General features: G+C 35.1%; 44 protein-coding genes (2 of these 44 cut by a window edge). 13 read left to right on the plus strand and 31 right to left on the minus strand.

Annotated features, from left to right (window positions below; genetic code table 11):
- A protein-coding gene (rho, locus tag J0383_RS18010; protein WP_207295357.1) for a transcription termination factor Rho crosses the window boundary here: on the plus strand, window positions 1–1,581 show its 3' portion. The gene continues 249 nt to the left of window position 1, outside the view; the window shows 1,581 of its 1,830 coding nt (coding positions 250–1,830); the start codon falls outside the window, past its left edge; it ends in the stop codon at window positions 1,579–1,581.
- A gap of 139 nt (window positions 1,582–1,720) precedes the next feature.
- On the opposite strand, the gene J0383_RS18015 is transcribed toward rho, so the two are convergent.
- From J0383_RS18015 to J0383_RS18045, 7 genes are all read right to left on the minus strand, one after another.
- Window positions 1,721–2,740, minus strand: a complete 1,020-nt coding sequence (locus J0383_RS18015) for a M28 family peptidase (RefSeq protein WP_207295358.1) — start codon at window positions 2,738–2,740, stop codon at window positions 1,721–1,723.
- Window positions 2,741–2,748: 8 nt separating this feature from the next.
- Window positions 2,749–3,720 (minus strand): DUF3667 domain-containing protein, encoded by a 972-nt coding sequence (locus tag J0383_RS18020; RefSeq protein WP_207295359.1) that lies wholly within the window; start codon window positions 3,718–3,720, stop codon window positions 2,749–2,751.
- 39 nt (window positions 3,721–3,759) lie between these two features.
- Window positions 3,760–4,533 carry a dienelactone hydrolase family protein gene (locus J0383_RS18025; RefSeq protein WP_207295360.1) on the minus strand — a complete coding sequence of 258 codons (774 nt, stop codon included), beginning with the start codon at window positions 4,531–4,533 and terminating at the stop codon, window positions 3,760–3,762.
- A 98-nt stretch (window positions 4,534–4,631) separates the two neighbouring features.
- Window positions 4,632–6,827 carry a penicillin acylase family protein gene (locus J0383_RS18030; protein WP_207295361.1) on the minus strand — a complete coding sequence of 732 codons (2,196 nt, stop codon included), beginning with the start codon at window positions 6,825–6,827 and terminating at the stop codon, window positions 4,632–4,634.
- 2 nt (window positions 6,828–6,829) lie between these two features.
- Window positions 6,830–7,693 (minus strand): cyanophycinase, encoded by an 864-nt coding sequence (locus tag J0383_RS18035; RefSeq protein ID WP_207295362.1) that lies wholly within the window; start codon window positions 7,691–7,693, stop codon window positions 6,830–6,832.
- A gap of 12 nt (window positions 7,694–7,705) precedes the next feature.
- Window positions 7,706–9,196 (minus strand): M20/M25/M40 family metallo-hydrolase, encoded by a 1,491-nt coding sequence (locus J0383_RS18040; RefSeq protein WP_207295363.1) that lies wholly within the window; start codon window positions 9,194–9,196, stop codon window positions 7,706–7,708.
- A gap of 20 nt (window positions 9,197–9,216) precedes the next feature.
- On the minus strand, window positions 9,217–9,669 hold the full coding sequence (locus J0383_RS18045; protein ID WP_207295364.1) for an Lrp/AsnC family transcriptional regulator: 453 nt from the start codon (window positions 9,667–9,669) through the stop codon (window positions 9,217–9,219).
- Window positions 9,670–9,887: 218 nt separating this feature from the next.
- Between J0383_RS18045 and rocD the strand changes: the two genes are divergently transcribed.
- Together rocD and J0383_RS18055 are read left to right on the plus strand one after the other, a co-directional pair.
- Complete coding sequence (gene rocD, locus J0383_RS18050) at window positions 9,888–11,138, plus strand: ornithine--oxo-acid transaminase (protein WP_207295365.1); 1,251 nt, start codon at window positions 9,888–9,890, stop codon at window positions 11,136–11,138.
- Window positions 11,139–11,396: 258 nt separating this feature from the next.
- On the plus strand, window positions 11,397–11,846 hold the full coding sequence (locus J0383_RS18055; protein WP_207295366.1) for a DUF1810 domain-containing protein: 450 nt from the start codon (window positions 11,397–11,399) through the stop codon (window positions 11,844–11,846).
- Between the two features lie 118 nt (window positions 11,847–11,964).
- Here J0383_RS18055 and J0383_RS18060 read toward each other — a convergent pair whose 3' ends face one another.
- From J0383_RS18060 to J0383_RS18130, 15 genes are all read right to left on the minus strand, one after another.
- Window positions 11,965–13,365 (minus strand): RagB/SusD family nutrient uptake outer membrane protein, encoded by a 1,401-nt coding sequence (locus J0383_RS18060; protein ID WP_207295367.1) that lies wholly within the window; start codon window positions 13,363–13,365, stop codon window positions 11,965–11,967.
- Between the two features lie 10 nt (window positions 13,366–13,375).
- Window positions 13,376–16,360 (minus strand): SusC/RagA family TonB-linked outer membrane protein, encoded by a 2,985-nt coding sequence (locus J0383_RS18065; protein ID WP_207295368.1) that lies wholly within the window; start codon window positions 16,358–16,360, stop codon window positions 13,376–13,378.
- Between the two features lie 361 nt (window positions 16,361–16,721).
- Window positions 16,722–18,653 (minus strand): family 2A encapsulin nanocompartment cargo protein cysteine desulfurase, encoded by a 1,932-nt coding sequence (locus J0383_RS18070; protein WP_207295369.1) that lies wholly within the window; start codon window positions 18,651–18,653, stop codon window positions 16,722–16,724.
- The gene (locus J0383_RS18075; RefSeq protein WP_207295370.1) at window positions 18,637–19,557 is read right to left on the minus strand and encodes a family 2A encapsulin nanocompartment shell protein; all 921 of its coding nucleotides are present in this window, start codon (window positions 19,555–19,557) and stop codon (window positions 18,637–18,639) included. The genes J0383_RS18070 and J0383_RS18075 overlap by 17 nt, the downstream gene beginning before the upstream one ends.
- A gap of 105 nt (window positions 19,558–19,662) precedes the next feature.
- The gene (gene cysK, locus J0383_RS18080) at window positions 19,663–20,583 is read right to left on the minus strand and encodes a cysteine synthase A (RefSeq protein ID WP_207295371.1); all 921 of its coding nucleotides are present in this window, start codon (window positions 20,581–20,583) and stop codon (window positions 19,663–19,665) included.
- A gap of 38 nt (window positions 20,584–20,621) precedes the next feature.
- Entirely contained in the window at window positions 20,622–22,280 is a 1,659-nt protein-coding gene (locus J0383_RS18085) for an arylsulfatase (RefSeq protein ID WP_207295372.1), read from the minus strand.
- Window positions 22,281–22,868: 588 nt separating this feature from the next.
- Entirely contained in the window at window positions 22,869–24,128 is a 1,260-nt protein-coding gene (locus J0383_RS18090; RefSeq protein ID WP_207295373.1) for a YeiH family protein, read from the minus strand.
- A 104-nt stretch (window positions 24,129–24,232) separates the two neighbouring features.
- The gene (locus J0383_RS18095; RefSeq protein WP_207295374.1) at window positions 24,233–25,849 is read right to left on the minus strand and encodes a sulfatase-like hydrolase/transferase; all 1,617 of its coding nucleotides are present in this window, start codon (window positions 25,847–25,849) and stop codon (window positions 24,233–24,235) included.
- A gap of 210 nt (window positions 25,850–26,059) precedes the next feature.
- Window positions 26,060–26,773, minus strand: coding sequence for a thioredoxin domain-containing protein (locus J0383_RS18100; RefSeq protein ID WP_207295375.1), 714 nt, complete (start codon window positions 26,771–26,773; stop codon window positions 26,060–26,062).
- Window positions 26,774–26,777: 4 nt separating this feature from the next.
- Complete coding sequence (locus J0383_RS18105; RefSeq protein WP_207295376.1) at window positions 26,778–27,839, minus strand: sterol desaturase family protein; 1,062 nt, start codon at window positions 27,837–27,839, stop codon at window positions 26,778–26,780.
- A 239-nt stretch (window positions 27,840–28,078) separates the two neighbouring features.
- Window positions 28,079–28,672, minus strand: a complete 594-nt coding sequence (locus J0383_RS18110; protein ID WP_207295377.1) for a DUF1214 domain-containing protein — start codon at window positions 28,670–28,672, stop codon at window positions 28,079–28,081.
- 25 nt (window positions 28,673–28,697) lie between these two features.
- Complete coding sequence (locus J0383_RS18115) at window positions 28,698–29,249, minus strand: DUF1254 domain-containing protein (RefSeq protein WP_207295378.1); 552 nt, start codon at window positions 29,247–29,249, stop codon at window positions 28,698–28,700.
- Between the two features lie 59 nt (window positions 29,250–29,308).
- Complete coding sequence (locus tag J0383_RS18120) at window positions 29,309–31,225, minus strand: arylsulfatase (RefSeq protein WP_207295379.1); 1,917 nt, start codon at window positions 31,223–31,225, stop codon at window positions 29,309–29,311.
- 125 nt (window positions 31,226–31,350) lie between these two features.
- Window positions 31,351–32,823, minus strand: a complete 1,473-nt coding sequence (locus tag J0383_RS18125; protein WP_207295380.1) for a RagB/SusD family nutrient uptake outer membrane protein — start codon at window positions 32,821–32,823, stop codon at window positions 31,351–31,353.
- A 15-nt stretch (window positions 32,824–32,838) separates the two neighbouring features.
- Entirely contained in the window at window positions 32,839–35,964 is a 3,126-nt protein-coding gene (locus J0383_RS18130; protein WP_207295381.1) for a SusC/RagA family TonB-linked outer membrane protein, read from the minus strand.
- Window positions 35,965–36,878: 914 nt separating this feature from the next.
- Between J0383_RS18130 and J0383_RS18135 the strand changes: the two genes are divergently transcribed.
- From J0383_RS18135 to moaA, 9 genes are all read left to right on the plus strand, one after another.
- Entirely contained in the window at window positions 36,879–38,051 is a 1,173-nt protein-coding gene (locus tag J0383_RS18135; RefSeq protein WP_207295382.1) for a molybdopterin molybdotransferase MoeA, read from the plus strand.
- A 222-nt stretch (window positions 38,052–38,273) separates the two neighbouring features.
- On the plus strand, window positions 38,274–39,020 hold the full coding sequence (locus tag J0383_RS18140) for a sulfite exporter TauE/SafE family protein (protein ID WP_207295383.1): 747 nt from the start codon (window positions 38,274–38,276) through the stop codon (window positions 39,018–39,020).
- 224 nt (window positions 39,021–39,244) lie between these two features.
- Complete coding sequence (locus J0383_RS18145) at window positions 39,245–39,811, plus strand: molybdenum cofactor guanylyltransferase (protein ID WP_207295384.1); 567 nt, start codon at window positions 39,245–39,247, stop codon at window positions 39,809–39,811.
- 10 nt (window positions 39,812–39,821) lie between these two features.
- Window positions 39,822–40,616, plus strand: coding sequence for a uroporphyrinogen-III C-methyltransferase (cobA, locus tag J0383_RS18150; RefSeq protein ID WP_207295385.1), 795 nt, complete (start codon window positions 39,822–39,824; stop codon window positions 40,614–40,616).
- The gene (locus tag J0383_RS18155) at window positions 40,613–40,852 is read left to right on the plus strand and encodes a MoaD/ThiS family protein (protein WP_207295386.1); all 240 of its coding nucleotides are present in this window, start codon (window positions 40,613–40,615) and stop codon (window positions 40,850–40,852) included. The genes cobA and J0383_RS18155 overlap by 4 nt, the downstream gene beginning before the upstream one ends.
- 192 nt (window positions 40,853–41,044) lie before the next feature.
- Window positions 41,045–42,145: a HesA/MoeB/ThiF family protein gene (gene moeB / locus J0383_RS18160; protein WP_207295387.1), complete on the plus strand. Its 1,101-nt coding sequence runs from the start codon at window positions 41,045–41,047 to the stop codon at window positions 42,143–42,145.
- Between the two features lie 97 nt (window positions 42,146–42,242).
- Window positions 42,243–42,674: a molybdenum cofactor biosynthesis protein MoaE gene (locus tag J0383_RS18165; RefSeq protein ID WP_073416564.1), complete on the plus strand. Its 432-nt coding sequence runs from the start codon at window positions 42,243–42,245 to the stop codon at window positions 42,672–42,674.
- A 9-nt stretch (window positions 42,675–42,683) separates the two neighbouring features.
- On the plus strand, window positions 42,684–43,598 hold the full coding sequence (gene moaCB, locus J0383_RS18170; protein WP_207295388.1) for a bifunctional molybdenum cofactor biosynthesis protein MoaC/MoaB: 915 nt from the start codon (window positions 42,684–42,686) through the stop codon (window positions 43,596–43,598).
- Window positions 43,585–44,592: a GTP 3',8-cyclase MoaA gene (moaA, locus tag J0383_RS18175; RefSeq protein ID WP_207295389.1), complete on the plus strand. Its 1,008-nt coding sequence runs from the start codon at window positions 43,585–43,587 to the stop codon at window positions 44,590–44,592. The genes moaCB and moaA overlap by 14 nt, the downstream gene beginning before the upstream one ends.
- Before the next feature lie 118 nt (window positions 44,593–44,710).
- Here moaA and J0383_RS18180 read toward each other — a convergent pair whose 3' ends face one another.
- The 3 genes from J0383_RS18180 to J0383_RS18190 form a co-directional block, all read right to left on the minus strand.
- Window positions 44,711–45,271 (minus strand): hypothetical protein, encoded by a 561-nt coding sequence (locus J0383_RS18180; protein ID WP_207295390.1) that lies wholly within the window; start codon window positions 45,269–45,271, stop codon window positions 44,711–44,713.
- A gap of 363 nt (window positions 45,272–45,634) precedes the next feature.
- Entirely contained in the window at window positions 45,635–47,065 is a 1,431-nt protein-coding gene (locus J0383_RS18185) for a rubredoxin (RefSeq protein WP_207295391.1), read from the minus strand.
- Window positions 47,066–47,164: 99 nt separating this feature from the next.
- Entirely contained in the window at window positions 47,165–50,680 is a 3,516-nt protein-coding gene (locus J0383_RS18190) for a nitrate reductase (protein WP_207295392.1), read from the minus strand.
- Window positions 50,681–50,828: 148 nt separating this feature from the next.
- On the opposite strand from J0383_RS18190, the gene J0383_RS18195 reads away from it, so the two are divergent.
- Window positions 50,829–51,530, plus strand: coding sequence for a Crp/Fnr family transcriptional regulator (locus J0383_RS18195; RefSeq protein ID WP_207295393.1), 702 nt, complete (start codon window positions 50,829–50,831; stop codon window positions 51,528–51,530).
- A gap of 77 nt (window positions 51,531–51,607) precedes the next feature.
- Here the strand turns inward: J0383_RS18195 and J0383_RS18200 are convergent, their stop codons facing one another.
- The 6 genes from J0383_RS18200 to J0383_RS18225 all read right to left on the minus strand — a co-directional run.
- Window positions 51,608–52,228 (minus strand): class I SAM-dependent methyltransferase, encoded by a 621-nt coding sequence (locus J0383_RS18200; protein WP_207295394.1) that lies wholly within the window; start codon window positions 52,226–52,228, stop codon window positions 51,608–51,610.
- A gap of 214 nt (window positions 52,229–52,442) precedes the next feature.
- Window positions 52,443–52,808: a hypothetical protein gene (locus J0383_RS18205; protein ID WP_207295395.1), complete on the minus strand. Its 366-nt coding sequence runs from the start codon at window positions 52,806–52,808 to the stop codon at window positions 52,443–52,445.
- Between the two features lie 137 nt (window positions 52,809–52,945).
- Window positions 52,946–54,214, minus strand: a complete 1,269-nt coding sequence (locus tag J0383_RS18210; RefSeq protein ID WP_207295396.1) for an alginate export family protein — start codon at window positions 54,212–54,214, stop codon at window positions 52,946–52,948.
- Window positions 54,215–54,308: 94 nt separating this feature from the next.
- Complete coding sequence (locus J0383_RS18215; RefSeq protein WP_207295397.1) at window positions 54,309–55,796, minus strand: MFS transporter; 1,488 nt, start codon at window positions 55,794–55,796, stop codon at window positions 54,309–54,311.
- A 100-nt stretch (window positions 55,797–55,896) separates the two neighbouring features.
- Window positions 55,897–56,556, minus strand: a complete 660-nt coding sequence (locus J0383_RS18220) for a response regulator transcription factor (protein WP_207295398.1) — start codon at window positions 56,554–56,556, stop codon at window positions 55,897–55,899.
- Between the two features lie 550 nt (window positions 56,557–57,106).
- A protein-coding gene (locus tag J0383_RS18225) for a PAS domain-containing sensor histidine kinase (RefSeq protein WP_207295399.1) crosses the window boundary here: on the minus strand, window positions 57,107–57,671 show its end. 1,247 nt of this gene lie beyond the right edge of the window; only the last 565 of its 1,812 coding nucleotides appear in the window; its start codon lies off the right edge, out of view; the stop codon is at window positions 57,107–57,109.

A 57,671-nucleotide genomic window follows, 5' to 3' on the forward strand; every position in this document is an offset into this window, starting at 1 on the left:
CCTGTTTTGGAATTCGACAAAGTAGAGGAACCAATAAAAGAAACTGTAACTCCTGTCGTTGCTGCAGAACCAGCAAAAGAAGAGGAAGCAGTAGAAAAAACTACAGATAAAAAAGCACCGAAAGGTAAATTTAATAAACAGGCCTACGAGAAAAAGGTTGCACAGCAAAAAGAGAAAACAGCTGTTAAGGACTTGACTCCAAAAGAAGTAGAGCCAAAATTGGAAACTGAAGAAACCGTTTCAACAGTTACAGAAGCTGAAAAAACTGAAACTCCTGCACAACCGGTTAAAAAGGTTAATCCTAACCAGAATAAAAACCAAAATCCAAACCAGAATCAAAATCCGAATCAGAACCAAAATCAAAATGGCAACGGAAATGGTAATGGGAACAACGGAAATCAAAATCCTAACCAAAATCACAAGAATAAAAAGAACAACAATAATTTCAGAGATTCAGACTTTGAATTTGATGGAATTATTGAAAGTGAAGGAGTTCTCGAAATGATGCCTGACGGTTACGGATTTTTACGTTCTTCGGATTATAACTATTTAGCATCTCCAGATGATATTTATTTATCAACTTCACAAATCCGATTATTTGGTTTAAAAACCGGAGATACTGTAAAAGGAGTGGTTCGTCCGCCGAAAGAAGGCGAGAAGTTTTTCCCTCTTGTTCGTGTATTAAAAATTAACGGACATGATCCGCAGGTAGTTCGTGACAGAGTTTCTTTTGAACATTTGACACCTGTTTTTCCTTCTGAAAAATTCAAATTAGCCGAAAAAGGCAGTTCTATATCAACCCGTATTATCGATTTATTTTCTCCTATCGGAAAAGGACAGAGAGGTATGATCGTGGCACAGCCAAAAACGGGTAAAACCATGCTTTTAAAAGACATTGCAAATGCAATTGCGGCTAACCACCCTGAAGTGTATTTAATTGTTCTGCTAATTGACGAACGTCCTGAAGAGGTTACCGATATGCAGCGTAGTGTGCGTGGTGAAGTTATCGCATCAACTTTTGACAGAGAACCGCAGGAACACGTTAAAATTGCTAATATCGTTCTTGAAAAATCAAAACGTTTGGTAGAATGCGGACATGATGTTGTAATTCTTTTAGATTCAATTACACGTCTTGCTAGAGCTTACAACACGGTTCAGCCAGCATCTGGAAAAGTATTAAGCGGGGGTGTGGATGCCAATGCATTGCAAAAACCAAAACGTTTCTTTGGAGCTGCTAGAAATGTAGAAAACGGTGGTTCGTTAAGTATTATCGCAACAGCATTAACTGAAACTGGTTCTAAAATGGACGAGGTTATCTTTGAAGAGTTCAAAGGAACTGGAAACATGGAACTTCAGTTAGATCGTAAAATTGCTAACAAACGTATTTTCCCAGCTATCGATCTTACTTCTTCAAGTACACGTCGTGATGACTTATTACTTGACGAGAAAACATTACAAAGAATGTGGATCATGCGTAAATACCTTTCAGACATGAATCCAGTTGAATCAATGGATTTCGTAAATGACCGTTTCAAGAAAACCAAAAACAACGAGGAGTTTTTGATTTCGATGAATGACTAAAAGGGAGGTTCTGAGGGACTAAGGTTCAAAGGTTCTTCTTTACAGATATAAAATAAAAAAGGATGAGTAAAACTCATCCTTTTTTATTTTGAGAAACCTCAGAACCTTAGTCCCTCAGAACCTCTGTGCCTAAAAAAAACTATTTCTTATCCACTACCGGTCTATTTTCTCTATTGGCTAAATCCCAAGCCAGTACAAACGCTAGTTTTGTTCTTTTGGTTAAAGCGTCGTATTCGATTTTTTGAGGTTCGTCGCCTTTTCCGTGGTAGTCTTCGTGAACTCCGTTGAAGAAGAAAATAGAAGGAATGCCATTTTTAGCGAAGTTGTAGTGGTCAGAACGCTCATAAAAATGATTTGGATCTTTTGGATCATTAAATTTGAAATCTAAGTCCATTTTGATGTATTTGTCATTTTGTGCCACAACGGCATTATGAAGATCAGATGATAAACGGTCGGCACCAATAACATAAACGTAATTATTAGTATTCGCATGTTCTACATCACGACGTCCGATCATGTCGATATTGATATCCGTAATGGTGTTTGCGATTGGAAATAATGGATTTTCTGAGTAAAAACGAGATCCGTGTAAACCATGTTCTTCACCTGTAACATGCAGGAATAAAATAGAACGTTTTGGTCCGTGGCCTTGTTTTTTAGCCTTAGCAAAAGCTTTTGCCATTTCAATAACGGCTACAGTTCCAGAACCATCATCATCAGCTCCGTTGTAAACATCACCATTTTTAATACCTACGTGATCGTAGTGCGCTGAAATCACCAAGACTTCATCTGGTTTTTCAGAACCTTCGATATACGCCCAGATGTTTTCAGAATCTGGTAAATTTTGGTTGCGTTTTGCATTTAAATAAGATGCTGGGATATGCTGGTAAAAATCTGAAGCACCTTTTGGAAATGAAATACCGCTTTTTTTGTATTGCTCGATCATATAAAGACCTGCTTTTTTCTGTCCAGCCGATCCGGTTTCACGACCTTCCATTTCATCAGAAGCAATAACATAAAGCATTTCTTTTAAATCTTTTTCAGAAATATATTTTACATATTTGGTTGGATCTGAATTGTCTTTTGAAGCTGCCGATTGTGAGTTTTTGCAGGAAAACGTTGTTGAGGCAATTAAAAATAAAATGAGTAATTTTTTCATTCTTTATTTTAGTGTAAATTAATAAATGTATATAAAACGTAAAAGATCAGTAAAAATAGGATAAAAAGTGAGTTTATGATGAATAATGTTACACTTTTAACAAACGATACCAATCTAGATTCGCCATAAAAGCGGTGATGAGCGGGATAGAAATAATAACACATCCAGATGGTTCCCGCAAAAGTGGTAATTCCAGAAATAAATTTCAACGGATTCTCGGAACCAAATATGCCACATATTCGGTCTACTATAAACATAATCAGGAAGATGAGCAGCAGGAACGAAAAATAATGCAGTGTGAAAATACCATGGTCAAAATAATACCATTTCTTTTTGTTGTGGAAAATCCATAGGGTAAATGCAAAAAACGGCATAATGATAAACAGGATTTTCGGGATATTGTGGAAAAAAGACTCTACAAATTTTTCAATAATCTGTTTTTTGGTATTATGTTCCGTAACATGAGATGCTTTTTCGTAAACCCAATATTCGAAATCAGAAAATTTTTCATTTTCTTTTCCGTATTTCTGGATCGAATCAATTTCTTTCATCGGCCTTAATTTGAAATACTTTTTATCGTCTTCTTTTTCAGCGTTTTCTTTAACCGGATTTACAATGTTTTCATTTAGTTTGTCTTCGTTGTCATCAATTTGTTTGTTTACTTTACTGGGGAAAAAAGAAATAAGCAAGAAGGTCACAAAACTGATAAAAATATACAAACGAACGGGTGCCAGATACGATAATCTCTTTCCTGAAAGATATTCCTTAGTAAGCGTTGAGGGTTTAAAAAGAAGATTTCTGATTGTTTTCCAAAACGCATTTTCGTAATGGGTTAAATCTTCAAAAAAATGAATAAATAAGTGGTGAAAGGTCTTTCGTGTATCACTATTTTCCTGTCCGCAGTTTGGGCAAAACTTTTGTTCGACAACATGTCTGCAGTTCAAACAAGTTTTGTCTTCTCTAATTTTGTTATGTGACATTGGTTTATTTGGGTTGTTTTGGTTTTGGTAGTTTTGATTTTACTTTTTAAGAACCTCGTTCAGAAAAAGCTTTAAATGTTCAAAAGATCTTTTGGCGGCAACTGGGTTGTAAGCAGCACCTTTTGAATTGTCATTTCCTGCCTCAGGGTTGGTAAAAGAGTGAACAGAATCTGCATAATAAATCATTTGCCAATCTGCTTTTGCATCACGCATTTCCTGCTGGAAAGAAGCGATTTCTTCTTTAGAAACAAAAGGATCATCTGCTCCGTGGCAAATTAAAACTTTAGTAGTAATGGGTTCTGTTGGTCTAGAAGCATCTTTGCCTAAACCTCCATGAAATGACGCAACGCCTTTTACATTCAAATGTCCTCTGGCAGCTTCAAGAACTCCCGTTCCGCCGAAACAATATCCAGTAATGACAATATTGTCTGCGTTTGCTCCTGATTTGATCAGTTCTTTTAAAGCGGCATCAATTCGTTTTTGATAGGCTTCATAATTGGTTTTGTAAAATCCGGCTTGTTTTCCTGCTTCACCTGTATTTTTAGGATAGTTGCCTTCTCCATAAATATCAGCGATAAAAACATGATAGCCTAATTTTGATAATTCTTCTGCAATTCCTTTCGAAGCGTTGTCGATTCCAAGCCATGCCGGAAGCATTAAAATTCCCGGATTGTTAGGGCTCTTTTTAGCCGATTTTATAAACAAACCATTAAGAGTTTGGTTTCCTTCAGAATATTTTACGGGTTTTAATTGTGCCATAATTGTAGTAGAAAACAATAAGGTTGCAAAAATAAGTGTAGCTGTATTTTTCATTTTTTACAATTTTTAACAAATATCAGAAATATTATGTTACAAAAAAACCTCAAAAGCTATTTCTTGTGAGGTTATTTAACAAATTTATTTGGGCGGAATTATTCGCCTGGATGGTATGTTTTTTCAGCGTTTTTTTCTACATCTTCTTTGTAAAATAAAACCTCTTTAAATTGTCCTTTCTGGTACATTTCGGCTTGATCGGTAAAATGTTTAGAATGAATATCACCGCTGTTTCCACCTGCTAGTAATGATTTTGCTTTTATTTTAGGGCCAAATTCTACCGCACATACAAAACTATTTCCGTTGTAACCGTAACGTTTTTTAGAACTGTTTTGATAACTGCTTTTAAAAGAAGGAAGGCTTCCCCAAGATCCCGGACCAAAACCAATTGGCAAGCTTGGAAGATTGTCGTCGTATTTTAAATCAATGTCACCGCTGGAACGCTGAAAACGATTTACTTCGCCCCAACTGACTTTCCAAGTTCCCCATTTCGACTGGAGTTCCTTTAAAACGGTCTGTAATTGCGGAATCATTTGCGAAGCCGTTGCGTTTTTAGCAAAATTAGTTGTGTTTTCGACCTGATCTAGTTCTCCTTCGTCAATATAGGCTTTTTGGATAATTGGGTCTAATTTATATGCCCATTCTACTGCCAGAGTTGTAGCAACAGAGTTTTCTTTGGCATAATAATCCCAGTTTTTCAAAATAGAAATAGGTTCTTTTAAAGTTTCATATTCTGGAGATTCGGGTTTAATATTCTGTTCAAAGACTTTTACCAAACTCGGAATCAGAAGTTCGAAAATAGATAATTTAGTATCATAACCATCGGCTATGACTTTATCTAAAGTGTAATGATCGCCTTTGCTGAAAATTCGAACGGCATTTACGCCTCTAAAGTTTTCGCCATCAGGCGCCATGTACGGAATATAATCTGCTTTTTTTGGGCTGTTTGAACCCGCCACAGAAAAAGGAGTAGAGTTGCAATTTTGTAACCAGCCGTTTGAAGGATTGTACACATGAACCGTTTCATCGACTTCATGTAAACCTTTCCATTGTGTGGTAGAAACCGTTCCGTCAATTACTTTTGACCAGTTTAGGCTTTTCTCGCGGATAGGAATAAAATTGCCATGCCAGTAAGCAATATTTCCTTTGTTATCAGCATACACCGTATTATTGGAAGTATTGGCTTTTAAATCCATTGCTTTTTTGTAATCATCAAAACTTTTTGATTTGGTTCGAACCCAGCTTTGAATTAAACTTGTCATCGAGCGGTTCATCGATTTTAAACTAATCCATTTTCCATCTCTTTTGGCCATAATCGGACCATTATTTGTAAAATAGGTTTTGAATTTCTTCGGAATCAGTTTTCCGTTTTCGGTATACTGTATTGTGATTTCTTTTGTAATTACTGGGAAAAGTTTTTGATCGAATTCGTAAAATAATTTTCCTTTTTTCTCCACAATTTTTTCAGCATACATATCGGCAACATCAACATTTGAGGAAGTATGCATCCAGCCGCAATTTTCATTAAAACCTTGATAAATAAAAAACTGTCCCCAAGTTACTGCTCCGTAAGCATTTAATCCTTCTTCACTTGTTACCTGAACTTCAGGTCTGAAATAAAAAGTTGTATGCGGATTGATGTATAAAATCGCATTTCCATCGGCTGTTTTTGATGGCGCAAAAGCAAATCCGTTAGAACCTGTCTGAACATATTTTTCTCTTTCTACATACGCCACTTTATCATTATTTCCAGAATAAAAAGCTTTTAATTCTGCTGTAGAAAGATCGGCGGTGCTTATAGCGCCAATACTTCCGTCTGTCCAAAGCAACGGAAACCACGGCTCAAAATGCGTTAAAAGAGTTGGTTTAACTTCTGGATGTTTGTACAAATAAAAGTTAATGGCATCTGCATAACTGTTTAATAGTTTTTTTAACCAAGCTGGAGCTTTCTTATAATCAGCTTTTGCTTCGTCGGTATCAATTAAAAGCTTAATTTCTAAATCATTATACAAAACGGACTGCCCTTTGATTTCTGCTAGACGACCCAGTTTTTCGATATAATTCATTTCGATTCTTTTGAAATCATCCTCACACTGTGCATATAAAAGCCCGAAAACAGCATCAGCATCAGTTTTTCCGTAAATATGTGGGATTCCCCAACTGTCTCGGATTATAGTTACTTGTTTGGAAAGCTTTTCCAGTCGGTCAATCTCTTTTGTATTGAGGGTTTGTGCCGAAATCTGAAAACTCAGAAAAACAAAAGCCAGCGGTAGTATTTTGGAGTAAAAATGCATAATTACTTGATGTTAAATTTTTGTCCGGGAGTATAAATGCTCATTTGCAGGTTTTCAATTGAAATCAAATTATTCTTTTTTGATTTTTGAATGCCTTTCGGATTTCGAACGACAATAACTTCGCTTTCTCCCGCAACTTCTACCTGATTATTTCTCACGATAATTGCCGTAGCTTCATCAATACCAATTCCAGTTAAAGAAGGAAATTCAACCAAAGCAGAAAGTAACCTGTTGTAACGGTTCCTTTTTAAAAAATGCTGATCGATAACTGCAGTCTTCAACAATCCCAAACCTTCTGAAGTTTCAAGATTGTCATATCGGATATTGTCAAAAGTTCCAGAATATTCTTTTTGTAGCTTCTGATTTCCAGTAATCATTTTTTCAGACATTACGGCTGCACCAGCGCTGGTTCCAGAAATGGTGCTTCCGTTTTCGTACGCTTTTACAATTGCTGTTTTGACAGGTGTATTGTGTACCACCGACATGAATCGTGTTTGATCGCCGCCGCTTATAAAAATCAATTTTGCTTTTTGAACAGAATCGGTTAGTTTTTTATTTTGAGCAGTTTCTTTATTGAAATTCAGCATTACAATTGGATTTTGCGTCAATTTTACCATTTGGGTTTTAAAGAAGATAAACGAACTGTCTGGTTCTTCGCTAGACATTGGCAAAATGACGATATAATCTTTTTTTCCTAATTCGGCTACAGCCAAAACCTGTTTCATTAATTCATCAGAACGATCGCCGCCGCCAATAATAAATAGTTTTCCTTTGGGATTTTGCGCCTGCAGTATTCCGCTTGAAACGAACAATAAAATCAATATGATTTTTTCAAACGAAAACGTAAAATGAAACTGGTTTTTCATGGTATTTTGGATTTAGTTAAGCGGTTTTTCTAAAAACTTTAAAAGAGAATTATTGACAATAAAAAGCACATCGTGAATTTTGTCGAGATCTACTTTTGAAGCTTTATCGTTTGGGGTGTGATAATCGTCGTGAAAACCACTGAAGAAAGTCATAATAGGAATTCCTTTTGCGGTAAAAGAAGCGTAATCACTCCCAGAATGACCGTTGGTTTCCCATAAATCCAACGAAAATGGATTTTTAAGTTGGGCGTTGCATTCAGTGGCTATTTTTCTCAAATTGTCATTTTCTTTCTCGGTGCCGATGCTTAAAATTCGATGTGTTTTATCTTCTGGTGCACTTCTCGAAATCATGTCCATGTTGATTGCCAAAAGTATTTTTTGACGACTGAAATCAAAATTTCGAACAAAATATTCGCTTCCTAAAAGTCCCATTTCTTCAGCGGTCCAAGAAGCGAAAAGAATATTACAAGGCGGTTTGGTTTTAGATTCCGACCATTTTTTTGCTAAAGCCAGCATTCCAGAAGTTCCAGAAGCATTATCATCGGCACCATTATAAATCGAATCTTTAATAATGCCCAAATGATCGTAATGCGCGCCCACAATTATAGTTTTAGTGGTGTCTTTTCCGGTAATCATTCCTAAAACATTTCGAACCGGAAACGTTTCCGTTTGTAATTCGATAGAAAAATTGATTGTACTATTTTTAAGCAGGGCAGAAGAAGTCTGTAATTTTTGGGCTTTCTTTTCAAACGTTGTTATATAGGTTTGAGGAAAAAGCTTCTCGGCAGCCGATTTGCTAATTTTAAAAACCGGAATTGTTGCTGTTTCTGAATTTTCTAAGGAATGAAAAACAGCATCTTCTGAATGTTTACTTGGTTTGAATGTTTCTTTAGAATCGATAATCATCAAAGCTGCTGCGCCATTTTTGATGGCAGTCTGCAATTTTATTTCTTCTAAATTATTTTCTTCTGGAAATAGTTTTTTAAATTTTTGAAAGGTTGTCGTCGTAGTATCTCTGTGACTTGGAAAACCTTTTAAAACAATTACAATTTTATTTTTAACATTCTGATTTTTATAATCGTCGTAACCTTCATTTGGGATGCTTAAACCATATCCTGCAAAGAGTATGGAAGTTTCGTTTTGTATTGATTTTGTAATTGGCGTAACGCGAAAATCAGTTTCAGAAAGTGAAATAGTTTCTTTTCCTTTTTTGATTTTAAAACTTGATTTTTGAACAGTATGTTCTTGTATTTTAAAATCTTGGTAATAATCGGTTTGGGAATTATACGGTTTCAGTTGATATAAACTCATCAAGGAAGCAATGTATTCTGATGCCATAAAACCGCCTTTTTGTGTAGAACCGCGTCCTTCCATCCAATCGGAAGCTAAAAAGGAAAGTGTTCCCGAAAAATCACTTTTGGATGGATTATGAATTACAGTCTGCGAAAACAGTACTGAACTACAGCAAAAAAAAGCCGATAAAAACAGTATTCGCAAACGCATATTTTTTTATTTATAAAGTTTTACAAAGTGATATTTCTTTTGAAAGCACAGCCTAATTCAATAATCGAATCGGTTTTGGCAATTCCGGGAATGCTGTCGATTTTTTCGTAAAGAATTTTACGCATATGTTCGTGGTTTTTGGCAATAATTTTAATGTAAAGTGTGAAAGAACCCGTTACATAATAACATTCCGTAATTTCAGGAATTTTTTTCATTTCTTCTATAATACGATCAGAATCAGAATCTTTATTCAGTGTGATTCCCGTGAAGGAAGCCCAGTCGTAACCAATGTTTTTTTCTTGTATAATAGGTTTTATACCGCCAATAACACCTTGCTCAATCATTCGATTAATACGCTGATGCACCATTGTGTTTGATATTTTTAAATTGGCTGCAATTGCAGAAAAAGCCATTCTTCCGTCTTTTTCTAATTCCTTCAATATATTAATATCGAATTCGTCTAATATATCCATTCTTTACAAGTGATTTAAATCTTTTTTGATTCATAAAAGTAACCATTTTTTTCAATAATGGACAATAAAATTGCATTTGGTGTTTGAAGTAATTTGATTTTAAAAACGTGCATAAAAATTAATTTTGACTCATTTTGTGTATTTTTTCGGTTAAATTTAATTTTTAAAGTTTGTATTTGATATTTTTTGATACTTTTGTATTTGAAAAATACCAAATTATGATACATACAGAAAATACACTTTCATCAAAATCTGAAGTTTTGATAGAAAAAGAGAATAAATACGGAGCTCATAATTATCATCCGCTTCCTGTGGTTTTAGAAAAAGGGGAAGGTGTGTATGTATGGGATGTCGACGGGAAAAAGTATTTTGATTTTCTTTCGGCTTATTCTGCTGTAAACCAAGGACACTGTCATCCTAAAATTGTTCAGGCAATGGTAGATCAAGCACAAAAACTAACACTTACTTCGCGTGCTTTTTACAATGATAAATTAGGAAATTACGAAGAATACATCACGAAATATTTTGGTTTCGATAAAGTGCTTCCTATGAATACTGGTGCAGAAGCCGTTGAAACTGCGCTTAAAGTTTGTAGAAAATGGGCATATGAAGTAAAAGGAATTCCAGAAAATCAAGCGCAGGTAATTGTGTGTGAGAATAATTTTCATGGAAGAACGACTACAATCATTTCGTTTTCTAATGACGAAACGGCACGTAAAAACTTCGGACCTTTTACAGATGGTTTTATAAAAATTGAATATGATAATCTGGCTGCGCTTGAAAACGCACTTGAATCATCAAAAAATATTGCTGGGTTTTTAGTAGAACCAATTCAGGGTGAAGCTGGAGTATATGTTCCATCTGAAGGATATTTGGCAAAAGCGAAAGCACTGTGTGAAAAACATAATGTTTTATTTATTGCTGATGAGGTTCAAACAGGAATTGCCCGCACCGGAAAATTATTAGCGGTTCATCACGAAAATGTACAGCCAGATATTTTGATTTTAGGGAAAGCTATTTCTGGAGGTGTTTATCCAGTTTCTGCAGTTTTGGCAAACGATGAAATTATGAATGTAATTAAGCCGGGACAACATGGTTCTACTTTTGGAGGAAATCCAGTTGCTGCTGCGGTTGCGATTGCCGCACTTGAAGTAATTAAAGATGAAAAACTAGCTGAAAATGCAGAACGTCTTGGTGTTATTTTAAGAAATGGGCTTAATGAAATTGCGGAGAGAAATCATTTAATTACACTGGTTCGTGGAAAAGGTTTACTGAATGCGATTGTAATTAACAGTACTGAGGATTCTGATCTTGCTTGGGAAATATGTTTAAAATTCAGAGATAACGGATTATTGGCAAAACCAACGCACGGAAATAAAATCAGATTGGCTCCGCCATTGGTAATGACCGAAGAACAAATCAAAGAATGTCTTGAAATCATTGAGAAATCGTTGAACGAGTTTAGATAATATTTCATTACAAGATCAAAAAATAGAAAGCTGTGGAAATTCATTCACAGCTTTTTTTATAAATACCATTTTGCAGAAGTCTAAATTATATAACAAAGGAATTTAATTATATAAATTTTAAAATGGGTCTCTAGATTAGATTTGAATCTGATTAAAAGATAAAACCAAAAATAATTTTCAATACCAGTTTATTGATTTTAAGCTGAATTGATACGCAAGCACCCAAACTGAATTGTAAACTTTATACCTTGTAAAAAGATGGCTTATGCAAATAGTATTACTCGTTTTTTAGATGCGCAGAATAAACTTTATCTTACTGCTTATTCAGAGATTAAGAAAGGAAAGAAACAAACGCCTTGGATGTGGTGTATTTTTCCTCAGATTAAAGGGTTGGGAAAAAGCGATCTTGCCAAATATTATGCAATTGAAGATTTGAAAGAGGCAGAAGCATTTTTAAATCATCCGATTTTGTCAAAACATTTAATTGAAATTTCACAGCTTTTGCTGAATTTCAGAAATAAATCAATTGAAACCATTCTAGGAGAACTTGATGCTCGTAAACTGCGTTCGTCTATGACGATTTTTTCTCAGGTTGAAAATGCGAATCCTATTTTTCAGGAAGTACTAGATGCGTTCTTTTCAGGATATTCAGATCCAATTACTTTGTCGATTGCCCATGCTTCTATAGAAACTTTAGCAGAAGCGTAAATTTTTAAAACATTAAAGAGACCTAATTTTTTCAATTTTACTTATCTATATATTCAATTCAAATAAAAAACCATTCGCTGCCAACGAATGGTTTTTTTTATTTAAGTTTTTGAAATTATTAATTAGCTCCTGTGTAACCCGGATTTTGAGTAATCAGTTTATTAGCATCTTTTTCTTTTAACGGAATTGGGAATACCAAGATATCGTCATCAAAAGGAATTAAATCAGAACCATCTCCATTTGTACTAACATCTATAGAGCGTTGTGTTCTTCTGATGTCATGAATAAGAAATCCTTCCATACCTAATTCTAATTCTCTTTCTAACCAGATATCATTTATAGTAACAGCAGTTAGATTATCAGCATGTGCTCTTGATCTGATGATGTTTATATCGTCAAGTGGAGTGTTTCCAACAGCTGTACCTTCTTTAAGGTTCCCTTCAGCTCTAATTAAATACATTTCGGCCAAACGAATGATTCCAACATTAGCAAACTGATCGGTAAACTTAGAAGTTAAAATTCTTCCGTTTGCGTCATTCTCATAGTTAAATACTGCTCTATCATCAGGATCGCTAAATTTAGCTAAATAAGCATCTCTAATAGAGAAATCTCCGCCACGGCCTCCATTGTTTTCAGAAGCATAGAAAGTTACAGCATCATTAACACCTGTTTGTTTGGTAATTTGGATTGCAAATACGTCTTCTGTCTGATCCGTGTCATGATTAAATGCAGCGCCATAAGTCTGAGATAATCCATGACCGCTGTTTTCAATTACATCATCTGCGGCGTCTCTGGCTAAATCGTATTTTCCTTGTTGTAAATAAACTCTTGCCAGTAATGCCTGAGCTGCATATTTATCAGCGTAAAAACTATTATCAGCAGGCAGATTGGCATACGCTAGTTTTAAACCGTCTATGATTACTTTGTATGTTTCTTCAACGCTGCTTCTTTCTTTAGATAAATCGACACTGAAATCATAAATGGCATTTGGTCGTATTACAACTCCTAATTGATTATTGGTCTGGCCACTTACGTATGGTTTTGCAAAGAAACGCACTAAATCAAAGTAAGCTAATGATCTAAGGAAATTAGCTTCACCAATCATTACCGCGCGTCTGTCTGGATCTTTTACTTTGTCGATGTTTTCAATTACAGTATTTGACGCATTTATAATTTGATACAACCTCGCATACGTTCCTTCGATGATAACATTATCTGCTAACATATTCTTGATGTACATCTGTCTTAATTCACCAAAGGTACCTCGCCATCTTAAATCCGTTGTATTTAATGCGCCGCTTACACCAAGTAAGTCTGCATATAATAAAATTCTTCCTCCGTAAGCATTTCCATTTGCGGCAAGTGCATAAGTACCAGTAAGCACATTGGTTACACCAGTTTCTGTGCTTAAAGTTTTGTCTGCATCCTCTCGTTGTTTAGGTTCTATATCTAGTTCGTTTTCACAGCTTGTAAAAAATACTGCAAAAAGTATCAATAGGATTAATTTATTTGCTTTCATCTTGTTCTTTTTAAAAATTAAAGTTTACACCAATTGCTGTTGTTCTTGCCGGTGGTGCAGAGTAAAAATCTTCCCCAATTCCCGTATCATCTCTTCTTGCTTCTGGGTCGTTACCTTTGTAGTTGGTAAAAGTTAAAAGGTTTACAGCAGTGAAATAAACTCTTAAGCTGCTCATACCTAAATCTTTCAATACATCTTTAGGAAGTGTATATCCTAAAGTAAGGTTTCTTAAACGAACAAAATCGGCTTTGTCAAGATAGCGGGAAGAATCCTGTGTCCCGTTCGAACCTCCAAAACGTGCTTGAGGTACATCGGTAATATCACCAGGTTTCTGCCATCTGTTTAACTGATCTGCTGTTTGGTTATCAAAATAATCAGCAGCAGTTGATTGGTAAATTCCTGCCGAGTTGTAAATGCTAGCTCCCCATTCTCCTTGGAAAGTAAATGAAAAATCAAATCCTTTGTAAATAATCGTGTTTGTTAAACCCGACATTAAAGTTGGGAATGGATTCCCCATAATAACACGTTGTGCTTCACTATAATCGTTTGTTTTGGTGCGGTCAAGTGTACCATCAGCCTTTTTAGTGTTTTTATAAAATAAAGCATCTCCGTTTTCTGGATCAACACCTGCGTATTCTACTAAATAAAAAGATGAAATGTTTTCGCCAACTCTATTGATGTTGTACGAAACAATAATATCTCTGTTGTCATTCGGAAGTGATTTTACTTTCGATTGGTTTGTAGTAAGGTTAAAGCTTGTGTTCCATTTGAAGTTTTCTTTGTCAATGTTTTTAGTATTTAAAGTGACTTCAAAACCATTGCTTCTAATTTTTCCAATGTTTTTATTAATAGATGCAGCTCCAGAGCTTATTGGAAGCGGTACTTCGAAAAGTAATCCGTCAGTATCTTTTTGGTAATAATCTGCTTCAAGCGAGAATCGGTTAATAAATCCAACTTCAATACCAAAATCGGTTTGAGCTGATTTTTCCCAAGTTAAATCATTATTACCCGGCTGATCGAATGTTAGTCCAGATTTCAAGTTATACGGATTAGGTCTGTAAAGCTGGCGTGATGCAAAATTTCCAATTTCGGCATTTCCTAATTTTCCCCAGCTTCCTTTAACTTTTAAATTCGTTAGGACAGTATTGTCTTTTAAGAATTCTTCCTGAGAAATAACCCATCCGGCAGAAAAGGCTGGAAAAACTCCAAAACGTTCGTTTTTACCAAAACGAGAAGATCCGTCGCGACGAATACTAGCTTTTAAAAGGTATTTACCCATGTACGAATAATTTAATCTCCCAAACTGAGAAACAAATGCATAATCTGTTTCGTTTCCGTGTCCTTCGTTTACCTCGGCACCACCATCAACAGTTTGAAAATCATCGCTTGAGAAATAAATACTGTTTACATCTTGATATCTTCTGTGGTATTTGTTGAATTCCATACCTGCAACCACATTTAAATTGTGCTTTTCAGCAAATGTTTTATCAAATGTAAAGTAGTTACTCGAAACATAGTTTTCTGTGTTTACAGAAGTTGCAAATACCGCTCCATCTGTTGCCATAAAAGGAGCGTTTTTACCCTGCCAGTAATCTTCTGTTTGAGATAAAAGGTCATATGAGAAGTCAGAATTAAATTTTAGAGAAGATAAGATCCTAAATTCTCCAAAAACTTTTCCGGTTAATCTTCGCATTATGGTTTTCCAGAAAGTGTTGTCTTTTGCTAAAAGATAATTTGAATATTCTGTATTTGGGTTAGCACTTCCATCTTCTAATCTTGCAGGCGAAATTGGTGCTTGCGCAACTGACTGCAACGGTGAAGAAAACGAGTTGTCATCTTGAACTCTGTGAATTAAAGATCTAGAAAATCCAAGGTTCATTCCTAAAGTAAGACGATCCGTAACTCTATGTGATACGTTGGTTCTTGCTGTAAATCTTTCTAAAGTATTACTGTCTACAATACCAATTGTGTTGTTGTACGCACCTGAAAAGAAATATTTTGTTTTATCGTCTCCTCCAGAAGCAGAAAAATCAGCATCTGTTGTATAACCTGTTTTTAAAGCGATATCCTGCCAGTCGGTATCTACTGCGCCATTTCTCCAGTCTGTTCCTTGAGAAAGATATTCCAGTTCATCTTCAACTGATTCCAAATCGTCAACGTTACGTCCAGCTTCTTGCAATAATTCAACGTATTGTTTTGCGTTAAGCCACTTTCTTTTATGTGTAGCTTCGCTAACCCCTTGAGAAAGATTTACAGTAAAAGATCCTTTTCCTTCTTTTCCTTTTTTAGTGGTAATTAAAACCACCCCGTTGGCTCCACGTGCTCCATAAATCGCAGCAGAAGAAGCATCTTTTAATACATCTATCGATTCGATTTCGTTGGTGCTCAAAGTCAGCAATGGGTTGGTTGGCGCACCGTTACTAGATTCATCATCATTAATCAAAGGAATTCCATCTAGTACATACAATGGCTGTGTTCCGGCGCTGATACTTGCCGCACCACGCACACGAATGTTAATTCCTCCGTCAACTTTACCATTGGTCTGCGTAATCTGAACCCCTGCCAGTTTTCCAACTAATGCGTTCTGCACGTTTGAAACTGGAATCTGCTGGATATCTTTAGCAGTTACTCTAGCGATATTGTCAGTAAGGTTTCTTTTTGATTGTGTTCCGTATCCTACAACGAGTACAGCTTCTAGTTCGTTTTGAGTTTCAACCAGTTCTATAGTCATTTGGTTAGCAGCTGGAACTTCTACCGTATTAAAGCTTACATAACTTACGGTAAGGATCTGGCCTTTTTTGGCCGCAATTTTAAACAAACCGTCAAAATCAGTTTGAGTACTTACGTTTGTGCCTTTTAAAATGATATTTACACCAGGAATTGGCATTCCTTTTTTATCGATTACTTTTCCGGAAATTGATTCCTGTTGAGCAGCGGCAATCTGTACAAATAGTATTGAGATCAGCCATAAAAAATGCTTTAGGTTAATTTTCATATTCATTTCGTTTAAATTAGTTCTTTCAAATATCCTAATTTACTGTTAATTTTTAAAGGTTTTTTAACAATAAATTTCACAATAGGATTAGTTTTTGTGTTATTTGTAACTAAATAAAATATTTTTGTAAGTTTCTGTTAAAAGAAAAGCCCTTTGTTGATAAAATGTTAAACAAAAAAGAATCATTCGCGTTTTATATGATGATATTTAACATAAAATGACCTTTAAAACCGCAATTTTAAAACGTTTTACTGATAATAATTTAGACTTTAAATAAAAAAGCGATAGTGATTGAACTATCGCTTTTGGTCGTAATTACTTAAAATATCAAAAAAAGTAATTATCGGGGGAGGAATAGACTTTAGAATTTTACTTTTTTAAGTTCCCAAAGGGTTTTAATAAACGTATCGACATCTTCGGTTGTATTGTAAAATGCCAGTGAAGGCCGAACAGTGGTTTCAACTCCCATTCTTCGTAAAATGGGCTGCGCGCAATGATGTCCAGTTCGCACCGCGACACCTTCACGATTTAAAGCTTGTCCAACCTGATCGTTGCTGTAACCTTGTAAATTGAAAGACAATACACTGGCTTTGTCTTTTGCCGTTCCAATTAAACGAACGCCCGGAATTTCTTTTAAAAGTCGGGTAGCATATTCTAGTAAAAAATGTTCATACTGTCCAATAGCTTCAATTCCAAGTTTGGAAACATAATCTATTGCAGCGCCAAGTCCAATCGCATCAGCTATGTTTCCTGTTCCGGCTTCAAAACGATTTGGTGCTTTGTGGTATTTGATTTCTTCAAAAGTGACATCTTGAATCATATTTCCACCAGATTGATAAGGCTCCATTTCATTTAAAAGATTTTCTTTTCCATATAAAGCTCCAATTCCTGTTGGTCCAAATAATTTATGACCTGAAAAAACCAGCCAGTCTGGATTTAAATGCTGCACATCCACTTTCATGTGCGAAACCGACTGTGCGCCGTCTATTAAAACTTTTGCTCCAGCGGCATGAGCCATTTCGACTATTTTTTTTGCCGGAGTAACCGTTCCAAGTGCGTTTGAAACTTGTGTAAAAGCAACTAAACGGGTTTTCGAATTCAGTAGTTTTGCATATTCATCAAGGAGAATCTGACCATCATCATCTACTGGAATTACTCTTAGTTTCAATCCTTTTTTATCCGCCAGTCGTTTCCACGGAACAATGTTGGCGTGATGTTCCAGATTGCTTACTATAATTTCATCTCCAGAAGATAAATTATGTTCGCCCCAAGTCGATGCTACTAAGTTAATTCCTTCTGTAGCGCCTCGTACAAATACAATTTCGTTAACTGAATTGGCATTCAAAAAAGTTTTTACTTTTTCACGTGCCGCTTCGTAAGCATCAGATGCTCTTGCGGCCAATTCATGTGCCGCACGATGAATATTTGAATTTTCATGTTCGTAGAAATACGCAATACGATCAATAACCGATTTTGGTTTTTGAGTTGTTGCCGCATTATCAAACCAAACCAATGGTTTGCCGTTTACGGTTTCATTTAGAATAGGAAAATCCTTTTTTACCAATGCAGCATCAAAATGAGTTGCTTTAAACAAAGGGATTTCTTTTGTGTCGAATGAATTTCCCACAATTATATTGGAACTTCTTCTATCAAAAGCAAAAGGATTCTGTTCTAAAAAATAGTAAGCAGCGGCAGTTTCATTTCCATTGAATGGAAAATCCACACGCTTTCTAAATTGTGTATCGACAGAAGCTAATGCGGTTTGTAGTTCTATTTCAAAAGAAGAACTTTCAGTCTGAAACGGAAGGTATTGATTATTCAATGCTATGGATGAAAAAATACTTTCTTCATTCAGCTGCGGTGTTCCGTTATTCAAATTGATATCGTAAAATCCTGTTTGTGGATTGTTCAGATTTAAGTTTTGATTGTCATGAATTCCTTTTGAATAATTTTCACTTTGCGGATCAAACCCTGCTCCAGCATTCGGGTATAAAACAGAAGCTCCAGTATTGCCATAATCAATAACTGAAGGAGAAACGCCAAAACCACTGAAAGAATGCTGCGCAGGCTGTACATTTGACGGAACTGCCAGCGGTACCTGATTTAAAGAATCAGAACTTCCGGTATGCAATATCGTTTCTGCCAGTTTTGCAGCACGAGGATGTTCGCTTTTGTCTGGACTTAATGAAATTTCTTTTGGAAATTCATTAGGCAGGGCTTTGAACAATTCGTTAGCCAACAACTGCAGATCGTCAATATTTGGTAAACCGTTGTTGTTAATATTTGTACTCATGATACTTTCCTATTTCTACATCTTCTAAAACAGCAATAGCATCATCTACCAAAATAGCCAGTGAGCAATAAAGAGAAACTAAATAAGAAGCAATGGCTTTTTCATTGATACCCATAAAACGTACTGATAATCCCGGAGATTGTTCTCCTTGTAAACCAGGCTGAATTAATCCAATAACTCCTTGACGGCTTTCTCCGGTACGAAGTAAAATGATTTTTGATTTTCCGTTTTTGATTGGCAGTTTATCAGATGGAATAAGCGGAATTCCTCTCCATGTTAAAAACTGAGATCCAAACAAAGAAGTCGTAGGGGGCGGAACACCACGGCGTGTACATTCGCGTCCGAAAGCGGCAATTGCCAAAGGATGCAAAAGGAAGAATCCCGGTTCTTTCCAAACTTTAGTAAGCAGTTCATCTAAATCATCTGGAGTTGGCGCACCGGTGCGAGTTTTAATAATTTGAGAAGGGGCTACATTGCTTAATAAACCGTAATCTTTGTTGTTGATTAATTCGCTTTCCTGACGTTCTTTTATGGTTTCGATTGCCAGACGAAGCTGTTCTGAAATCTGATTGTACGGTTTGCTGTATAAATCAGAAACACGGGTATGAACATCCACAATAGTTTGAACAGCTGCCAGATTGTATTCTCTTGGGTTTTCTACATAATCGACAAAAGTATTAGGTAAAACTCTTTCGTCGCGTGCCGAACAATCTACTTCGATGTGATTTGCGTTTTTCACTTTATTCAAACGAAATACACCTGATTCTACTGGAACCCAATGCAGTAAATGTGTCAGCCAGCGTGGTGTAATAGTTCCAATTTGAGGAACGGTACGGGTTGCAATTGCGAGTTGTCTCGCTGCAACATCGCCTAAAGCGGTCTGTTGTTTTTGTAAATCTGCCATAGTTTTAAGGTTTTTCGGTTAATTTTTTTGTTTCTGCTAATTTTAAGTATTTAATTGTTAAAATTAAAGATTTTATTTTAGTGTAATTGTTTGGTATTTAGTTTTTTATGAGAAAAAATCAAATAATTCCTCAACAGAAAGATAACGTTCTCCGGTATCGTAATTAAATGTAAGGATTACGGCATCTTCAGGGATATTTTTTATCTTTTTTGAAACAGCTGCTAATGCCGCTCCTGTAGAAATTCCACCAAAAATTCCTTCTTCTTTCGTTAGTTTTTTTGCAAAATTGAAAGTATCATTCTTTTCGATTGTGATAATTTCATCAATATAATCTCTGTTAAAAACTTCAGGAATAAATCCAGCTCCAATTCCTTGTAAAGGGTGAGGTGCCGCAATTCCGCCGCTTAAAACAGGCGAAAGTGCTGGTTCTACCGCAATGGTTTTTAAATTAGGGAAATGTTGTTTCAGAATTTTAGAAACTCCGGTAATATGCCCGCCCGTTCCTACGCCGGTAATGAGATAATCAATTCCGTCTGGAAAATCGGCTAGGATTTCCTGTGCAGTAGTTCGTTCGTGAACTTCAACATTGGCACGATTAGTAAATTGTGATGGCAGAAAAGCGTTTTTAATAGTCGAAGCCAATTCGTTTGCTTTTTCAACAGCTCCAGAAGTTCCTTTTTCTCTTGGAGTTAAAACATATTCTGCGCCGTAAGCTTCGATAATTTTACGTCGTTCAACACTCATTGATTCTGGCATTACAATAATTACTTTGTAACCTTTTACGGCCGCCACCAGCGATAATCCAATTCCGGTATTGCCAGACGTTGGTTCAATAATTATCGAATCATGGTTTAAAATTCCTCTTTTTTCGGCATCTTCAATCATAGCCAGAGCAATTCGGTCTTTTATGCTTGATCCTGGATTGGCTTTTTCTAATTTAATCCATACCTCGTGGGTTTTAAAAAGCTTGTTGAGCTTTATGTGCGGCGTATTGCCAATGGTTTCTAAAATGTTCTGATATTTCATGTGTTTGATATTTTACTAAATAAGTTTTGTGCGAGGCTTTACTTTTTCAGTGCGGCACCGCCCGGCATGGTTTCGGGTTTAAGTTTGAATTTACTGTATTCAACAACTCCGGTTTTATCTGCCCAGTCAAAATATAAGGCAGAAAGTTTGTTTACAATTCCCGGATTCTGCTGAGCGACATTGGTGGTTTCACCTCGGTCAGTTTCAAGGTTGTACAATTCCCATTCGTAAGAAGGATAAATAGAAACCAATTTCCATTTTCCGTCACGAACAGCTCTATTTCCCGCTCTTTCCCAAAATAATGGTGTGTCTCTTTCTACCTGCGAAACATTATCAAATAAAACAGGCAACAAACTTTTTCCAGCCAAAGCGTTTGTTAACACACCATTATATTCTTTTGGGTATTCTATTCCGGCAAGTTCATAAAAAGTAGGAGCAAGGTCAATAATGTGTCCCGTTCCTTTATCGATTCTTCCAGCTTTTATTTTTGATGGAAACCAAGCAATAAACGGCGAACTGAAACCGCCTTCGTGCATATTGTTTTTGTATTGTTGTAACGGAGTGTTCGATAAATAAGCCCAGTTTTGTTCCTGATAATCAAATGAGCCCGACGTTCCCACAGGTCCATCGTTTCGGACTAAACCTCTTCCAAGGGGATTGTAAGTGTTGAATCCGCCTTGAGCGCCATTGTCTGAAATGAAAATAATCAGGGTGTTTTTATCTTTTTTAAGTGCTTTTAGTTTGTCTAAAACCTTTCCAACATTCTGGTCCATATTGTCGACCATTGCAGCGTAGACTTCCATTTTGGCTTTCCAGAATTGTTTTTCGTCATACGTCAATTCATTCCATTCGGGTACTTCAGGATCTCTTGGCGCTATCGTCTGATCTGCTGGTAAAAGACCGCTGGCTTTTAGCTTTTGGATTCTTTTTTCTCTTAAAACATCCCAGCCTTCATCAAATTTTCCTCTGTATTTTGCAATGTCAACAGGTTTGGCTTGTAAAGGCCAGTGCGGAGCTGTGAAAGCCAAGTACAAAAAGAAAGGCTTGTTTTCTTTGTTCTGCTCGTCTAAAAAAGTAACCGCATTGTTTCCAATTTCATCTGTAAAATAATACGAATCATCTTTAGGATGCAGTTCTTCATTATTGCGGATTAATTTTACCGGATAAGGTGTTTTTCCGAAAGGAAGCGGTTTGGTATCAAAGTAGTTAGAAGCCCCTTTTAGAATTCCGTAAAATTTGTCAAAACCTCTTTGATTTGGCCATTGCGACTGATCTTCGGAACCCACATGCCATTTTCCTGATAAAAGTGTGCTGTAACCTCCAGAACGGAAAACTTCGCCTAATGTTAAAGATTCTTTGTTTAAATAACCTTGATAAGCAGGAAGTCCTAGATTAACATCGAAGAAACCGACTCCGGCTTTGTGCTGATATTGTCCGGTTAGGAGGGAAGCTCTTGTAGGCGCACAAATCGAATTGTTGTAAAATTCGCGTAGACGTAAACCTTCTGAAGCCAGTTTATCTAAATTTGGCGTCTTGATTTCTGAACCGTAATTTCCTAAATCAGAATAACCCATATCATCTACCAGTATTAAAATAATATTAGGTTTTGATGATGAGGTTTGAGCGTTTGAATTGTGTGAGCCTAACATTCCTAACGCTACGATTGAAAAAAACAATCTGGTAAATTTTGTATTCATTGTATTCTGTTTTTTGTTTGTTTAGTGATAAATATTCTTTTTAAAAAGGATCATTTCTGTTGCCGCAGAAATGATCCGGAGTAATCAAAAACAATTTTTAGTTTGTCGGCTTCATTTCATTTTTGATTTTATAACAGCGTAACTTCTCCTGAAACAAAATGTCTCAAACAGTTATTTACGGATCAATAAAAATTGGAATATAAGTTCCGTTAGATTTGTGTTTTTTGATTTTGGTTTTCAAAAGAATCATAACGGACAGGTAAAAGAATTAACAACAGCTGCACATATAACAAAAGGTGTTATAGGTGTATTTTTTAGGAAGAATGTAATACGTTTTGGTTGCTGTTGTTTTCAAAATGTAAGTTTTTAATTTTAAACTCTACTAATTCTATAGACAAAATTATATTTAAAATTGTAAAATCCAAATTAATCTTTCATTTTTTTTGAAAAAAGAAAGTTATACTCTGATTAATAAGTGTTTACGGTTTTTGTTTGAAATGGCTAAAATGAAAAAACCTACAGGAATTTAAAATCTGTAGGCTTTATTAGTTTGGAATAAGCTGGATTGCTGTTTTTTTATTTTTAAAATCAGCCGAAAAGCAAAAAGGCAATAATCAGCGTTACAATTACATTAAATAATTGGGCTATTAAAAAAGCGAATAAGGGCTTACGGCTGTTATAAGCTAGTAAATCTTTAAAATTAGTTTCTAACCCAATACTGGTAAAGGCTAACGCAAACCAGATTCCCTGCAGAGTTTTTAAACTGTCTTTTACAGTATCTCTTACTTCAGGTGTAATTAGAAAGGAAAAAATTAATGATGCTGCAATAAAACCAATTACAAATTTTGGAAAGCGCTCCCAAATTACTTTCAAAGTTGGTTTTGATTCAACCGCTTCAGCTGATTTGTTGTGACTATAGGTCCAATAAACTGAAATAGCAAAAGCAGCTAATCCTAATAAAACATTTTGAGAAAATTTTACAATCGTGCTGATTTTTAAAGCCGTTTCGCCAACCAAAGTGCCAGAAGCAACTACTGCTCCGGATGTATCAATGCTTCCTCCAAGCCAGGCTCCTGTTACTTCTTCGGGGAAATTGAAATATCGTGCGATTACCGGCATGAATATCATCATGGGAATTGCCGTAACCAAAACGATAGAAATTACATACGAGAGTTTTTTAGAATCACCTTTTATAGCTCCCGAAGTGGCAATGGCAGCAGAAACACCACAGATTGAAACTGCACTCGAAATCATCATAGTCAGTTCGTCATCGACTTTTAATTTCCGGCATAGCCAGAAGGCAAAATACCAAACAGATAAAACGATAATTAAAGCCTGAAATAATCCTAATGAACCGGCTTTTAGAATGTCTGAAAAGATAACACTGGTTCCTAATAAGACCAATCCAATTTTTACGAATAATTCGGTCGAAAGTGCATTTCGGAACCAATCAGGAAGTTTGAAGAAATTCCCAATAACGAGACCGATAAGCAGACTGAAAATTACGGCTTCTAAATTGAGTGCTTTTATTTCAGAATTTCCAGCAGCGAGAAGTGCCAAAAGTGTTAGAATATATACTATTGGGAATACTGCAAGAAAGTATTTTACTGATTTTCCGACCAAAAAGGTGCCAACAATTCCTATTGCAATAAGATACAAGAACTGGATGCCTATGATTTGCAGATTTTCGGAATTGAGAACTTTTTCTTTTAAGTCTGATACACTTGACCAGCTGAAAATAGGAATTTCAGGAAGAAAAATAAAAAGCGAAATTCCAATTATTAAAAATCCTAAAATTACGACTGTCCAGTCTTCGTGGATATTAAATTGTTTTGTTGAGTTTGACATCGTATGTGTATTTCCTTCACGGTTTTAAAACCTTGAAAATGATTAGTTATCCTTAAAAAATAAACTGCAAGGTTTTCAAAACCTTGCAGGAGTAAAAATGTTAGTTACAAATCGACAAAGTATTTTTGTTTTCCGAAATCAAATTCATAATGCATTAAATTAGGCCATAAAGGTTTTACAAGTCCTTTTTCCCAAGTTTGCAAAGCAGCCTGAAGTTCTTTTACTTTTTCAGGATTCTGAGCCGCGAGATCGGTTTTTTCAAATTTGTCTTTCGATAAATCATACAACCAGGTTTCGTGCGTTTTACCGCTGATGATTAATTTCCAGTTGTCGCTTCTAATGGCTTTTGCATCGCCGGAACGCCAGTATAAATTTTTATGCGCTTCTTTATTGTTGTTTACAACATCAACTAAATCAATTCCGTCGTAAACACGGTCTTTTGGAAAATCAGAATGTATCGCTGCAGCAATAGTGCTGAAAATATCTAGGGAAATTACTGGTGTTTTGTAAATTGTATGCGGTTTGATTTTTCCTTTCCACGAAAGTGCAAAAGGAACATTGATACCGCCTTCAAAATGAGAAAATTTTCCGCCTTTTAGTGGTGCGTTTGTGGTGGCAAAAGTATAATCGGCGCCGCCGTTGTCGCTGGCAAAAAAGATTAACGTGTTTTCTTCTAAACCTTCTTTTCGCACTTTTTCGCGAATTCTTCCAATGGCATCATCTAATGCGCTGATCATAGCAAAATAAACACGTTTGTTTTCGTCTTTTACATTTGGAAAACGGTCGTAATATTTTTTGCGGACTTGAAACGGCGTGTGCGGTGCATTGAACGGAACATAGAGCAGAAACGGTTTGTTTTTATTTTTATCGATGAAAGCTTCGGCTTCGTCTGCAAATTTTTCAGTCAGATATTCTTTTTCGTCAATAATTGTATTGTCTCTGCGAATTTGTCCAATCCCAACTCTTCCTTGCCCCCAGATTACTTTATCGGTAAAATCTTTATGGTGATGATTGATAATATCGGGATTATTATCTTCTGGAGCAAAAAGCGAGAAGGCCTGATAAAATCCGTAATGATAATCGAAACCTCTGTCTAAAGGGAAAAATCCTTTGTTATGTCCGAGATGCCATTTTCCAATAATTCCTGTACTGTAGCCTTTTCTTTTAGCTAAATCAGCAAAGGTAATTTCAGACTGAGGAAGTCCCTGCGTGGCAATAGAAGCGTCGTTTGGATATTCGATTTTTGGATTAAGTCTCCAATTGTTGGTGTTAATCAAATATTTGAAGGCATAATATTCTAAGTTATTTTTTGGATAACGGTCTCCTGGTTGAAATTCATGTCCAAAACGTTCCTGATAACGGCCTGTGAGTAATCCGGCGCGCGATGGTGAACAAATAGGAGCAGAAACATAACCTTCGGTAAAAGTAACGCCTGATGCGGCCAAAGAATCAATCTGAGGTGTTGGTGTTGATTTTCCGCCGTACAACGAAATATCGTATTTGCCTAAATCATCGGCAAGGAGAATGATAATATTGGGTCTTTTTTCTGTTGTAGAAGTATCTTTCTGCGATAGAAAAGCAGTTTTTCCTTCGGCTAGTTTTTTATTGTCTTGGATTAAATTTTCATTGGTATTTATAGGCCAGAACAAGAAAGCCGCCAGAAGCAGAAGTACGACTAAAATAGATACAACAATCTTGGTTATTTTTTTATATGCTGCCATGGTTTTTGGTTGGTTGTTAGTGGTTTAACACATAGAAACATAGAATTAGATGTATTTGAGAGAAGGTATAGGGAATAATTATTTCAAAATAGCACTATATGGCTTATTCGCAATGAAATGCCTTTGATATAAACTTTAAGACTATGTTTCTATGTGTTAAAATATTTTATTAATTGTGTAATAAATAGCTTTGTGAAAGTGTTAAAGCATTTATCGGGAAGCCAAAGCCGTATCTACATCATTTTTCAAATCTCCTAAACCATCTTTTTTGAAAATGATTTTACCGTTTTGATACAGAATTAAGGTAGGGAATACTTTTACGTTTTTTAAATCGGCAATGACCTGCGGGCTTTCTTCCAATTCAATTTCGATAATTTTTAGCTTTTCGCCGTATTGGCTTCTAAGTGATTCTAAAATTGGCTTTACGGTTTTGCACGTCGCACAATATTTTGAACCAATATCTACTAAAACATATTGATTTTCAGAAACTATTTTTTTGTATTCGGGCAATGATAATTTGCTTTTTAAATTGCTGTAAAAAGGTTTTCCGCCTCCAATCCAGCTGGCAATACCGCCTTCTAGAATATAGACTTCTGTAAAACCTCTTTTTCCAAGATCAGCAGCCAAAAGTCCGCTTCTATAAGCTGCAATCGAATAAATAAATACGGGTTTTGACGGATTTAAAGCTGTAACGTGTTTTTCATAATCTTCTGATTTGAGATTGAAATTAACTGCACCTTCAATGTGATTAAGTGCAAATTCTTCTGGACCTCTAGCGTCAATTATCTGCGGTTGTTTTTGGGCTTTTACTTTTGTGTAAAAGGCATCCAGCAGTAAATTGGCGCTTTGTCCTTGTGAAAAAACAGCAATTGTAATGAAGAATACAATTGCTGTTAAACTGAATTTTAGTTTTAAGCTTTTCATTTTATTATTGAACCTGTTCTAATACTGGAACTGGAGTTTCTTCAATTGGAATGGCTTTTGGTTTTGATGGAAGCGAAAGCACACCTTCGGCAAGAGAGCTTCCTTCTTTTTTAGATTTAAAAATCGGCCAAAGAAATTGTGCATACCATTCTTCTTGTTTATATGATTTTGTTCCGAAAGATTTTGGATATTGACGTGTGATTAATCCTGTTCCGAAGATAACGTCCCAGATAAAAAACATGTTTCCGAAATTTCCTTTAAAATGGCCAACACCGTCTCCGCTCGTATCAGCGTGGTGTGCGTGATGTGTTGCAGGAGTAGAAATTAGTCTTTCTAAAACCCATGCAATTGGGTGTAAAACTTTGTATTTGTAAAAAGGTTTGTCCCATGGAATGCTTGAGTGCGCTCCCAAAGTGATGAAACTTTTAATTACTAAAACAAACAAAGCCGGAAGTCCTAAACCTAAATAGGTTAGTGTTGCTGTTAGGTAAATCTGCGAAAAGAAAACTGTATAGATAAAATTTTGTCGAGAAGCCATTGCCATTCCCATATACGGAGCAGAATGGTGTGTTCTATGAAAACGCCACAAAAACGGAACCTGATGGTGAAGCCTGTGATACCAATACTGTGTTAAATCATCGGCAATTGCGATTAGGAAGAAACCTCCCCAAAACGGAACCCATGATAATGAATTGGCCAAATTTGGCAATAAATACGGCAAAGCAGTTAAGCTGAAAAATGCAATTACAGGAGGTAAAAGTAATTTTGGCGCTAAGAAACAAACAATGTCTATTTTACGTTCTTCGCCAGTCCATTCGTCATCGTATAAACCTGCGGCAAATTCTATAATTCCTAAAACGATCATAAACACCGTTAATCCCCAAGTTCGAATATTAGCAAAAACGGGCTGCGCAAACTCTAGAAAAGGAGGCAGTGTTAAGTGCGATTCACTTACAGCTCCGCCTGTTAATTTAAAATAAAGATAAATTGCCACGACCGGCAATGAATAAATAAAGAAGCTTATTGTTAAGTCTCTCGTTAGTTTTTCTTTTTGAACTATTGCCATGATTTCTTATTTTAAAAATTGATTTACTAGTGATAATCCTCCAGCTAAAATGGCCAGCGGAACTAAAAACAAGATTATCCCAACGACAATCTTTTTTCCTATAATTTCATAATCTACTCGTTTCATATCTCTTTGAATTTTAATTCTTTAATGTAAAACTAAATAAAATAACTGCTAATTCTATGGATTTGGTAGAATTTAATCATTTACTTTTTTAGTTTTTTGTTATAATTTTCATGTTATTTCACTTTTTGAATGCTTGGAAGCGTTTCAACCGTTAGATTTTCTCTCAATTTTTCTGAAGGTAAATACAAACGGATAATTAAAGTTACTTTTTGTACATTATTGATTGGGAGCCAGTTTTCTTTCTTTTCTGAACCCGAAAGGTTTATTTTATAAGAAGTACTGTCGGCTTCATATTTTACATCTTCTAGATTGTAGCTGTATTTGTTGATTGGGTTTTTAATTAAAAATCCATTTTCATCATAAGCGGTGATGCTCCAATATTTTGCATCCAGCTTTTTTCCATTAATAATGTAATCTGATTTTGGGTCTATTGCATTTCCTTCACTATCGGTATTTGTGCTTAAATAAATTACTTCTTTTTTAGTTAGAGCATAAGGTCCGTACACAGCAACTTGAGCAATTGTAAGCAAATCGGCTGTATTTAAGTCTTTATCTTTATCGACTGTTTTCCAATTTCCAATTGTGCGCTGCGAATCGCTTTTTCCTGATGCTATTTTATAAATGCCTATACCGCTTCCTAGAATTACAGCCAGAAGAATTAATCCTATCGCTGCTGCTATTTTCTTTATTTTTTGATTTAAAGCCATTTGAATTAATTTTAAAGTTGAAATATTAATTGGCTATTTTTTCGACTTTTACGCCGTGCTGCAATTGCGCTAACGTTTTTACCGGATAAGCCTTTGAAACTAGATAGCGAAAAAGGATTAATCCTTTTGTTGTAGGGCTGTAGATAATTTTTTCTTTTGGAATATCTTTTAATGCTGCAGAGGTACTTCCTTTTGGAGCCAGATAATATTCGAATTTTGATTTTACCTTTTCTTCGTTTTCAACAAAATAATTGGTTGTGTTTTCCTGATATGCAGATATTGACCAATAGGTTGAATCAGGCACAATTCCAGATATTTTGAGAATGTTTTCTTTTAAATCGTAATTAATCGTCGAATATAAAAAATCAGGATTTGGTAACGGAATCACTCTGCTGTTTTCTGCATTTGGCTGTTCTCCAAATCGGGGTGTATTGATGTAACCTTCGCTTTTTGAAGCAAATTTATTTTGAACGTAATACGGCGTTGCCCATATCGTTAAGTAGTAAAAACTTACTGCAATTACTACAAGAACCAAAGCGAAAATGCTTTTTTTAATAATTGGTTTAGTTGCTGCCATCTTTTACTTGATTTAAATTTCAGAGCTATTATAAATAAATAGCTCTGAAAAAGTTTTTTTTAATTAGTTGTACCTCCAGGTTTTGAAGCCTGTTTGATTAAATCAGAAACTGTTTTTCCTTTATCAGCTCCTGTATTATGAATTCTTCTGTTGTAAACATCCTGCCAGTCAATCAACGGATATAGATTGTTTTCTTTTGCCTGTTCATCAAATAATTTTTGAAGTTCAGCCAGTTTTTCAGGATATTTTTTTGCAAGATTGTTACGTTCGTTGAAATCTTCATTTAGGTTGTATAATTCCCAAACATCTGTATCGAAATTACTTGGAGCAGGTTTTTCGTTGTTTCCTAACGATTTTTTCACGGCAAATGAATCTGGTAAATGTGCTGCCGCTGCTTTCCATCCGTCTTTATAAATTGCTCTGTTTCCGAAGATGTAGTAATACTGCACTTTATGCAGCGATTCAGCTTTTGGATTGTCTAATGAAGCTTTGAAAGTTGAACCCTGAATAATATCTTGTTTGATATTTTTGATGTATTCTGGTGCTTTGATTCCCACAATATCTAAAGTTGTAGGCAGAATATCAGTTACGTGGCTGTATTGGTTTCTGATGCCGCCTTTGTCTTTAATTCCATTTGGATAGAAAACAATCAGCGGATTACGAGTTCCTCCTTCAGAATGAGCATCTTGTTTCCAGTTTTTGAAAGGAACGTTTGTTGCCTGCGCCCATCCTAACGGATAATTGGTATTTAAACCTTTTGCAGTTCCAATTTCTCCAATATTGTTTAGGTTGCTTTGAAAATTTTCTTCATCGGTTTTTCCTTGAGAGAATAAACTTTGATTAATGGTTCCTTGTAAAGTTCCTTCTTTACTGGCTCCGTTATCACCAATAGCCACAAAGATTAAGGTATTGTCAAGCTGACCACTTTCTTTTAGATAATTAACCACTCTTCCCACTTCAGCATCTGTATATGTTAGGAATCCAGCATAGACTTCCATGAATCTTGCATATACTTTCTTTTGATCTGGAGTCAGCTTTTTCCATTCTGTGATGAGAGGATTACGTTCTGGAAGCACAGCGTTTTGAGGAAAAATTCCTAATTTCTTTTGGTTTGCCAATACTTTTTCGCGGTAAGCATCCCAGCCTTCGTCAAATTTTCCTTTATACGGTTCAACCCATTTTTCAGCAACTTGATGAGGTGCATGAACGGCTCCCGGAGCATAGTACAAGAAAAATGGTTTTCCCGGCGCTGCTTTTTGTTGTTTTTGAATGTAGCTAATTGCTTTATCAGTAATTAATTCATTTAAATGACGTCCATCTGGTTTTATATGAACTTGATCTTCCACCAAATCAGGATTGTACTGATCGGTTTGAGAACCTAAGAATCCATAGAAATGATCAAACCCTTTTCCAGTTGGCCATCTGTCAAATGGACCAGCATCTGAAGCATCTTCATCTGGTGTAACTCCGTATTTTCCAACGGCAAATGTGTTGTAACCGTTGTCACGAAGGATTTCTGCAATAGTTCCTTTATCAGAAGGAATTCTTCCGTCCCAGCCAGGAAAACCAGCTGATAAAATAGTATGAGAAAATCCGCTTACGTGAACTCTTCCAGAATTTCTTCCCGTTAATAAAGCGGCACGTGTTGGGGCACAGATTGCAGTTGTGTGAAAGTTGGTATAACGTAAACCGTTATTAGCCAGATTCTCAAATGTTGGAGTAGAGATTAAACCTCCAAAGGCGCTTGATGCTCCAAATCCAACATCATCTAATAAAATCCAGACAATGTTTGGAGCTCCTTTTGGCGCTGTTACTGGATCTGGCCAGTATTCTTTAGAATCGGCTAAGGTTTTGCCAATTGTTCCTTTAAATTCTGATTGTTCTTGTGCTGTTCCTAATTGTGCAACTAGAAAAGCAGTAAGCAAAAGTCCTTTTCTAGAACTTTTGCCGATACTATTGATTTTTAATTTTTTCATGTTACTAGTTTTTTAGTTAAGGGTTTTTGGATAAGCGTTTTTTCAACACATAGAATCATCGTTTTGTTTCGAGTCTTTTTATCTGGAAATAGTCCTATGTTTCTATGTGTTAATATCATTCGCTGTTAATAACCAGGGTTTTGTGGTAAACCAATCGGATCAATATTTCTTTCGCTCTGCGGAATCGGATATAGGTTGTTTTTTTCTGAAACCGAGTTTTTAGCCGTTACTTTTTTAACTTCGGTAACCAAAGTTCCCCAACGAACTAAATCGTACCAGCGTTGTCCTTCCTGAACAAATTCTTTTTTTCGTTCTTCTTGAATCGCTGCTCTAAAGGTTGTTTGGTTTAAACCTACCAAATCTACGGTTGGATCTGGTGTTGTAATAGGTTTTCCGTAGGCTCTTCTTCTTACTTGATTAATTAGCTCAAATGCTTCAGGAGTTGGTGTTCCTTGTTCGTTTATGGCTTCTGCCAAAGACAATAAAATATCGGCGTAACGAATTATCGGAAAGTTGATTGCCACATTTGAAGGAGTTGCGAGATTGGTTAAATCCAAGTATTTTTTGAAAATTGGTTTCGGGAATGTATATAATGTTCCAGTTGTTGGGTTAAGAAGCTGTTTTGCGTAGCTTACATCTCTTCTTTTGTCTCCAGCTTCATAGATATCATAAAATAAAGCTACATCCGAGATAATATCTGCAGGCTCTGTGGCTGTAAATCCAGTAAATGAAGTGGCTTGAAAAGTACTTCCGCTGGAACCATTTCCAGCTTGATTAGGTTCAAACTGCACTGAGAAGATATGTTCTTTTCCGTTCTTTTTAGTTTTGGTAAAAATATCTTGAAAATCTTCGAACAAGGCATATCCGTAACCGCCATTTATTACTTCTCTTGATTTTGCAATAGCATTAGCCCAGTCTTTTCTCGTTAGGTAGACTTTTGCTAGAATTGCTTTTGCAGCTCCAGAAGTTGCTCTTCCAGCATCTGCAGAAGTGTAGGTAGGAGGTAAAGCTTCGGCATCAGTTAAATCTTTGATGATTTGTGCATATACTTCGTCTACAGTAGCCCTTTTTGATTTTAAACTTTCCAACTGAATAGAAGTTGGCTCGTGTAAAACAATTGGAACACCACCCCAAAGACGAACTGCTTGAAAGTATAGAAGTCCTCTTATGAATTTTGCTTCATTGATTAATCTTGTTTTTATTACTTCTGATCCAGAAACTTTCGGAATGTTGTCAATAGAAACATTGGCTCTGTTGATTCCGGCATAAATTTGTCTCCAAGCTACTTGTACACGATCTGAAGTTGCATCATGTGTTAAACTGCTCAAAGCTCTCACCTGCGGATTCGTTGCCGAAACTCCGGCAGCAGCATAATCTGTTGCCATATCGGTTAAGAAATACAGGTTTCTTCCAAATAAACTTTGCTCACCCGGATCTATGTTTAAAGAAGCATATACAGCAGTTACACTTGCCACAGCATCGTCCTGAGTTTTAAAGTAATTATCTTCGGTAGTAAAGGAAGTTGGTGTTACTTCCAGCTCCGTGCACGATACCAATAAAACGGTACTTAAAAGGAATGTTAGGATAATCTTTTTCATTGTATATTTTTTTTCTTAGAATGTTACGTTCAGACCTGAAATGAATGTTTTAGAGTTTGGATACGAACCAAAATCGATTCCAGGATATAAGTTATTTTGTTCGTATGAACTTACTTCTGGATCATACCCAGTGTATTTTGTCCATGTAATTAGATTTTCGGCAGAGACATAAAACTTCACGCTTTTGGTTCCCAGTTTTTTAGAAACACTTTTTGGAAGTGTATAGCCAAGAGTGATTAATTTCAATCGTAAGAAAGAAGCATCTTCTACATATCTTTCAGAAACAATTCCTAAAGGAGAACTCGTGGCTCTCGGAATTTCATTGCTAGGATTTGTTGGCGTCCAACGGTCATTTAAAGTCGCAGCCGCGTTCGTTCCAAGAGTCGAGATTTCTAACTGCTGGTTTAAAGCATTAAAGATTTTTGCGCCGTAAGATCCTTGAAAAGAGAAGTTCAAATCAAAATCATTGTATGAAATCGTGTTGCTGAAGCTTCCCACAAATTTTGGCTGTGAAGAACCTAAACTTCCTTTGTCCAAAGCTGTAATTACACCATCGCCGTTTGTGTCAACATATTTTCGGTCACCTACTTTTGTATTAGCCAAACTGTTGATTTTAGGCTGTGTATTTACTTCTTGCTGCGTTTGGAAGATTCCATTTGTTCTGTATCCCCAGAAAGTTCCCAATGGCAGGCCTACTTTTACAATAACGGGCTGCTGTTGTAATAAGGAACCATTTGGTACTACTGGAAAAAACTGATTTACACCATTTCCTATGGCAGTTACTTTGTTTCTGTTGGCAGAAAAAACAAGATTAGAATTCCATGAAAAATTTTCTGTTTTAAGATTTTCAGTAGTTAAACCAATTTCGATACCTTTATTTTCAACGCCTCCAATGTTTTGAAGAACAGTTGCATACCCCGATGTTAACGGTACTGGAACATTGATTAATAAATCTTTAGTTTGTTTGTAATACACATCAAACACAAAATTGATTTTTCGATCTAATAATGATAAGTCTAAACCAACATTATATTGATTGGTTCTTTCCCATTTTAAATCAGGATTTGCTAATCGGGTAGGAGCCAATCCCGTATAAGTTGTTCCTCCGAAAGAGTAATTTACAGAACCCATAGAAGCTAATGAAAGGTAGTTTCCAATTTCTTGGTTTCCGGTTGTTCCAGCTGTAAGTCTAAGTTTTGCTTCGGTTACGCCTTTAATGTTGTTTGCAAATTCTTCATCAGTAATATTCCAAGAAAATCCAGCAGATGGGAAATACCCCCAAAGTGATTCAGAACCAAATCGTGAAGAACCATCGGCACGACCTGAAAGCGTAAAGTTGTATTTCCCTTTATACGAATAGTTTACTCTCGCCAACCATGATTTTAAAACACTTTCGAAAGCATCACTTCCAGGTTTTGTTGGTACACCATCTTGCAGTGCATCATATGTAGTATTGTCATTAATAAAAGTATTAGCGCCCGCAGTCACAACTTCTCCCTGAGTATATTGAAGTGTATAACCTGCCAATGCTGAAAATTTATGGTTTTCACCGAAGTTAGTATTGTAATTCAGTGTGTTTTCATTTAATACCGAGCTTACTACACGATCTCCAACAGCAGCAGAACCTTTTGTTCCCGCTCCATTTGAAGTATTTGCCGGAGCATAATAGTTTTGTTTGGTATTCAGTACGTCACCGCTTACAGCCACTTTTGCGGTTAGTTTTTTAGTGATTTTATATTCACCAAATAAACTCGTTAAAATTCGGTTGATTTTAGTTTCGTTGATGGTATTTTCCAAATCATTAATTGGGTTCGGAACATAACCGTTTACAGAAGTAGCGTATGGGTTGTTGGTCACATTGTAACTTCCGTCTTCATTTCGAATAGGAACAACCGGAGCAGTAAGATTCACACTTACAAGCGGATTTGGATTTCTTCCGCCGCTTCCGTTTGATGCAATACCGTTAGAAATAGAATTGCTGTAATTAGAATTAACCCCAAATTTGAAGTTCTGAGAATAGTTTCTTTCATAATTTGCACGAAGTGAAATTCTTCTGAAATCAGAACCGATAACAATTCCTTCCTGATCAAAATATCCAGCAGAAATCGCATATCTTGATCTTTCGTCACCGCCTGAAAAAGACAGTTGGTGATTTTGAATTGGAGCCGCTGTTCTAAAAGCTGCCGACTGCCAGTCGTAGTTTCCAGAAGTTTTAAAAGCTTCAATTTGAGCATCTGAAAAAGAAGGTGCCTGACCAATACTTGCCTGAACATCATTACGTAAGCTTGCCCATTCGCTGGCATTCATAAGTTTTAATTTCTTTGAAACGTTTTGAAAACCAAAATATCCTTGATACGAAATATTATCTTGTCCTTTGGTTCCTTTTTTTGTAGTAATAATGATAACTCCATTCGCACCTCGTGAACCGTAAATGGCTGTAGCAGAAGCATCTTTTAAAACTTCCATAGATTCAATATCCGATGGATTGATTGTTGACAAAACGTTTAAGCTTGCCCCAGCATTTGCCACTCCCGCAGAACTATTATTATTGTCGTTGTAAATCAAGATTCCGTCTACAACATAAAGCGGTTCGTTACCTGCTGTAATAGAGTTTCCTCCACGAATACGCACACTTGAAGAAGCGCCTGGACGACCCGAACTTTGTGTAACTACCACACCCGAAACTGCACCGCGTAATAAATTATCTGCTGATGAAGTAACTTGAGATAAATTAGCTTTTGGAACAGAAGCTACAGAACCTGTAATGTCTTTTCGTTTTTGTGTTCCGTAACCCACAACAACCAGCTCGTCTAATTCCTGTCTTTCTTCTTTTAAATGAATAATTACTGGATTTTTCTCTACTACAATTTCTAGTTTTTTATAACCTATGTAGCTTACGATTAAAGTGTAAGGAAATTTCTGACCCGTCTGAAAATAAAATTTTCCTTCAGTATCTGTCTGTACCCCGTGAGTTGTACCTTTTATATTTACTGAAGCGCCTATAATTGGCTGATTTGTAATGTCATCGACTACCGTTCCATCGAGCTTAGACTGAATAAGCGGTGTCGTATTTTGCGCCTGAAATTGCAGGGATGTCAACAAAAATGTAACCCATAAAATGAGGTTTATATTTTTTTTCATTTCTTTGTAATGGTTTTAAGTAATTAACAAGGCGCCCTGGACACTGATTTTTCAGCATCCTGCAATGGGTTTCTTGATTTAGTGATAAATATTCTTTTAGCCTCGCCATTTCTGTTGCCGCAGAAATGGCTTTTTTTTTATCTGCAACAGCAGCTTGTCATTATTTTCATTTTGTCTTTTTTAGTTGGTTAATTATTTTCTTTTTTAAAATGCAGGTACAATTCAATTATCCTTTTAACGCACTAGAGGCATCAAATTGATATGTTCAATATTAAATAGGTGGTGAAATTGAGATTTCGTCTTTAGATTTAGAAATAATCTAATAACGAATAGAGTTACGTTAGGAATTAACAACAGAAGCACATATAACAAAAGGTGTTATAAGTGTATTTTTTCGGAAGAATGTAATACGATATGCTTTCGGTTGTTTTCACGATATAGTTTTTTAAGGTTTTAAATAATGATTTATAACTCTACTAACTCTATAGACAAAGTTAATTTTAATATAATAAAAACCAAAAGTTTAACGCATTTTTTTTGAAAATAAAATTCTTCTGAAGCAAGTTATATAAATTTATTTTTAGTTATGTAGTTGTAAATCAATTATCTATGTTTGAAATTGTAGTGTATGAATTTGTTAAAAATTTATGGATCTAGAAATAAAATTGTAGTATTTTATCAGTAATTTTCCAATTGCCAATACCTTAAAAAATTCAAAATGAGAGCGGTAAAGATTCATTTTTTGTCTTCAATTATGATTTTTAATGAATATATTACGCTATTTTTAAGATTGACTTTAAGTAAAATGAAGTAATTTTATAGATCATTAAAATAAATTTAAAATTTTTAATCACGCTACGAATAAATACTTATATTTGTGAATAAGTATTTATACTTAGTTTTAATTTCTGAAAATGATAGAAGTCAGCAAAGCCATTGAGATAGTAGAGGCCAATAGCATTAAAATGCCTGTTCAGAAGATATCCGTAAAGAAAGCTTTGGGATATGTATTAGCTGAAAAAATACTTTCACCTATTGATATGCCTCCTTTTCGACAATCGGCTATGGATGGATATGCTTTTACACACAGCATCAGACATCAGTACGATATTGTAGGAACTTCTCAGGCTGGAGATCATTCGAATATAAAATTAAAACCGACCGAAGCAATTAGAATATATACAGGTGCTTTTGTTCCCGATGATGCTGATACAGTTGTAATGCAGGAGAATGTAATGGCCAATGAAGATTCTATTCTGATTGCCACAATGCCTGAAAAATTGGCTAATGTGCGTCCAAAAGGAGAACAAATTGCTAAAGACGATGTGGTTTTTGAAGCCAATACGTTAATAACGCCTGCTGCCATTGGATTTTTAGCTTGTCTGGGAATTACTGAAATTGAAGTCTATAAGAAACCTAAAGTTGCTATTCTAGTTACAGGAAATGAGTTGGTCGCTCCGGGTAAAAAACTAAAAAAAGGAAAGATATTCGAAAGCAATTCTATCATGCTTCAGGCAGGACTTAAAACAGCCGGAATTGAAAAAACAAAAGTGTATCGAGTAAAGGATAATCTGAAATCGACAAAAAAAGCCTTAAAAGAAATTCTAAAAAAATATGACATCATTCTTATTTCCGGCGGAATTTCTGTTGGCGATTATGATTTTGTAAAAGAAGCTTTACTGCAAAATGATGTAAAAGAGCTTTTCTACAAGGTCAATCAAAAACCTGGAAAACCAATGTTCTTTGGTTCTAAAAAAGAAACATTGATTTTTGCCCTTCCGGGAAATCCAGCTTCGTCACTGACTAATTTTTACATTTATGTATTACCAGCAGTTAAGAGCAGAATGGGACTTTCTGAAATTCATAAAACAAAAGTAATCAGGAAATTAACTTCGGATGTTAAAAACACTATTGGAAAAACATTATTTCTAAAAGCAAAATATGACGAGACAAATGTGACGGTTTTAGACGGACAAAGTTCTGCCATGCTAAACACATTTGCTGTTGCCAATAGTTTGCTAATCGTTCCTGAGAATATAGAAAATTATGTAAAAGGACAATCTGTTACGTTACTGCCGATTGATTAGTTTTTTTAGAAAATAGAGGGAAGGGATAGAGGAAAGAGGAAAGAGGAAAGAAGAAAGAAGAAAGAGGAAAGAAGAAAGAGGAAAGAGGAAAGAGGAAAGAGGAAAGAGGAAGAATTCGGGAGAAGATAGATTTTAGAAAGGTGATGAAAACTGTTATATAAATAAAAACATATAGTCAAGAAAAACGATTAAACAATTAACCAAATAAACGATTAAACAAAAATGAGCCTTCTTAGTTCCGAAAATATATTTTTATTCAGTTTTGCTTTAATTGTCATCGCATTTTTATATTCAAGTGTGGGGCACGGCGGAGCATCGGGATATTTGGCATTGATGAGTATTTTTGCTTTTCCAGTTTCTGTTATGAAACCATCGGCTTTATTGCTGAATTTGTTTGTGTCGAGTATTTCGTTTTTGTTTTATTATCGAAATAATTATTTCAAACCAAAGCTCTTTTATCCGTTTGCGATTGCTTCGATTCCAGCAGCATTTATAGGCGGTTTTGTAACATTGGACAATGCAATTTATAAAATCATTCTCGGAATTGTGTTGGTTTTTGCAGCGCTGAGATTATTCGGAATATTTAATTTTAAAGAAAAAGAAGAAGTAAAAATAAACCTTCCGTTTGCTTTAGCCATTGGTTTTGCCATCGGATTATTATCGGGAATGCTGGGAATTGGAGGCGGAATTATTTTAAGTCCAATTTTATTGTTTTTAGGATGGGCTTCGGTGAAAGAATCAGCGGCGATTTCGAGTTTATTCATCTTTGTGAATTCATTTGCCGGAATGCTAGGATTCTTTTTAGGAGGAAAAACAATCCCAATGGAGAGTTTTTATTTGGTGCCAATTGCCATTGTAGGCGGAATGTTAGGCGGATTTTATGGAAGCGGGTCATTTTCAAACAAAACCTTAAAAATGGTTTTAGGAACCGTAATTTTAATGGCAAGCGTTAAATTGATTTTTCCTTGAGAGAATAAATTAAAATTAACCGCAAAGTACGCAAGGAATGCCAAGCGGTTAAGAAAAATGCAAAGTGCGCAAAGCTTTGTGTAGATTTAGCTTTGCGAACTTATTTAAGATTATAATGAACAAAAAAAATCTAGCGCCTTTGCGGTAAAATTTTTTCGCATACTTGAAACTTTAAATCTGACTCGAGGCTGAAAGCCGAACTGACGAAGTAAACAAAAAGAATTATGGAAACATTATCAGTATTTATTCTTTGCGGAGGAAAAAGCACCAGAATGCAATCAGAAAAAGGATTGGTTTTGTTTCAAGATAAGCCGTTTATTGAACATATCATTCAGGCGATTCTGCCTATTACAAATAATATAAAACTAATTACGGCATCAAAAGAATATGATTATTTGGAATATGAAAAAATCCCAGATTTAATTTTAGACAAAGGTCCGTTAGGCGGAATTTACACCGCACTATCGCATTCTGAAACCGAATTCAATTTGATTTTAAGCTGTGATATTCCGTTAATTTCAACCGAATTATTGCAGGAATTAATTTCAAAACATACAAAAGAAGCAGGAATTACAGTTTTTGCTTCTGAAAGTAAAACACATCCTTTAATCGGAATTTATTCGAAAGAAATTTTACCAATTGTAAAAGAAGCAATCGAAAACAATGAATTGAGATTAATGGATTTATTAGCGAAATTACCGCACCAGATTATTAATATAGAAGAAAGTGAGAACTCTCCTTTAACCAATATTAATTCGACCGACGAATTAAATGACCTGAATATCAATTAACTTAAAGACTATGCGAAATTTAAAAACACCGAAATTAACGATTGTTGGCGCAGGTCCAGGCGATGTTGAATTGATTACGCTCAAAGCAATTAAAGCGTTAGAAAGTGCCGATGTCGTTTTGTATGATGCTCTGGTAAACGAAGAACTGCTGGAATATGCCTCAAATGCAGAAATTATTTTTGTGGGAAAACGTTTGGGTTGTCATGCTTACACACAAGATCAGATCAATGAATTGATTGTTTCGATGGCAAATCGTTACGGACATGTGGTTCGTTTAAAAGGAGGTGATTCGTTTATTTTTGGAAGAGGAAGCGAAGAAATCGATTATGCAGTAAAATTTGGTTTAGAAACAGCTGTGGTTCCAGGAATTTCTTCGGCTTTAGGTGTTCCAGCTTCTTCAGGGATTAGTCTGACGCAGCGAAAAGTTGCCGATAGTTTTTGGGTAATCACGGGAACCACTTCTAATCACGAGTTATCAAACGACGTTCATTTGGCTTCAAAATCAGCTGCGACGGTTGTGATTTTGATGGGAATGCATAAATTGGATGAAATCATTTCGATTTATAAAGAGAACAGAACGGATGATCTTCCAATTGCCATTATCCAAAATGGAACGAAAAATTCTGAGCAAAAAGTAATCGGAACTATCAACACAATTACTAAATTGGTATCCGAAAAAAATATTTCATCACCAGCGATTATTGTGATCGGTGAAGTAGTGAAAAATACATCAAAACTAACTGAATATTTTCAAGAGCATTTTGATGATGAATTTATTTTTCAAAATTTAAATTTAGAAGAATGATCGAGGTAAAATATTTTGGAGCTGTTGCCGAAAAGACAAAATGTGAATTCGAAAAGTTATCTTTTTCAGAAGAAATGTCACTGCAAAAATTATTGCGTGATTTAAATGAAAAATACGAATTCGAATCGCTGACTTTCAGTGTTGCAGTAAATCAAAAAATAGTTTCAAAATCGGCAGATTATACTTTACAGACTAGTGATATTGTGGCTTTGTTGCCGCCGTTTGCTGGAGGATAATGTGAAATAAAAATATCTTAACACATAGAAACATAGTTTCTTGGGTTGAAAAAAAAGAGATTAGAAGAAACAAGTTTCCACACATAGATAATCTATTTGTATTTAGAGTAGTGAAACGCCTTTTTAAAACTTATAAAAAACTATGTTTCTATGTGTTAAAAAAATATAAGCGCCGAGTGAACTAAAGAAGAAATGAAAGAATCAACACGATATAACCGACAAACCATTCTTCCTGAAATAGGAGCAGAAGGCCAGCAAAAATTATCAAAATCTAAAGTTTTGGTAATTGGAGCGGGAGGTTTGGGCGCTGCAATTTTGCCTTATTTGGCAGGGGCAGGACTTGGTAAAATCGGAATTGTAGATGATGATGTTATTGACGTTTCGAATCTGCATCGTCAAGTAATTTACAAAACTTCGGCAGTTGGAAAATCGAAAGCAGAAGAAGCCAAATGGATGATTTCAGAATTAAATCCGGAAATAAAAGTCAACGCTTTTTCTGAAAAATTATCAGGGAAAAATGCTATTGCATTATTTGAAAAATACGATATTATTGTTGATGCAACAGACAATATTTTTATCAAATATTTAATTAATGATGCTTGTATCGTAACCCAAAAGCCAATGGTTTATGGATCTATTTTTCGATTTCAGGGACAAGTTTCAGTATTTAATTATCAAAACGGACCCACATATAGATGTTTATATCCAGATGAAAATTCGAATGCTTTAAATTGTGAAGATGCAGGAGTAATTGGCGTTTCAGTTGGTATTATTGGAATGTTTCAGGCCAATGAAGTCATTAAAATAATTCTCGGAATTGGAGAAGTGTTAAGTGGGAAAATATTAGTTTATAATGTTCTCAAGAATGAACAGCATACATATAATTTCGAAAAGAATTCAATTTTAGAAATGACGAAAGAAGATTTTGATCAAAAATACAATTCAGATGAAAATCAAATAGAAGAAATAAAATTTGAATTGCTTTTGGATGAAATAGAAAATGATGCCGTTTTGTTTTTAGATGTTCGTAATGAAGACGAATTGCCAAGATTAGAATTGAAAAATAGCATTCAGATTCCGCTTTTAAATTTAGAAGCCGAAATTAAAAATCTAAATAAAAATCAAGTTATTTACGTTTTCTGCCAATCTGGAGTCAGAAGTAAGGTGGCAGCTGAATTGCTTCAGAAAAATCATTTTAAAAATGTAAAAAGCATTATTGGCGGAGCTTTAGCAATGCGAAATTTATTAGAAGAAAAAAAGGATAGCCACGAATTCACGAATTTTATTTTTTAAATCTATACGCAAAGTATTGGATTAATTCGTGAAATATGAATTACACAAATGATTAAGTGATAATTCGTGAATTCGTGGCAGAAAAAAAAACATAAAAATGAGTAAAAATGTATTTGTAGAAGGACCGATTTCTCCAGAATTTATTGCAGAATCGATCGCGAAACACCAATCCAAACATACAATTGGGGCGCATAATATTTTCCTGGGGCAAGTTCGCGCCGATGTTATTCACGACAATACAGTGGTAGCAATTGATTATTCGGCGTATAAAGACATGGCGAATGAAGCTTTATACACGATTCGTGAAAAAGCTTTCGCTAAATTCGATCTAACCTGCATGCACATTTACCACAGTTTAGGCGTTGTAAAAGCAGGCGAAATCTGTTTGTTCGTTTTTGTTTCGGCAACACGCCGCAAACAGGTTTATGAAGCTACGGAAGCGATAGTAAATTGGATAAAAACCGATGTGCCGATTTTTGGTAAAGAAATGTTTGAAAATGATACCTTCACTTGGAAACAAAATACCTAAGAAATTATAATGGTAGATATTACGCATAAAATAAGTACTTTAAGAGTTGCAACCGCAACCGCAGTTGTCAAAGTCAGCAAACAAGAAACAATTGATGCAGTTGTGAACAATTTAGTGCCAAAAGGAAACGTATTCGAAATGGCAAAAACGGCCGGATTATTTGCGGTAAAAAACACGCATTTATCTATTCCAGATTGTCATCCGCTTCCAATTGAATTTACTTCTGTAGAATATAATATCGAGGGTTTAGACATTCATATTATCTTTAAAGTAAAAACCGTTTACAAAACCGGAGTTGAGGTTGAAGCCATGCACGGCGCATCGATTGTAGCACTCACAATGTACGATATGCTGAAACCGATTGATAAAGAAATCGAAATTTCAACCATCAAATTAATCAATAAAGAAGGCGGAAAATCGTCTTTCAAAAATAAATTTCCGAATGCAATAAAAGCCGCAGTTTTCGTTTGTTCCGATTCGATTTTTGCTGGCGATAAAGAAGACCGATCTGGAAAAGTAATTGTAGAAAAATTAGAATCACACGGAGTCGAAACTTCTCATTACGAAATCATTCCAGACGAATTGGATATTATTCAGGAAAAAACAAAAGCTTTCGCTGAAGAAAATCAGCTGGTAATTTTTACAGGCGGAACAGGATTATCTCCAAGAGATGTAACTCCAGAAGCTTTAGCACCATTATTAGAAAGCAGAATTCCAGGAATCGAAGAAGCCATTCGCAGTTACGGACAAGAAAGAATGCCGTATGCAATGCTTTCTAGAAGCGTTGCGGGAACTTTAGGAAAAACATTGGTTTTGGCTCTGCCAGGTTCAACAAATGGAGTGAGAGAATCGATGGATGCCATTTTTCCGCATGTATTGCATGTTTTTCATATTTTAAAAGGAAAAAACCATGACAGCCTATAACACTATTTTAACGGATAGTTTCGGGCGCAGACATAATTATCTGCGTATTTCGCTGCTCGAAAAATGCAATCTGCGTTGTACGTATTGCATGCCGGCTGACGGAATTGCACTTTCTCCAAAAGCAAGTCTTATGACCACTGAGGAGATTTTTGCAATTGCTGAAACTTTCGTGAAAAATGGTGTTGACAAAATAAGATTAACAGGCGGTGAGCCTTTACTTCGAAAAGATTTTCCAGAAATTATTTCAAAATTATCGACTTTAGATATTTCACTTTCTATTACCACAAACGGAATCTTAATCGACCGACATATAGATGTTTTGAAGCAATTTAATGTCAAAAAAATCAATTTGAGTTTAGATACGTTGGTTGCTTCAAAATTTCAGTCTATAACGCTTAGAAATCAGTTTGAAACAGTAATTAATAATCTGCATTTACTTTTGAATAATGATTTTCAGGTAAAAGTAAATGTTGTTTTGATGAAAGGTTTTAACGATAATGAAATTGCCGATTTTGTAAAACTGACTCAGTTTCTGCCGATTTCTGTTCGCTTTATTGAATTTATGCCGTTTGCTGGAAACGAGTGGGATAGGAGCAAAATGGTTTCACAGCAAGAGATTTTATCTTTAGTTGAAGACAATTTTTCATCAGATGATATTCAAAAACTAGAAGACGAAAAAAACTTTACCTCAAGAAACTATAAAATAAAAGATTTCCAAGGCGATTTCGGAATCATCAGTTCGATTACCAATCCGTTTTGTGACAGCTGTAACCGTATCCGCTTGACGGCGGACGGGAAAATAAAAAACTGCCTTTTCTCAAATTCTGAAACTGATTTGTTGACTGCTTTTAGAAATGGAGAATCCATCAACGATTTGATTTCAGAATCTATTCAAAATAAAAAGAAAGTTAGAGCAGGAATGTCGACTGTTAATGAAATAAACGATCCTGCGCTGCATTCAGACAATCGAAGTATGATTGCGATTGGCGGCTAGAATTATTTAAGAATGCTTCACTTCTCTAAGCTATTTTAATGTGATTGCTTCTTTGTTCACAATGAATTATTAGAACGTATAAAAAAAGCTCAACTTTAAGTTGAGCTTTTTTTACGTATTATTTTTTCTTTTTAGCTTTTGCCTTTTTTTGAGACTTTGCTTTCTTCTTAGCGATTTTTTTAGCTTTAGCTTTGTCTTTAGCTTTTTTGGCTTTTTCCTTTTTCTTTGCCTTCGCTTTAAGTTTTGCTTTTTTAGCTTTTGCTTTCTTTTTATCTTTTTTAGACTTTTCTTTTTTCTTATCTGCTTTCTTTTTGTCTTTTACTTTCTTCTCTTTCTTGTCAGCAGTTTTTTCATTAGAAATCACTTCTGTAACTGTTGCCACATTTTCTTCAACAACTGGTGTTTCAACTACTATAGGTTTAATAGTTGGTGCGGTAATTTTTTTAGCAGGAGTTCTGCGAACTGTGGTTTTAGTTGATGTTGTAGCTGCAGCTGGTTTTACAGGAGTTTTTACTGCTGTAGTTTTAGCAGCTGGTGCGGTTCTCGCAGGAGCTTTGCGTACAGGTGTTTTTGAAGGTTCAGCGCTTTCCGTTTTTACATTTTCTTCAGCAGACTGATTGTTTTCAGCAGCTGGCGAATCAATCTTCTCAGGAGTAATTTCTTCGTTCTTGTTTTCCATATTAATGTTATTTTGATGAGGATGTAATTATCAATGTAACTAAATTGTTAAGTTTCAGTTAAGTAAAGATAATTATAAAACAAGCTTTCTAATGTTAAGTTTTTTGATAATTTTTACAATTAATTATCTGAACATAAGTTAGTTAGATTTTTGTCTAAAAATTAAAAACCAAATTTCTTAACAATTCTACATGAAAAAATGGAAGAAATTGCTGTATAATAAGAGTTTTTTGCTGATAAGTTCTTTTGAAAACAGGTGCTCTAGCCCTGATGGAAGCGACATCCTTTTATTTTTTTCTTTAAAAAATAAAAGATATAGGGGACAGCAGGAAATAGCTCCTCATTACTATCAAAGTAACTTAAATCAGTTTTTTGCCAATTCTAAAATTTTGAAATTACTTTTTGGAGCTTCGCATAATGAACAGCAATAATCTTCAGGTAAATTTTTAAATAAAACTCCTTTTGAAATTCCCTGCGTTTCGTCTCCGTATTCAGAATTATAAAGCGTTAAACATTCTTGACATTGGTAAATGTTTACTGGTGGTTTTTCTTTTTTCTGCGGATTTTCAGTGGTTTCAGAAGTCGAATTTCCGAGTTCTTCAAAATACTTTCGGCTTAATTCGATTAAAATCGTTGGAAGTTCCAGCTTGTCGATATCTTGTGAATGCACAATGTATTCGCGTGTATTTGGGTCGAAATTCTTTGCAAACAAAACATTATAAGTATCTCGGATTTTGATGGATTCTAAAGCGGCAGGAAGTTCATTTTTTTCGATAACAATCGAAGTGAAATAATGTCCGTCGCGGTTGTATTCTGAAATTCCGAAATTTAATCCGTAGGTACTGATGTCGAATTGATCTAATGTTCGAACTAGGAAAGTTTTTAGATTTAAAGCCCATTCCATTGCGACTGGTAAATGCCAGTTTAATTCTAATAAAGAATGGCGAACGTTGATACCGCGTTTGCCTAGGAATTTTTCCCATTCCAGTTTTCTGTCTTTTGGAATTCCTTTTATGATGAAAGATTTCCAGGGCGTAATACAGATTTTCCCGATTTTGCATTCAAAACACAAATCGCACATTTCTTTCAGGAAATCCAAATCGTAAAGATTATTTCGCCAATACAATCCCAGCCAATATTGATCGATTCCCATTCTGTTCATTCCTTCGTAATACGGAAATGGGTAAAACGGAATATTTAATGGTTTATCGATTGTTCTGTTATTGGTGTCCAAAGCTTCGCTGATCAAAGTAAAAAGCATTTCGATATCAACAGATCCTTCTTCGGATATCTTTTCGATTTCGTAATAAATCTTTGCCAAATCCCAAGTGTAAAGTAAAACAGGATAAACCTCCATTTTTTCCCATTTCGGAAGACGAATATACAAATACCAATAATCCTCCAATTCAGAAGCAATAAAATTTAAATGTCCTGTAAACAAAGGAACCAATTGCTGTTTCGGGTCGGTTATATTGACTTTGAGTTTTGGCTGTTCTTTAAATTCTTCTAAAATATATAAAAAACGATTTCCGGTAAGCCAGTTCGTATTTCTGAAAATATCTGTTGAAACATAGGAAGAAACGATGTTATTACCGCTTTTTTGATCGGGATAAACAAAATGGAATTTACCAAAATCTTCTTTATCAAAATCCTTAAAACCTTTTGGAAAAATAATATCCTGCCTCGATCCAAATGAAATCGAATCCAAGCCCTGATCCATTGCCATATTTACAATTTCTCGAAGTTCTCCCGGCGATATTACGCCTCCTTTTACTATTAATCTTGTTAGTTCCATTTTTTCTTTAGTTTTCAGTCGCAGTTTTCAGTCAGTCTCAGTCTCAGTCTCAGTTTTCAGTTTCGGTATTCACTGAAAACTGAGACTGCGACTGAAAACTCATTTACACTTCGCCAATATCTCTTTTACTTCAGTTTTACAGCTTCCGCAACCTAATCCGGCGCCTGTATTTTTGCATAATTCGGTGAAATCGTTTACGCCGCTTTTGATGGTTTCTTCGATGTTTCCAGCTCCAACTTGACTACAAGAGCAAACCAATTTTCCTAAAACCGGTTTTGCGTTTGAGCTTCCTCTTAAAAGTGTATTTCGTTTGTCTGATAATTCGATTTTGCTTTCGATCATGGTTTTGAATTCGGCAAACTCATTTTTATCGCCCATTAAAATCGCACCGACTAATAAATCATCTTTTACTATGCATTTTTTGTAATAATGTTTTTTCAAATCGGTAAAAACAATCTCTTCGTATGAATCATCATTTTCTGGAATGGTCAAATCGCCAATGCTGCAAAGATTTATGTCTTCTAATTTTAAGATGTTCATTAAAATCGAACCTTTATAATAACTGCTGATATCGCCCGCAAGGAAATTTGCCAAAATATTAGCTTGTTCTTCGGCAGCAGAAGTGATTCCGAAAAGCTTGTTTTCGAATTCTGCTATTTCTCCAATTGCAAAAATATCTGGATTTGAAGTTTGTAAATACTGATTTACTTTTACGCCTCGGCCACATGCCAAACCGCTTTCGCGAGCAATTTCGATGTTTGGAATCGTTCCAATTGTATAGACAATCGCATTTGCCGTAATGATTTTACCGCTTTTTAAAGCAATTTCAATTTCATTCGGATTATCGGTTTCAAAAACAGTGCTGACTTCATTATCAAAATAAATCTGAATGTCTCGAATCTGTACTTCTTCTGCTAATAATTTGCTTGAAATTCTATCCAATTGACGTTCCATCAAACGAGAAGCACGCTGAATAATGGTAGTTTTTACTTTTTTATGTTTTAAAGCTGCCGCCAATTCTAATCCTAATAATCCACCGCCAATAATAACAACATGCTGTTCTTCTGGTGGAAGATTGGTGCTGTCTAAATGTTTTTTCAAACGATCGGCATCTTCTTTTCTTCTAACTGTAAAACGTCCAGGAAGATGAAGCTGTGCATTTTCAGGTACAAAAGGACGGCTTCCTGTTGCCATAATTAGCGAATCGAAACGGTGTGTATTGCCTTCACTGTCAGTAATCGTTTTTAATTTAGTATCTATTTTATCAATAGAAACTCCAGCTTTCATGGTGATTTTCAATTTATTGAAAGTTTCGCCGTCTTTGACTTTTAAAAGTTGTTCCCAAGTAAATTCACCCGTCATGTATTCTGGAAGCAAAACGCGATTGTAAAACGGATTTATTTCATTCGAAAAAACAATGATTTCATCTGTAGAATTGAATTCTCGATAATTTTGAATGAATCGAAACGAAGCCGCTCCAGCGCCAACAATGGCAATTTTTTGAAATGGTTTAACGTATTTTTTAATCGAAACTGTTGTGAACTTAAAATCAGGTTCTTTTGAAATTGGATCAACAACAGTATTTGTTAGATTATTGGTTCTGTTTAAATCATTTTCAAGCTGTTTTCCCCAATGCATTGGCAGGAAAACTACTTTTTCTTTGATTGAATCTGTGACTTTTGCTTTTACGCGAACTTCTCCGTTTTTACTGCTAACGGTTACAATATCTCCATTTTTAATATCGTTTTTAAAAGCATCAATCGGATTTATTTCTAAAACGGGACTTGGAATATGAGTTAACAAACGCGATACTTTTCCAGTTTTAGTCATCGTATGCCATTGATCACGGATTCTTCCTGTGGTTAAAATAAAAGGGAATTCGGCATTTGGTTGCACCGATGTATTTTCAATAGAAACAGGGAGATTAAAAATTGCTTTTCCAGATGGCGTATAGAATTTTTTATCTGTAAATAATCGTGGAGTTCCTGGATGATTGTATTCTGGAACAGGCCATTGGAAAGTTCCTTCGCTTTTTAAACGATTATAATTTAAGAATGAAATATCAATATTAGTGTTTTTGGTAAGCGCACAATGTTCTTTATAAACTTCTTCGGCGCTATTGAAATTGAATCCGTTGAAATTCATTTTTTTAGCAAAACGAATCAAAATTTCAATATCTGGAAGTGCTTCTCCCGGGGGATTAATTCCTTTTGGTAGATAAGAAATACGACGTTCCGAATTTGTCATTGTTCCTTCTTTCTCTAACCAACCCGCAGCAGGCAATAATAAATCGGCAAATTTTGCTGTGTCTGCATTATGGGAAATATCTTGAACGACTACGAATTTAGCATTTTGAAGTGCTTTTTCGGCTCTTCTAGAATCGGGTAAACTCACTAACGGATTGGTGCAGATAATCCAAACGGCCTTCATTTTTCCAGATTCTAAGGCTTCAAACATTTCTGTTGCCGTTAAACCCGGTTTATCTGAAATTTCGTTGACTCCCCAAAAGTCGGCTACTTCTTTTCTGTGCGTTGGATTTGCAATGTCTTTATGCGCTGCTAAAAGTGTTGCCATGCCGCCAACTTCGCGTCCGCCCATTGCATTGGGTTGACCTGTTAATGAAAATGGCCCAGAACCTGGTTTTCCTACTTGTCCCGTCAATAAAGACAAATTCAGTAAAGCTGTATTTTTATCAACTCCAACCGCACTTTGATTTAATCCCATTGCCCAAAGCGAAATAAATCCTTTTGCTTTTCCGATAATATCAGCTGCGAGTTTGATGTCGGGAACTGAAATGCCGCAAAGTTTTGAAGCTTTTTCAAGGGAAGTTCCTAAAACTAAGTCTTTATATTGTTTGAAATTTTCTGCGTGATTTTTAACAAAATCATGATCTACGTAGCCTTTTTCGATAATACGTTTGGCAATGGCATGATATAAAATAATATCTGAACCTGGAATAATCTGCAAATGCAAATCAGAGAAAACGGCAGTATCTGTTCTTCGCGGATCAATGCAAATGATTTTAGTTTTCGGATTTTTCTCTTTGTGTTTTTCTAATCGTCTGAAAAGAATAGGATGGCACCAAGCAGGATTTGCTCCAGTAACTAAAAAGGTATCTGCCAGTTCGATATCATCGTAAGCAATTGGTACAGAATCTTCTCCGAAAGTTTTTTTATAACCCACAACCGCAGAACTCATGCAAAGTCTGGAATTAGTATCTATATTATTGGTTTTCAAAAAGCCTTTAACGAGTTTGTTGACTAAGTAATATTCTTCGGTTAAACATTGTCCTGAAATATAAAAACCAACACTATCAGGTCCGTGTTTTTTTATTATAGAAGAAAAAACTGCAGCAGCACGATCTAAAGCGGTATCCCAGCTAACGCGTTCCAACGGATAATTTTTGCTTCCGCGCATTTCTGGATATAAAATTCTATCGGAAGTATCATTAACTACGTAATGCAAATTCATTCCCTTGGAACAAAGCATTCCTTTGTTAACAGGATGATCTTTGTCGCCTTCAACCATTACACCATTTTTGGCATCGTTAGTTACGATTATACCACAGCCAACACCGCAGTAGGAACAGGTAGTTTTGATCTTCGTACTTTGCATCACGTCTCGGTTTTAAAAAATCACTTACTTAATTGAAAACAAAAATAAGTATTTTTTAAGTATTAATACTTATTTTTTAATTTATTTTTTTACTTTTGATGAAAGAATTGAGAAACAACACTTACGTTTAATGTTGAAAATTGGACTCATGAAAGAGGAATCTATTTGTTATGATTGTGCCAATGAAAATTGTTTCATCAAAAAGCACTTGCATTTGGAGCAAATGAAGCATTATGTTTCTAAGAAACAAAGTTTTATCTGCAAAAAATCACAGCCATTTATTACGGAAGGAGCGCCTTTACAGGGACTTTTCTTTATTTGTAAAGGGAAAGCCAAAACGGTAAAAACAGGAATTAATGGTCGTGAACAAATCGTTCGTTTAACGACAAATGGCGATACAATTGGTTTCCGCGGATTCGGAACGAGCAAGCGTTATTTGATTGGAGCTTATGCTTTGGAAGATACTGTTTTGTGTAATTTCAGTAATGAAACTATGACCGAAATTTTACAAAATATTCCTGAATTTACATATGCTATGATGTTGTTTTATGCTGAAGAATTGAATAAAAGTGAAAATAATATTCGAAAGATTGCGCATATGAATGTCCGTGAACGTGTGATTGATTTACTGCTTTATATTCATCGTAAATTCGGACAGGCAGATGGTTTAATTGATATTGAGCTTTCGCGAAAGGAAATCGCAGACTTTGCAGGAACTACAGAAGAACAGGCAATTCGCATTTTATCAAGTCTCAAAAAAGATGCTTTGATTAAAACAGAAGGGAAACGTCTAGGGATTTTAGAGGTTTCAACGCTTCGATCTGAGATTATGGAGCATAAATATTTTTAGGTGAGGGACAAAGGAGCAGAGGCTCAAAGTAACAAAGGTTTGTAGAGATGCACTAAAGCGCACCTCTACGTCGTTTTTTATTTTTTCTTCCCTACAAAACGAATCACAGAACCCGTTCCGTTATGGAATAAACCTTCGTTGAGTTCGATTTCTTTTTCTTCTAATTCAATGATTTCATAATTAGAAAAATCAGCTTTTATTTCTTCTATTGAAAATAAAGATTCAATGTCTTTTGGTCCGCCAACTTTTTCATTTTTGGTTACATATTCTAAATGCTTTTTGCTAAAAGCTTCAAAAATTAGAATTCCATCTTTGCGTAAAAGATTATCAAGCTGTTTATGAATTTTAGATTTTATAGCAGCAGGAAAGTGTGCATAAATTAACCCAATGGCATCAAATTGTTCATTTTGAAAATCTAAAGTTTCCAATTCGCCAACCTGATAATCGATTGAAACATTATTGTTTTTTGCTAAAAGAAGCGCTTTGTTTCTGCCTTCTTCACTAATATCAAAAGCCGAAACTTGCCAGCCTAATTTTGCAGCAAATATGGCATTTCGACCTTCGCCTTCAGCAGGAAAAAGTATGGTTCCAGTTTCTAATTTTTCAATTTGTTCTTTTAAGTAATTGTTGGGTGCTGTGCCGTATGCAAATTCTTCATTTTTGTAACGATCGTCCCATCTTTGAGTCCAGGTGTTCACTAATAATTTAATTAAATTTTTAAAAACAATTTAAGAAATCCAAGTTTCTTCAATTTTATCTATAATCCATTTTGGATTCACTTTTAAAAATAAAAATGTAATTCAAATATAAATATTTTGCTATAGAATTTAGGACAAAAAAATACCCTCTTTCAAAACCTGAAAAAGGGTATTTTGTATAAAATTCGATTATAAAATTGCTTTGTATTAAATCTTAACCAACAAGTTTTGTTAGTCCGCTGTTTACATCAATTTCTGCAAAATGATGTTTTCCCATAACGATAAGTAATTTGTCTGTATTATAACCAACGTATCGTATTTCGGGATTTCCAACTTTTGGTTTTCCGCAAACAGAAATTACATTGGTCTGCCATTTCAATTTACTTCTTTTGTAAGCAGATATGGTTTGTAAATCATTTTCAACATAATAAATCATGTTGTTTTTTTTGATTCCTCTTTTTTGAGTTTTTGCAAAATTTATTTCTGAGCCTTTTGAAATTAAAGCGTCATTAATTTTTTGCGCAATACCAGTTTGGGTAACCATAAAGGTTAGCATAGATAATTTTAGAAATGGTTTCATTTGGGATAGGATTTGGGGTTCACAATCGTTTCAAATATAGATAATTAAACCATATAAACAACTTTTAGAGATAAAAAAAATACCCATTTCCTATTTTAGGAAAAGGGTATTTTATAGATGTTAATTTTGAAGAAAATTTATTTTTTCCAGCTAAAAATTTTAGGATTTACAGAAATCATTAACCAAGCCCAATTGTTGGTGTGATTAGCATCTCCATTTTTAATAAATTCTAAAGTTTTAGAACCAAACATTTGAGAATAACCTCCTGTTATTGTAATGTCTTTTTTGAAATTATATCCAAAAGTTGCATCAATCTCTGTTCCTAAATAAGAATTTAATTTTTCATTTAAAGGTGTAACTACATCAGCAGCAGCTAAAAATACGTGCGGAATTAAAGCAAATTGCCATTTGTTTGTATTGTAATTTAATTTAAGGAATGCATCCTGTAAACCCACACTATTTAAGTGATTGCCAACATAGAAGTAATCCATGTAACCATTAAAACCGTGATTGGTTCCAAAAATGGGATTGAACGATTTGATTACAGTACTTCCGTCATTTGTAGATTTTCCTGATAAAAATTCATAGCCTAAACCTAATTTAAAAGCTTCAGTTATATTGTAACCAAAATTAGCTGCAGCATTCCATGCGCTTACTTGTAAATCGTTACTTTTTCCAGTTTGTCCGTATACCCAAAAATTAGTGTCTATTTTGCTTGTTTTATATGCTACATAAGGTCCAAAAGTTTGTTTGTAATCAACTATTAGTTTGTTATCAGGATTTGGGTTAGGAGCATATTCATAACCTGTATTCAATACTAAAAAACTTGCACCTAAATGTTCATTAAATTGATTGTGGTACCATGCATATTGTAATGTTTTGTAATTAGATACGGTGTAAGGTGTTTGTATAATGTTTTCGGCTGTTGAATTGTAAGCACCACCAAAATCTAATTTTTGGGTTTCTGTATGAAACGAAACCGTTAATGCATCGTGACTTTCAGCTTGCTGAGCCCAATCTTGTTCTCCTAAAATACGCTGGTTATCATATGAAAGTACTTGGCGTCCCATTCTTGCACTCCATTTTTCCGTGAAGTTATATTGTGCCCAAGCTTCAAAAACAGCGACTCCATTTTTATCAGCAATTGCGGTTGGAGTAACATCTCCCCAAGTTCTAGTATTTTGAAGAGTTAATTTTACAATTAAATCTTCTTGTTTGTAATTGAAATTTAAACGCGAACGCTGTGAAATTTGAGAAGTTCCTTTTTGTCCTTCTTGTAAAAGTTGCTTGTAACCGTTGCGATATTCAAAACGTGGCCTGATCTGTAGGTTAACATCTAATTCTTGTGCCTGAAGTTCGAAACTTAATCCTGCGATAAGTATTAAAATTAGTTTAAGTTTTTTCATAAAATGGTTATGTTTAATCGAGGGTAAATTTATAAGAAAAAGCCGTCTTTTTTATATGATTTTAATCATATTTCTAATTTTTTTTAATCTCAGTTTAATATGCAGGCTCTAGTTTTGCTTTACTTATTTTAACTTCTTTCTCTTTAGATAGTTGTGTGATAGTGTAATGCATCCAAACTAGGCAAATAGTTGAAAAGATTAGAATAAAAATCCATGAACTTGACCAGATTCCAGTTGCCGTTAATAAATATCCGAAGATAATTGGACCAAAGAATCCGCCTAAACCGCCAATCATTCCGACCATTCCGCCTACAACACCAACTTCATTTGGGAAATATTCTGGAATATGTTTGTAAACCGCTGCTTTCCCAATTCCCCAAGAAATTCCAATTAGAATTACTAAAATCAAGAAAACCCACATATTGGCATCGAATTTAATAACTGTTACACCTTTTGCAATTAGTTCTTTTTTGGCAACGCTTTGATTTTGAGATACAACTACATCCTGCCAGCTTGAAGTGGTTGGGAAAATAGCATTTTCAGATCCAGCTGTACTTGTTTTTTGTGTAATGGGATATTCTTTATCACCAACTTTTACCGTTTTATTGCTAATTTCGTTTACTACACCTTTTTTAGCGGCTAAGATTCCAGGACCAGAAGTGGTAATTTCCATTTTAGGAATTGATAATAAAGCACTTAAAATTACAGATGAACCCAAAACCCAATACATTACTTTTCTCGCTCCGAATTTATCTGATAAATAACCTCCAAAAGCTCTAATTACTCCAGAAGGCAAACTGAACATTGTGGCAAATAAACCTCCCATAACCAAACTAGTTTGATACACGTTCATGAAGTTTGGCAATAACCATTGAGAATAGGCTACAAAGCATCCAAAAACTAGGAAATAATAAGCTCCAAAACGCCAAACTCTTTGTGATTTTAATGGCGTAAGCATTTGAGAAACAGATTTTCCATTGCTTTCTATTTTTTTATTTTGAGCGAAAATTAAAAAGGCAATTCCGATTACGACTAATGAAACGGCATAAATTACAGGAAGTATTTTCCACCCATTTTGCGGGTCGTCAATGGAAAAATGATTTAATAATGAAGGTGCTAAAAAGGTCGTAATTGCTGCGCCGGCATTTCCCATTCCGAAGATTCCAAGTGCGCGACCTTGCCATTCTTTTGGATACCAGATTGAAGTATAACCAATTCCGACAGCAAAACTAGTTCCGACCATTCCGAATAAAAAGCTTAGTAAAGCAAACATCGCGAAACTGTCAGCGTAGGGAAGAAGGAAGAGCGGAATTGAACAAAGCAATAATAAAAGTGAAAAAACATATTTTCCGCCAAATTTATCCGTCAAGATTCCGATTGGCAAACGCATAATTGATCCAGTTAAAATTGGAATACCTAAAAGCCATCCCACTTGAATTACATCCCAATGGAAAATTCCGTTATCAACTAAAAAGGTTACCAAAACCCCGTTTAAAGTCCAGCAGGCAAAACACACTGTAAATGCCAATGTGTTCAAAAATAAAATTTTGTGTGATTGCGATAGTGAGTTTGTATTTTTCATAGTACTTGTTATTTTGATATAAAAGTAAGTACTATAACTTAGTAAAAACCTGCTAAAACGCAGTTTTTGAAAAATATTTACGTATTTATACGTATTTTTTTTAGATTAAAGAATACTCAGCCGCCTTATTAGAAAGTTCCATTAAGTTTTTTACTTTAAGCTTTTTCATCAAGTTGAAACGGTGTACTTCGGCAGTTCGTTTACTAATATCTAAGGCTTCGGCGATTTCTTTGTTTCCTTTTCCTGATAATAAAAGAGTAAGGATTTCTTTTTCTCTTTTTGTAATCATCATTTCTTCTCCTAGAGTTTGCTTAGGTTCTAATGATGCAGAAGAATTTGTCAATTGTCCAATTAAAATAGAAGAAATATCTCCGCTGAAATATTTTCCTCCAGCAGAAACGCTATGAAGTGCTTTTAAAAATTCTTCTTTGCTTGAACCTTTAAGTAAATAACCATCGGCTCCAGCTTTTATAGATTTTAAAACATATTCTTCTGATTCGTGCATCGAAAGCATGATGATTTTTACGTTGTTATTCTCGCTTCTAAGTTTTTCTACTAGTTCTATACCAGTCATGTTAGGCATACGAATATCGGCTATAAGTAAATCGGGTTTTGTCTCGGCAACAACTTCAAGTGCGTCAACACCATCAATAGCTTCGCCTACAACCTCAATGTTTGCTTCGTTTTCCAGTAAAGATTTGATTCCGTCTCTAACAAAAACATGGTCATCTACTAATACTACACGAATGATATTGCTCATAGTTTACTTAATTTAGATTCTAGATTTTTACGTATATTCATCTATAAAGAAGACGCTAATATACGTACTTTTTTTAAAAGTAAATTCCAATATTAAAATTCTAATGTTGGAAATTCCAAATTCCAAATGTTGATGTGCCCAACTTTGTCAAAGTTTGGTTTTCAATTGCCTCCAGCTTTAGCTGGAGGTTTTGTATTTAAGACAAAGGGCTTTAGCCAAATTTACGTTTGGCTAAAGCCTTTTTTAGGTTTGTTTGCTGACCTCCAGCTAAAGCTGGAGGCAATTGATTTAGATTGTTTTGTAAATGAATAAACGAAAACGTCTTTTGAAACCGTTTGCCCGCGAGAGGGATAGGAGCTGGCTACCGAAGTAGCGCGGATAGCCCGACAGCATTAGAGAAAGTGGGCGAATGTAGACAAAGTTTGTTTGCCCACTTTTTCTAATGGTGGCTCGCCCTTATTAATTAGATAATGAGTCAATTTGAAAATTAGATAATTCTTTTAAACGTCATTTTAAGTAATTATCTAATTGGCACATTATCTCAATTATATCATTTCAAAATGGGAATGTTGAATGTAATTCTGGTTCCTTCGCCTGGAATGGAGTTCATGAACACGCGGCCGTTGATGTATTGGATTCGTTCTTTCATGAATAAAAGTCCCATTCCAGATTCGCTGTTGCGTTTTTTGTCGACTGAATTGACGTCGAAGCCTTTTCCGTTGTCGTCTACGATGATACTTAAAAGTGTTTCACTATGCGAAAGTTGTACAATAATATGAGATGATTCGGCATATTTTATGGCGTTGTTGATGGCTTCTTGCGTAAGTCTGTAAATGTTGATTTCGATTAGTGAATCTAAACGTCGGTCAAAATCGGTTTTGTTGTAGAATAGGATTTCTTTTCCGGTTAATTTGGAAAGTTCCTGAGTCAATTTTGAAAGTGACGAAACGATTCCGTGATCGCTTAATTCTGGTGGCATTAAGTTGAAAGTCGCCGTTCTTACGCCTTTTATAATATCCAAAGAAAGCTTCTTTAAATACTCGATTTTTTGTTCCGATTTTTCTCTGTCATCCAGATTGATACTTTCTAAACTGAATTTTAAACCTGTAAGCATT

It is taken from the genome of Flavobacterium endoglycinae (assembly GCF_017352115.1).
In the GTDB taxonomy this organism is placed as follows: domain Bacteria; phylum Bacteroidota; class Bacteroidia; order Flavobacteriales; family Flavobacteriaceae; genus Flavobacterium; species Flavobacterium endoglycinae.

Bases quoted from the DNA above. Each gene is read 5' to 3' on its own strand.
- J0383_RS18110 (WP_207295377.1), bottom strand. From the start codon at position 28,672: ATGGCTTTAAATCAAAAAATAAAGAAAATAGCAGCAGCGATAGGATTA.
- J0383_RS18190 (WP_207295392.1), bottom strand. From the start codon at position 50,680: ATGCAAAGTACGAAGATCAAAACTACCTGTTCCTACTGCGGTGTTGGC.
- J0383_RS18095 (WP_207295374.1), bottom strand. From the start codon at position 25,849: ATGGCAGCATATAAAAAAATAACCAAGATTGTTGTATCTATTTTAGTC.
- J0383_RS18085 (WP_207295372.1), bottom strand. From the start codon at position 22,280: ATGAATACAAAATTTACCAGATTGTTTTTTTCAATCGTAGCGTTAGGA.
- J0383_RS18075 (WP_207295370.1), bottom strand. From the start codon at position 19,557: ATGGCAGATTTACAAAAACAACAGACCGCTTTAGGCGATGTTGCAGCG.
- J0383_RS18015 (WP_207295358.1), bottom strand. From the start codon at position 2,740: ATGAAAAAATTACTCATTTTATTTTTAATTGCCTCAACAACGTTTTCC.
- J0383_RS18125 (WP_207295380.1), bottom strand. From the start codon at position 32,823: ATGAAAAAGATTATCCTAACATTCCTTTTAAGTACCGTTTTATTGGTA.
- J0383_RS18055 (WP_207295366.1), top strand. From the start codon at position 11,397: ATGGCTTATGCAAATAGTATTACTCGTTTTTTAGATGCGCAGAATAAA.
- moeB (WP_207295387.1), top strand. From the start codon at position 41,045: ATGAAAGAATCAACACGATATAACCGACAAACCATTCTTCCTGAAATA.
- J0383_RS18140 (WP_207295383.1), top strand. From the start codon at position 38,274: ATGAGCCTTCTTAGTTCCGAAAATATATTTTTATTCAGTTTTGCTTTA.
- moaCB (WP_207295388.1), top strand. From the start codon at position 42,684: ATGGTAGATATTACGCATAAAATAAGTACTTTAAGAGTTGCAACCGCA.
- J0383_RS18060 (WP_207295367.1), bottom strand. From the start codon at position 13,365: ATGAAAGCAAATAAATTAATCCTATTGATACTTTTTGCAGTATTTTTT.
- J0383_RS18025 (WP_207295360.1), bottom strand. From the start codon at position 4,533: ATGAAAAATACAGCTACACTTATTTTTGCAACCTTATTGTTTTCTACT.
- J0383_RS18120 (WP_207295379.1), bottom strand. From the start codon at position 31,225: ATGAAAAAATTAAAAATCAATAGTATCGGCAAAAGTTCTAGAAAAGGA.
- J0383_RS18030 (WP_207295361.1), bottom strand. From the start codon at position 6,827: ATGCATTTTTACTCCAAAATACTACCGCTGGCTTTTGTTTTTCTGAGT.
- J0383_RS18115 (WP_207295378.1), bottom strand. From the start codon at position 29,249: ATGGCAGCAACTAAACCAATTATTAAAAAAAGCATTTTCGCTTTGGTT.
- J0383_RS18065 (WP_207295368.1), bottom strand. From the start codon at position 16,360: ATGAAAATTAACCTAAAGCATTTTTTATGGCTGATCTCAATACTATTT.
- J0383_RS18195 (WP_207295393.1), top strand. From the start codon at position 50,829: ATGAAAGAGGAATCTATTTGTTATGATTGTGCCAATGAAAATTGTTTC.
- J0383_RS18040 (WP_207295363.1), bottom strand. From the start codon at position 9,196: ATGCGTTTGCGAATACTGTTTTTATCGGCTTTTTTTTGCTGTAGTTCA.
- J0383_RS18135 (WP_207295382.1), top strand. From the start codon at position 36,879: ATGATAGAAGTCAGCAAAGCCATTGAGATAGTAGAGGCCAATAGCATT.
- J0383_RS18090 (WP_207295373.1), bottom strand. From the start codon at position 24,128: ATGTCAAACTCAACAAAACAATTTAATATCCACGAAGACTGGACAGTC.
- rocD (WP_207295365.1), top strand. From the start codon at position 9,888: ATGATACATACAGAAAATACACTTTCATCAAAATCTGAAGTTTTGATA.
- J0383_RS18020 (WP_207295359.1), bottom strand. From the start codon at position 3,720: ATGTCACATAACAAAATTAGAGAAGACAAAACTTGTTTGAACTGCAGA.
- moaA (WP_207295389.1), top strand. From the start codon at position 43,585: ATGACAGCCTATAACACTATTTTAACGGATAGTTTCGGGCGCAGACAT.
- J0383_RS18165 (WP_073416564.1), top strand. From the start codon at position 42,243: ATGAGTAAAAATGTATTTGTAGAAGGACCGATTTCTCCAGAATTTATT.
- J0383_RS18185 (WP_207295391.1), bottom strand. From the start codon at position 47,065: ATGGAACTAACAAGATTAATAGTAAAAGGAGGCGTAATATCGCCGGGA.
- J0383_RS18035 (WP_207295362.1), bottom strand. From the start codon at position 7,693: ATGAAAAACCAGTTTCATTTTACGTTTTCGTTTGAAAAAATCATATTG.
- J0383_RS18145 (WP_207295384.1), top strand. From the start codon at position 39,245: ATGGAAACATTATCAGTATTTATTCTTTGCGGAGGAAAAAGCACCAGA.
- J0383_RS18105 (WP_207295376.1), bottom strand. From the start codon at position 27,839: ATGGCAATAGTTCAAAAAGAAAAACTAACGAGAGACTTAACAATAAGC.
- cobA (WP_207295385.1), top strand. From the start codon at position 39,822: ATGCGAAATTTAAAAACACCGAAATTAACGATTGTTGGCGCAGGTCCA.
- J0383_RS18070 (WP_207295369.1), bottom strand. From the start codon at position 18,653: ATGAGTACAAATATTAACAACAACGGTTTACCAAATATTGACGATCTG.
- J0383_RS18100 (WP_207295375.1), bottom strand. From the start codon at position 26,773: ATGAAAAGCTTAAAACTAAAATTCAGTTTAACAGCAATTGTATTCTTC.
- cysK (WP_207295371.1), bottom strand. From the start codon at position 20,583: ATGAAATATCAGAACATTTTAGAAACCATTGGCAATACGCCGCACATA.
- J0383_RS18210 (WP_207295396.1), bottom strand. From the start codon at position 54,214: ATGAAAAAACTTAAACTAATTTTAATACTTATCGCAGGATTAAGTTTC.
- J0383_RS18205 (WP_207295395.1), bottom strand. From the start codon at position 52,808: ATGAAACCATTTCTAAAATTATCTATGCTAACCTTTATGGTTACCCAA.
- J0383_RS18180 (WP_207295390.1), bottom strand. From the start codon at position 45,271: ATGGAAAACAAGAACGAAGAAATTACTCCTGAGAAGATTGATTCGCCA.
- J0383_RS18045 (WP_207295364.1), bottom strand. From the start codon at position 9,669: ATGGATATATTAGACGAATTCGATATTAATATATTGAAGGAATTAGAA.
- J0383_RS18215 (WP_207295397.1), bottom strand. From the start codon at position 55,796: ATGAAAAATACAAACTCACTATCGCAATCACACAAAATTTTATTTTTG.
- J0383_RS18220 (WP_207295398.1), bottom strand. From the start codon at position 56,556: ATGAGCAATATCATTCGTGTAGTATTAGTAGATGACCATGTTTTTGTT.
- J0383_RS18130 (WP_207295381.1), bottom strand. From the start codon at position 35,964: ATGAAAAAAAATATAAACCTCATTTTATGGGTTACATTTTTGTTGACA.
- J0383_RS18155 (WP_207295386.1), top strand. From the start codon at position 40,613: ATGATCGAGGTAAAATATTTTGGAGCTGTTGCCGAAAAGACAAAATGT.